Annotated in this window: 54 protein-coding genes, 1 tRNA gene and 4 pseudogenes (1 of these 59 only partly in view); 39 read left to right on the top strand and 20 right to left on the bottom strand. The window is 62.1% G+C overall.

What is annotated here, in order from left to right; genetic code table 11:
• The 6 genes from AC0L3L_RS28625 to AC0L3L_RS28600 all read left to right on the top strand — a co-directional run.
• Positions 1-580, top strand: partial view of an alanyl-tRNA editing protein gene (locus AC0L3L_RS28625; RefSeq protein WP_473640337.1) — the 3' portion only. The gene continues 164 nt to the left of window position 1, outside the view; the window shows 580 of its 744 coding nt (coding positions 165-744); the start codon falls outside the window, past its left edge; its stop codon occupies positions 578-580.
• A 35-nt stretch (positions 581-615) separates the two neighbouring features.
• Positions 616-1,473: a 3-mercaptopyruvate sulfurtransferase gene (sseA, locus tag AC0L3L_RS28620; RefSeq protein WP_473640335.1), complete on the top strand. Its 858-nt coding sequence runs from the start codon at positions 616-618 to the stop codon at positions 1,471-1,473.
• Positions 1,473-2,036 carry a GNAT family N-acetyltransferase gene (locus AC0L3L_RS28615; RefSeq protein WP_473487439.1) on the top strand — a complete coding sequence of 188 codons (564 nt, stop codon included), beginning with the start codon at positions 1,473-1,475 and terminating at the stop codon, positions 2,034-2,036. The genes sseA and AC0L3L_RS28615 overlap by 1 nt, the downstream gene beginning before the upstream one ends.
• 99 nt (positions 2,037-2,135) lie before the next feature.
• Entirely contained in the window at positions 2,136-2,693 is a 558-nt protein-coding gene (locus tag AC0L3L_RS28610) for an OmpA family protein (protein WP_473640333.1), read from the top strand.
• 316 nt (positions 2,694-3,009) lie between these two features.
• On the top strand, positions 3,010-3,816 hold the full coding sequence (dapB, locus tag AC0L3L_RS28605) for a 4-hydroxy-tetrahydrodipicolinate reductase (RefSeq protein ID WP_473640331.1): 807 nt from the start codon (positions 3,010-3,012) through the stop codon (positions 3,814-3,816).
• Between the two features lie 77 nt (positions 3,817-3,893).
• A complete protein-coding gene (locus tag AC0L3L_RS28600; RefSeq protein WP_473640329.1) occupies positions 3,894-4,361 on the top strand; it encodes a DUF1203 domain-containing protein in 468 nt (155 codons plus the stop codon).
• A 236-nt stretch (positions 4,362-4,597) separates the two neighbouring features.
• Here the strand turns inward: AC0L3L_RS28600 and AC0L3L_RS28595 are convergent.
• Both AC0L3L_RS28595 and ald read right to left on the bottom strand, forming a co-directional pair.
• A pseudogene (locus AC0L3L_RS28595) lies at positions 4,598-5,419 on the bottom strand (outer membrane protein); the annotation flags it as partial.
• A 207-nt stretch (positions 5,420-5,626) separates the two neighbouring features.
• On the bottom strand, positions 5,627-6,742 hold the full coding sequence (gene ald / locus AC0L3L_RS28590) for an alanine dehydrogenase (RefSeq protein ID WP_473640327.1): 1,116 nt from the start codon (positions 6,740-6,742) through the stop codon (positions 5,627-5,629).
• A 159-nt stretch (positions 6,743-6,901) separates the two neighbouring features.
• Here ald and AC0L3L_RS28585 point away from each other — a divergent pair, with 159 nt between their 5' ends.
• A complete protein-coding gene (locus AC0L3L_RS28585; RefSeq protein ID WP_023675099.1) occupies positions 6,902-7,375 on the top strand; it encodes an Lrp/AsnC family transcriptional regulator in 474 nt (157 codons plus the stop codon).
• Here the strand turns inward: AC0L3L_RS28585 and AC0L3L_RS28580 are convergent.
• Positions 7,372-7,974 carry a 5-formyltetrahydrofolate cyclo-ligase gene (locus tag AC0L3L_RS28580; RefSeq protein ID WP_473640369.1) on the bottom strand — a complete coding sequence of 201 codons (603 nt, stop codon included), beginning with the start codon at positions 7,972-7,974 and terminating at the stop codon, positions 7,372-7,374. The two genes, AC0L3L_RS28585 and AC0L3L_RS28580, sit on opposite strands and share 4 nt — an antisense overlap.
• A 269-nt stretch (positions 7,975-8,243) precedes the next feature.
• Here AC0L3L_RS28580 and AC0L3L_RS28575 point away from each other — a divergent pair, with 269 nt between their 5' ends.
• Both AC0L3L_RS28575 and AC0L3L_RS28570 read left to right on the top strand, forming a co-directional pair.
• A complete protein-coding gene (locus tag AC0L3L_RS28575) occupies positions 8,244-9,509 on the top strand; it encodes an NAD(P)/FAD-dependent oxidoreductase (protein WP_473640326.1) in 1,266 nt (421 codons plus the stop codon).
• A gap of 135 nt (positions 9,510-9,644) precedes the next feature.
• Positions 9,645-9,853 (top strand): annotated as a pseudogene (locus AC0L3L_RS28570) (2',3'-cyclic-nucleotide 2'-phosphodiesterase); the annotation flags it as partial.
• On the opposite strand, the gene AC0L3L_RS28565 reads toward AC0L3L_RS28570, so the two are convergent.
• Entirely contained in the window at positions 9,854-11,110 is a 1,257-nt protein-coding gene (locus tag AC0L3L_RS28565) for a class I SAM-dependent methyltransferase (protein WP_473640324.1), read from the bottom strand.
• 246 nt (positions 11,111-11,356) lie between these two features.
• Between AC0L3L_RS28565 and AC0L3L_RS28560 the strand changes: the two genes are divergently transcribed.
• Both AC0L3L_RS28560 and AC0L3L_RS28555 read left to right on the top strand, forming a co-directional pair.
• Positions 11,357-11,491, top strand: a complete 135-nt coding sequence (locus AC0L3L_RS28560) for a hypothetical protein (RefSeq protein ID WP_280178893.1) — start codon at positions 11,357-11,359, stop codon at positions 11,489-11,491.
• 105 nt (positions 11,492-11,596) lie between these two features.
• The gene (locus AC0L3L_RS28555; protein WP_473640321.1) at positions 11,597-11,887 is read left to right on the top strand and encodes a Dabb family protein; all 291 of its coding nucleotides are present in this window, start codon (positions 11,597-11,599) and stop codon (positions 11,885-11,887) included.
• A 28-nt stretch (positions 11,888-11,915) separates the two neighbouring features.
• Here the strand turns inward: AC0L3L_RS28555 and AC0L3L_RS28550 are convergent, their stop codons facing one another.
• Positions 11,916-12,041, bottom strand: a complete 126-nt coding sequence (locus tag AC0L3L_RS28550; RefSeq protein ID WP_473527923.1) for a hypothetical protein — start codon at positions 12,039-12,041, stop codon at positions 11,916-11,918.
• Between the two features lie 146 nt (positions 12,042-12,187).
• Between AC0L3L_RS28550 and AC0L3L_RS28545 the strand changes: the two genes are divergently transcribed.
• The 14 genes from AC0L3L_RS28545 (at position 12,188) to AC0L3L_RS28480 (ending at position 25,192) form a co-directional block, all read left to right on the top strand.
• Positions 12,188-13,111, top strand: a complete 924-nt coding sequence (locus AC0L3L_RS28545) for a VOC family protein (RefSeq protein WP_473640367.1) — start codon at positions 12,188-12,190, stop codon at positions 13,109-13,111.
• The gene (kdsA, locus tag AC0L3L_RS28540; RefSeq protein WP_473640320.1) at positions 13,108-13,938 is read left to right on the top strand and encodes a 3-deoxy-8-phosphooctulonate synthase; all 831 of its coding nucleotides are present in this window, start codon (positions 13,108-13,110) and stop codon (positions 13,936-13,938) included. The genes AC0L3L_RS28545 and kdsA overlap by 4 nt, the downstream gene beginning before the upstream one ends.
• A 102-nt stretch (positions 13,939-14,040) precedes the next feature.
• Positions 14,041-14,244 (top strand): dodecin family protein, encoded by a 204-nt coding sequence (locus AC0L3L_RS28535; protein WP_095494875.1) that lies wholly within the window; start codon positions 14,041-14,043, stop codon positions 14,242-14,244.
• A 186-nt stretch (positions 14,245-14,430) separates the two neighbouring features.
• A complete protein-coding gene (locus AC0L3L_RS28530) occupies positions 14,431-14,796 on the top strand; it encodes a PRC-barrel domain-containing protein (protein ID WP_473640318.1) in 366 nt (121 codons plus the stop codon).
• A 409-nt stretch (positions 14,797-15,205) separates the two neighbouring features.
• Positions 15,206-16,480, top strand: a complete 1,275-nt coding sequence (eno, locus tag AC0L3L_RS28525; protein ID WP_473640316.1) for a phosphopyruvate hydratase — start codon at positions 15,206-15,208, stop codon at positions 16,478-16,480.
• Positions 16,481-16,663: 183 nt separating this feature from the next.
• A complete protein-coding gene (locus AC0L3L_RS28520) occupies positions 16,664-16,987 on the top strand; it encodes an FtsB family cell division protein (RefSeq protein WP_473487451.1) in 324 nt (107 codons plus the stop codon).
• Between the two features lie 171 nt (positions 16,988-17,158).
• Complete coding sequence (gene pdhA, locus AC0L3L_RS28515; RefSeq protein WP_473527926.1) at positions 17,159-18,199, top strand: pyruvate dehydrogenase (acetyl-transferring) E1 component subunit alpha; 1,041 nt, start codon at positions 17,159-17,161, stop codon at positions 18,197-18,199.
• A 15-nt stretch (positions 18,200-18,214) separates the two neighbouring features.
• Positions 18,215-19,600, top strand: coding sequence for a pyruvate dehydrogenase complex E1 component subunit beta (locus AC0L3L_RS28510; protein ID WP_473640314.1), 1,386 nt, complete (start codon positions 18,215-18,217; stop codon positions 19,598-19,600).
• An 18-nt stretch (positions 19,601-19,618) separates the two neighbouring features.
• Positions 19,619-21,001 (top strand): pyruvate dehydrogenase complex dihydrolipoamide acetyltransferase, encoded by a 1,383-nt coding sequence (locus AC0L3L_RS28505; RefSeq protein ID WP_473640312.1) that lies wholly within the window; start codon positions 19,619-19,621, stop codon positions 20,999-21,001.
• 145 nt (positions 21,002-21,146) lie between these two features.
• Positions 21,147-21,785: an SGNH/GDSL hydrolase family protein gene (locus tag AC0L3L_RS28500; RefSeq protein WP_473640310.1), complete on the top strand. Its 639-nt coding sequence runs from the start codon at positions 21,147-21,149 to the stop codon at positions 21,783-21,785.
• Between the two features lie 19 nt (positions 21,786-21,804).
• Positions 21,805-23,268, top strand: coding sequence for a dihydrolipoyl dehydrogenase (gene lpdA, locus AC0L3L_RS28495; RefSeq protein WP_473640308.1), 1,464 nt, complete (start codon positions 21,805-21,807; stop codon positions 23,266-23,268).
• A 96-nt stretch (positions 23,269-23,364) separates the two neighbouring features.
• Entirely contained in the window at positions 23,365-23,622 is a 258-nt protein-coding gene (locus AC0L3L_RS28490; RefSeq protein WP_473640306.1) for a GlsB/YeaQ/YmgE family stress response membrane protein, read from the top strand.
• Positions 23,623-23,755: 133 nt separating this feature from the next.
• Positions 23,756-24,721, top strand: coding sequence for a lipoyl synthase (gene lipA, locus AC0L3L_RS28485; RefSeq protein ID WP_473640304.1), 966 nt, complete (start codon positions 23,756-23,758; stop codon positions 24,719-24,721).
• 12 nt (positions 24,722-24,733) lie between these two features.
• Complete coding sequence (locus AC0L3L_RS28480; protein WP_473640303.1) at positions 24,734-25,192, top strand: type II toxin-antitoxin system RatA family toxin; 459 nt, start codon at positions 24,734-24,736, stop codon at positions 25,190-25,192.
• On the opposite strand, the gene AC0L3L_RS28475 is transcribed toward AC0L3L_RS28480, so the two are convergent.
• Positions 25,168-25,677, bottom strand: coding sequence for a CinA family protein (locus AC0L3L_RS28475; protein WP_473640301.1), 510 nt, complete (start codon positions 25,675-25,677; stop codon positions 25,168-25,170). The genes AC0L3L_RS28480 and AC0L3L_RS28475 overlap by 25 nt on opposite strands.
• Positions 25,674-26,903 carry a bifunctional 2-C-methyl-D-erythritol 4-phosphate cytidylyltransferase/2-C-methyl-D-erythritol 2,4-cyclodiphosphate synthase gene (locus AC0L3L_RS28470; RefSeq protein ID WP_473640299.1) on the bottom strand — a complete coding sequence of 410 codons (1,230 nt, stop codon included), beginning with the start codon at positions 26,901-26,903 and terminating at the stop codon, positions 25,674-25,676. Before AC0L3L_RS28470 ends, AC0L3L_RS28475 begins: the two co-directional genes overlap by 4 nt.
• Before the next feature lie 236 nt (positions 26,904-27,139).
• Here AC0L3L_RS28470 and dusB point away from each other — a divergent pair, with 236 nt between their 5' ends.
• From dusB to hflX, 8 genes are all read left to right on the top strand, one after another.
• Positions 27,140-28,168 (top strand): tRNA dihydrouridine synthase DusB, encoded by a 1,029-nt coding sequence (dusB, locus tag AC0L3L_RS28465; protein WP_473640297.1) that lies wholly within the window; start codon positions 27,140-27,142, stop codon positions 28,166-28,168.
• The gene (locus AC0L3L_RS28460; RefSeq protein WP_473487462.1) at positions 28,165-29,307 is read left to right on the top strand and encodes a two-component system sensor histidine kinase NtrB; all 1,143 of its coding nucleotides are present in this window, start codon (positions 28,165-28,167) and stop codon (positions 29,305-29,307) included. The genes dusB and AC0L3L_RS28460 overlap by 4 nt, the downstream gene beginning before the upstream one ends.
• Positions 29,304-30,764 carry a nitrogen regulation protein NR(I) gene (ntrC, locus tag AC0L3L_RS28455; protein ID WP_023799224.1) on the top strand — a complete coding sequence of 487 codons (1,461 nt, stop codon included), beginning with the start codon at positions 29,304-29,306 and terminating at the stop codon, positions 30,762-30,764. The genes AC0L3L_RS28460 and ntrC overlap by 4 nt, the downstream gene beginning before the upstream one ends.
• Before the next feature lie 222 nt (positions 30,765-30,986).
• The gene (locus AC0L3L_RS28450; RefSeq protein WP_473640295.1) at positions 30,987-33,272 is read left to right on the top strand and encodes a sensor histidine kinase NtrY-like; all 2,286 of its coding nucleotides are present in this window, start codon (positions 30,987-30,989) and stop codon (positions 33,270-33,272) included.
• Positions 33,262-34,623: a nitrogen assimilation response regulator NtrX gene (gene ntrX / locus AC0L3L_RS28445; RefSeq protein ID WP_473640293.1), complete on the top strand. Its 1,362-nt coding sequence runs from the start codon at positions 33,262-33,264 to the stop codon at positions 34,621-34,623. Before AC0L3L_RS28450 ends, ntrX begins: the two co-directional genes overlap by 11 nt.
• Before the next feature lie 190 nt (positions 34,624-34,813).
• Positions 34,814-35,674 carry a D-amino-acid transaminase gene (locus AC0L3L_RS28440; RefSeq protein ID WP_473640291.1) on the top strand — a complete coding sequence of 287 codons (861 nt, stop codon included), beginning with the start codon at positions 34,814-34,816 and terminating at the stop codon, positions 35,672-35,674.
• Positions 35,675-35,819: 145 nt separating this feature from the next.
• Positions 35,820-36,065 (top strand): RNA chaperone Hfq, encoded by a 246-nt coding sequence (hfq, locus tag AC0L3L_RS28435; RefSeq protein ID WP_006202172.1) that lies wholly within the window; start codon positions 35,820-35,822, stop codon positions 36,063-36,065.
• On the top strand, positions 36,066-37,457 hold the full coding sequence (gene hflX, locus AC0L3L_RS28430) for a GTPase HflX (RefSeq protein ID WP_473640289.1): 1,392 nt from the start codon (positions 36,066-36,068) through the stop codon (positions 37,455-37,457).
• A 6-nt stretch (positions 37,458-37,463) separates the two neighbouring features.
• Here the strand turns inward: hflX and mazG are convergent, their stop codons facing one another.
• The 3 genes and pseudogenes from mazG to AC0L3L_RS28415 form a co-directional block, all read right to left on the bottom strand.
• Positions 37,464-38,288 carry a nucleoside triphosphate pyrophosphohydrolase gene (mazG, locus tag AC0L3L_RS28425; RefSeq protein WP_123151460.1) on the bottom strand — a complete coding sequence of 275 codons (825 nt, stop codon included), beginning with the start codon at positions 38,286-38,288 and terminating at the stop codon, positions 37,464-37,466.
• A 133-nt stretch (positions 38,289-38,421) separates the two neighbouring features.
• A complete protein-coding gene (locus tag AC0L3L_RS28420) occupies positions 38,422-39,606 on the bottom strand; it encodes an amino acid aminotransferase (protein ID WP_473640287.1) in 1,185 nt (394 codons plus the stop codon).
• 223 nt (positions 39,607-39,829) lie between these two features.
• Positions 39,830-40,963, bottom strand: a pseudogene (locus AC0L3L_RS28415) (OpgC family protein); the annotation flags it as partial.
• A gap of 350 nt (positions 40,964-41,313) precedes the next feature.
• On the opposite strand from AC0L3L_RS28415, the gene AC0L3L_RS28410 reads away from it, so the two are divergent.
• From AC0L3L_RS28410 to AC0L3L_RS28395, 4 genes are all read left to right on the top strand, one after another.
• Complete coding sequence (locus AC0L3L_RS28410) at positions 41,314-41,832, top strand: sigma-70 family RNA polymerase sigma factor (RefSeq protein ID WP_473527936.1); 519 nt, start codon at positions 41,314-41,316, stop codon at positions 41,830-41,832.
• 8 nt (positions 41,833-41,840) lie between these two features.
• Positions 41,841-42,614, top strand: coding sequence for an anti-sigma factor family protein (locus AC0L3L_RS28405; protein ID WP_473640365.1), 774 nt, complete (start codon positions 41,841-41,843; stop codon positions 42,612-42,614).
• Positions 42,615-42,635: 21 nt separating this feature from the next.
• On the top strand, positions 42,636-43,352 hold the full coding sequence (locus AC0L3L_RS28400; protein WP_135936572.1) for a Bax inhibitor-1/YccA family protein: 717 nt from the start codon (positions 42,636-42,638) through the stop codon (positions 43,350-43,352).
• 123 nt (positions 43,353-43,475) lie between these two features.
• Positions 43,476-44,072 (top strand): DUF2076 domain-containing protein, encoded by a 597-nt coding sequence (locus tag AC0L3L_RS28395; RefSeq protein WP_473640284.1) that lies wholly within the window; start codon positions 43,476-43,478, stop codon positions 44,070-44,072.
• Positions 44,073-44,198: 126 nt separating this feature from the next.
• Here the strand turns inward: AC0L3L_RS28395 and AC0L3L_RS28390 are convergent, their stop codons facing one another.
• Positions 44,199-45,146 carry a homocysteine S-methyltransferase family protein gene (locus AC0L3L_RS28390; RefSeq protein WP_473487471.1) on the bottom strand — a complete coding sequence of 316 codons (948 nt, stop codon included), beginning with the start codon at positions 45,144-45,146 and terminating at the stop codon, positions 44,199-44,201.
• A 245-nt stretch (positions 45,147-45,391) separates the two neighbouring features.
• Here AC0L3L_RS28390 and AC0L3L_RS28385 point away from each other — a divergent pair, with 245 nt between their 5' ends.
• Entirely contained in the window at positions 45,392-46,045 is a 654-nt protein-coding gene (locus AC0L3L_RS28385; RefSeq protein ID WP_473487472.1) for a TetR/AcrR family transcriptional regulator, read from the top strand.
• A 58-nt stretch (positions 46,046-46,103) separates the two neighbouring features.
• On the opposite strand, the gene AC0L3L_RS28380 is transcribed toward AC0L3L_RS28385, so the two are convergent.
• The 8 genes from AC0L3L_RS28380 to AC0L3L_RS28345 form a co-directional block, all read right to left on the bottom strand.
• A complete protein-coding gene (locus tag AC0L3L_RS28380; RefSeq protein WP_473640282.1) occupies positions 46,104-46,574 on the bottom strand; it encodes a YbaK/EbsC family protein in 471 nt (156 codons plus the stop codon).
• Positions 46,575-46,589: 15 nt separating this feature from the next.
• Positions 46,590-47,408 (bottom strand): MBL fold metallo-hydrolase, encoded by an 819-nt coding sequence (locus AC0L3L_RS28375; protein WP_473487474.1) that lies wholly within the window; start codon positions 47,406-47,408, stop codon positions 46,590-46,592.
• A gap of 3 nt (positions 47,409-47,411) precedes the next feature.
• Entirely contained in the window at positions 47,412-48,206 is a 795-nt protein-coding gene (locus AC0L3L_RS28370) for a TatD family hydrolase (protein WP_473640280.1), read from the bottom strand.
• The gene (gene metG, locus AC0L3L_RS28365; protein WP_473640278.1) at positions 48,206-49,759 is read right to left on the bottom strand and encodes a methionine--tRNA ligase; all 1,554 of its coding nucleotides are present in this window, start codon (positions 49,757-49,759) and stop codon (positions 48,206-48,208) included. The genes AC0L3L_RS28370 and metG overlap by 1 nt, the downstream gene beginning before the upstream one ends.
• Positions 49,760-49,840: 81 nt before the next feature.
• Entirely contained in the window at positions 49,841-50,896 is a 1,056-nt protein-coding gene (locus AC0L3L_RS28360; protein WP_473640277.1) for a DNA polymerase III subunit delta', read from the bottom strand.
• A complete protein-coding gene (gene tmk / locus AC0L3L_RS28355; protein WP_473640275.1) occupies positions 50,893-51,564 on the bottom strand; it encodes a dTMP kinase in 672 nt (223 codons plus the stop codon). Before tmk ends, AC0L3L_RS28360 begins: the two co-directional genes overlap by 4 nt.
• 64 nt (positions 51,565-51,628) lie before the next feature.
• Entirely contained in the window at positions 51,629-52,795 is a 1,167-nt protein-coding gene (locus AC0L3L_RS28350; RefSeq protein WP_473640273.1) for a D-alanyl-D-alanine carboxypeptidase family protein, read from the bottom strand.
• A 114-nt stretch (positions 52,796-52,909) separates the two neighbouring features.
• Positions 52,910-54,139 (bottom strand): septal ring lytic transglycosylase RlpA family protein, encoded by a 1,230-nt coding sequence (locus AC0L3L_RS28345; RefSeq protein ID WP_473640272.1) that lies wholly within the window; start codon positions 54,137-54,139, stop codon positions 52,910-52,912.
• Positions 54,140-54,543: 404 nt separating this feature from the next.
• Here AC0L3L_RS28345 and AC0L3L_RS28340 point away from each other — a divergent pair.
• A tRNA-Ser gene (locus AC0L3L_RS28340) sits at positions 54,544-54,633 on the top strand.
• A gap of 829 nt (positions 54,634-55,462) precedes the next feature.
• Here AC0L3L_RS28340 and AC0L3L_RS28335 read toward each other — a convergent pair.
• A pseudogene (locus AC0L3L_RS28335) lies at positions 55,463-55,551 on the bottom strand (endonuclease/exonuclease/phosphatase family protein); the annotation flags it as partial.

Here is a 55,551-nt window from a genome sequence, read left to right as displayed (position 1 = left end):
CGACGGCAGCCTAATCAACGTTGCCGCCACCATCACCGGCGAGACCAAGGACGAGATCATCCATGTGCCCCCGCCTGAGCAAGCAGTGCTTGAGGTCGGCGAGCCGATAAAGCTCGCCGTCGATTGGGAGAGGCGGTATCTGCTGATGCGCATGCACACAGCCTGCCATTTGCTCACCGTCGTCTGCCCGTTCCCGATCACCGGCGCCTCGGTTTCCGAGGATGACAGCCGTATCGACTTCGACATCCCGGATGCCGGCTTCACCAGGGAAGACGTGACGGCCAGGCTGATGGAACTGGTGCGGGCCGACCACCCGGTCTTTGTCAGGCTGATCACCGACGAGGAACTGGCGGCCAATCCGGGACTGGTGAAATCCAAGAATGTTCGGCCACCCGTCGGCACGGGCAAGATCCGCCTGGTCTGCATTGGCGAGAACGCCTCGATCGACAGCCAGCCTTGCGGCGGCACCCATGTGAAGAGCACAGGAGAAGTCGGCGAGATCCATATCGGCAAGATCGAGAAGAAGGGTCGCGAGAACCGGCGCTTCCGAATACGCTTTGGACCGATGCCGCCGGCCTGATAAACAGATTGTCAAAGGCGGGCAGGAGAAGAAGAATGGCCGAAGACAGCCCTTTCACCGTCGATGCGGACTGGTTGCAGAAGCGCCTCGGCGAACCTGGCCTGACCATCGTCGACGCATCCTGGTATCTGCCGGCGCAGAAGCGCGACGCGCGCGCCGAATATGACGCAGCGCACATTCCAGGTGCCCGTTTCCTGGATCAGGATGCGATCTCGGATCCCGATTCCCCACTGCCGCATACGCTGCCGTCGCCGCAGCATTTCGCCCAATATGTCGGCGCCATGGGCATTTCGGCCGACGACACCATCGTCGTCTATGACGGTCCGGGCTTCTTCTCGGCGCCGCGCGCCTGGTGGATGTTCCGTGTCATGGGGGTGTTCCAGGTCTACGTGTTGGACGGCGGTTTCGACCGCTGGAAAGCGGAGGGACGGCCGGTAACGGCGGAGCCGACGAAGATCGCGCCCTGCGTGTTTCATGCCGACTTCGATGCCGCTCGCGTCGCCAGCCTGGCCGATATGCGCTGGATCGTCGAGACCGGGGAAAGCCAGATCGCCGACGCGCGTTCGCCTGGCCGGTTTGCCGGTACCGAGCCGGAGCCTCGCGCCGGCATCCGCTCGGGCCATATGCCCGGCGCGCACAATGTGCCGTTTTCGGCGCTTGCCGAGGACGGCGAGCTGCTGCCGAAAGATCGATTGCGCAAGGTGATCGAGGACGCCGGCATCGACCTATCGAAGCCGGTTGTCACCTCTTGCGGCTCAGGCGTCACTGCGGCGGCGATCACGCTGGCGCTCGAGACGCTTGGCCATACCGACAACAGGCTCTACGACGGTTCATGGACGGAATGGGGAGGGCTTGGCGATACGCCCGTCGTGACGGGCAAGGATCGACAGTGATGGAAAACGGAGCGCTTGAAGACATCGAGGTCACGGTGACGTTTCTCGAAATGCATGTGCCGCCGGCCTATTCGCCGCCGGTGCCGTACAACCGCCAGGTCGCTCTGCTGAAGACCAAAGACATTCCGCTGCATTTCTACCGCTATTTGATGGATCGGGTAGGCCGCAAATGGCACTGGGTCAACGTGCTGAGGCTGAGCGACGAGGAGCTTTCTGCAGGCATCCATCGCGAGGACCGCGACATCAGGGTGCTGTATCTCGATGGATCTCCGGCCGGCTTCTTCGACCTAAAGCCGCATCTGCCTGAAGAAGTGGAACTTGCCTATTTCGGCATGATGGAGCACGCGACCGGCCAAGGCATCGGCCGTTGGTTCCTCGGTGCGGCGATCGCCGCCGCCTGGTCGCACGGCCCAAGGCGGGTGACGGTGCAGACCTGCACGCTCGACCATCCGGCGGCATTGCCGCTCTACCAGAAGCTCGGCTTTGCACCGGTCGCGCAAAAGAAGGAGATCGTGCATCCAATGACCTTCGCCGAGCGTGCGGCCAGTGTCATGCGGCCATGATTTTCTCCGCAAACTGAACCTATTGTTCATCAATGCTTCAGCTTGTCTTTGCCATCTTGCCGGCACCATCAATGCGGCAGAGGCCGAAGGAGAAAAGACATGCTGACCCGACGCACATTTGCCGCCGCGCTGATTGCGGCCCTCGCCGTGCCGACCTTTGCCGTCGCCCAGGCAACCACGCCTTCGGCGGCGACGATCGAGCGTCAGCTCGAGGCCGCACCCCGCGTTAAGCTGCGCCCGAACCAGCGCGTCTCCATCCGCGAATTCAAGAGGCGGCCGGACCTGCGGCGCATGGCCCGTTCGATCGATATCCAGTCGATCAATTTCGCCTTTGGCTCGGCGGCCATTTCCGAATCGCAATATGGCAAGATCGAAAATATCGCCGATGCGCTTCGGCGCATCCTGCGGCGCGACCGCGGTGCCCGCGTGCTGATCGAAGGCCATACCGACGCGGTCGGCTCTTTCCAGTCGAACCAGATCCTCTCCGAACAGCGCGCCGCTGCGCTGAAGCGCACCTTGGTGCGCGAATTCGGCGTGCCGGGCTATACATTGGAAACCGTCGGCTACGGCGAGGAATTCCTGCTGGTGCAGACGCAGAACGAGAATTGGCGCAATCGCCGGGTGACGCTGCGCCGCTTCGACGACTTCATCCGCTGAGCCTGTCCGAAATCCGCATTGGCGGCCATCTGAAGGCGTTTTCTGCGCTTCCGGTTCTCGAAGACACCATCATCTGACTCGCCGCTGTCATTTTCGAAACAGGCTCAGTCACTGCGGTCTGGATCAACAGCCGAAAAAGAGCCTGGCTTGAATGAGTCGCGCTCTTTCCATATCGCTGTCGCTCAAAGCCTACCGCATCGGCCCGAAAATCGGGATCGATTTTCGGAAAGCACGATGCGTAGACTCAAATGTTGGAGTGTCCTTTGCGCTTCAAAAAAGGACGCGCGGCGCTCCAATGATGATGGAGGATCAAACGATGACGATTCGGGTGGTGATGGCCGGTGCGACCGGCTGGGTCGGCAAGGCACTGATTCCGGCGATCGGGGCGCAAGGCGACATGGCACTGGCCGGGGCTGTGTCGCGCAGCGGCGCGGGGCAGGATTCCGGCCTCCTGATTGGCATGCCGGCCAACGGCATCACCGTTTCCGTTTCGCTGGCCGAGGCGCTGGAGGTACCGTCGGACGTGCTGGTCGACTACACCAAGCCGCATGTGGTGAAAGACCATGCGCTGCTGGCCATAGAGAAGGGGCGGCACGTTGTGATCGGCACGTCGGGGCTGGGTGCGACCGATTTCGGGGAGATCGACGCTGCAGCACGCGCCAATCGTGTCGGCGTCATTGCAGCCGGCAATTTTTCGATCACTGCCACGCTGATGAAGCGGTTTGCCCTGATGGCGGCGAAATACGTGCCGGATGTCGAGGTGATCGACTATGCGAGCGCCAAGAAGCCCGACGCGCCGTCCGGCACCGCGAGCGAGCTTGCCCAAGCGCTGGCCGATGTCCGCAAGGCTTCGACGGTGCGGCCGGTCTCGGAGGTCTCGGGTGTGCCGGGAACCCGCGGTGCGGCGGTCGGTACGGGCGAGGGGGTGCAGGTGCATGCGCTTCGCCTGCCTTCCTACATCCTGTCCTGTGAGGCGCTGTTCGGCCTGCCCGACGAGCGGCTGACCATTCGTCACGACGCCGGCTCGTCCGCTGCTCCTTACGTGGCCGGCACACTGCTCGCTATCAGGCGGGTACAGGAGATCACAGGGCTGGTGCGCGGTCTCGACGCCTTGATGGACTGATCCAAATTGGCAGGAATCGGGTGGGAGACGCTGGCGCAGCGGCGTAATTTTCGGTCGACGATACCGGAGATTTCGCCATGACCATCCAGTTCAAAGCCTTGCCCACGGAAGATGTAAGAGCCTTGCAGCGCGGCGCGCCGGACGCCTATGGACTGATACCAGAGCGGAAAATATCCGACGGCGACGGCGTGCCTTGCCGCCACTGCCTGAAGAACGTGACCGCCGGAGACGCCTATCTCATCCTGGCCTACCGGCCATTCCCGGAATTGCAGCCCTACGCCGAAACCGGACCGATCTTTCTGCATGCCGAGGAATGCGAGCGCGCCGCCGAAGCCGAGGCGCTTCCAGAAATGCTCGAAAGTGCCGACTACATCGTGCGCGGCTACGGCAGGGACGACCGCATCGTCTACGGCAGCGGCGCCGTCATTCCGACGGGCGCTATCGCGGCGCGGGCCGAGACCTTGTTCGAGCGCAACGATATCGCCTATGTGCATGTCCGCTCGGCGCGCAACAACTGCTACCAGTGCCGGATCGAGCGCGCGTGACGATCCGGGCGGTATTCATCGGTCGCGTCGTATGCCTGTCGCATTGTCGCGTTACGGAATGATTGTCGATCGATTTGCCGACCGCGGATGAACCGGCGGGAAGTCTCGATATCAGAGGAAGCGGGGCTTTGGCTCCGCTTTTTTGTTGCCCGCCCTGTCCGCCCCGCATTTCTTCCGCCCCAAAGAAAAAGCCCGCCGAAATGACCGGCGGGCTTTGACTGTTGTCTGGACGGTTTTTAGTTGAACTTATACTTCGCGCCGATGCGGACGGTATGGAACGAAGGCGTGGAGGTGAGAGTGTCGTCCGGCAGCCCAAGTTCCGACGAAAAATCCTTCTCGGAGAACTGCGAATAGCGGTACTCCAGGCCGACGGTCACGTTGCTGGACATGGCCGTTTCCAAACCACCACCCACCGAGAAGCCGCTGGAGTCCCAATCGAGGATATCGCCGATGGGTGAAGACGCGTTCAGATCGAAGTGCTGCCAACTGTAACCACCGAGCACGTAGGCGAGGGTTGAGTCGTTGACTTTCATACCGACACGACCAAGCACATCGAATCCGTAATCAGTATCCAGATTGATCGACCCGCCCGGGATCTCGAGTTCCGAAGTCATGCCGGAGTAGCGGGCATCCACCATGACGCCTGCGACCCAGCTGCCGAAATCATGGTCGTAGCCGACGTTCAATTCGCCGAACACGCCTTCGCCACCGATCCCGTTGAACTCGAGGTCGCCAGCCGGCGGAACGTCGATCTGATGCACCGATGCGCCCGCACCGGCGGCGCCGCCGACGTAGAAGCCGGTCCAGTTGTAGGCAGGAGCCTCAAAAGAGGCGACGCCACCATTCTGGGCGCCAAAGCGATAGTTGGCCGCAACCTGGAATGTATGCCGCGACGTGTCGAGGTTGAGGGTGCCATCCGGTACACCGAAATCGGAAAGGAGATCATCATTAGTACCGAAGCGGGTATAGCGATATTCTGACTTGATGGTCCAGTTGCTGTTGATGGCCGTTTCAACGCCAGCTCCGACGAAGTAGCCGCTCTGGTCCCAATCGAAATCAAAACCAGCGTTCGTGTCGAGTTTGTATTTCTGCCAAGTCTAGCACCCACCCATGCTGGCGGCTGTAAAAAAAGCCACAGGAAAGACACATTGCAAGCATGACGGGCAAAGCCTGTCAGCCAATCGCAAACCGGGAAATTTGCTTGTGGAAAAAAAGAGCCGCCGAGGGCGTCGGCGGCTCTGTCGGGAGAGGATTGAGCGGCGGGTTCAGGCGGCGAGAACGGCCTTCGGCTCGACCAACTCATAGCCGAGTGCTTCGGCCACCGCGCGATTGGTGATCTTGCCCTTGTGGACATTCAGGCCGTTGCGCAAATGATGATCGTCGATCAGCGCCTTCAGGCCCTTGTCGGCGAGCTGCAGGCCGTAATGCAACGTTGCGTTGTTGAGCGCGTGGGCCGAAGTGACCGGCACCGCACCCGGCATGTTGGCGACGCAATAGTGAATGACGCCGTCGACCTCATAGGTCGGCGCGGCATGAGTTGTGGCGTGCGAGGTCTCGAAGCAGCCGCCCTGGTCGATGGCGACGTCGACAAGCACCGAGCCTTTCTTCATGCCCGACAGCATCTCGCACGAAACGAGTTTCGGCGCGGCGGCACCCGGGATCAGCACGGCGCCGACGACGATGTCGGCCGAAAAACATTCCTCTTCCAGCGCCTCGACGGTCGAGTAGCGGGTGTGGACGCGGCCGCCGAAGATGTCGTCGAGCTGGCGCAGGCGCGGGATCGAGCGGTCGATGATGGTGACGTCGGCGCCAAGGCCGACCGCCATCCTGGCTGCGTGCAGGCCGACGACGCCGCCGCCGAGCACCGTGACCTTGCCCGGCAGAACGCCGGGCACGCCGCCAAGCAGCACGCCGCGGCCGCCATTGGCCTTCTGCAGCGCGGTGGCGCCGGCCTGTATCGACAGGCGGCCGGCGACTTCCGACATCGGCGCCAGCAGCGGCAGGCCGCCACGGTCATCGGTGACCGTCTCGTAGGCGATGGCCGTCACGCCCGAGGCCAGCAGGCCCTTGGTCTGCTCTGGATCCGGAGCGAGATGGAGATAGGTGTAGAGGATCTGGCCGTCACGGAGCTGAACCCATTCGTTGGGCTGCGGCTCCTTGACCTTGACGATCATGTCGGACTTGGCAAACACGTCGGCGGCCGTCTTGGCGATGGTAGCGCCGGCTGCTCGATAGGCGTTGTCGTCGGCGCCGATGCCGGCGCCGGCACCGGTCTCGACCAGTACTTCGTGGCCATGCGCGATATATTCGCGGACCGAGCCCGGCGTCAGGCCGACGCGGTATTCGTGGTTCTTGATTTCTCTGGGGCAGCCGACGCGCATCTTCTCCTCCTCCTGATCCGGCCCTTTGGGGCACGTTCCCTGTCTAGAGATAGTGAACCACGAATCGTCCCGTAAGTGTTTGCGAATGCGCTTGCGCAGAAGCGCATGGTTCGATAATCGTTGCGCAAAATAGCTGGATTGTCGCAGGAATCCCGAAAAATGCCGCTCGACAGGATCGATATCGCCATTCTCGAAACGTTGCAGAAGGATGGGCGGATACCCAACGCGGCGCTTGCCGAGAAGGTCGGCTTGTCGCAATCCGCCTGTTCGCGGCGGCTGGACAATCTGGAGAAATCCGGAACCATCCGCGGCTACCACGCCCGGCTTTCCAACGCTGCTCTTGGCCACCAGATGACGGCAATCGTGCATATATCGCTGTCGGGGCAATTCGAGAAGACGTTGTCGGATTTTGAGGCGGCGATAAAGCGCTGCCCGAATGTCCTGTCCTGCCACCTGATGTCGGGCGAATACGATTATATCCTGCGCATCGCGGCGAAGGACCTCGTCGACTATGAGCGCATTCATAAGGAATGGTTGTCGGCGATGCCGCATGTGACGAAGATCAATTCGTCCTTCGCTTTGCGCGAGATCGTCGACCGGACGGCGGTGGGGATGAAGCCGGAGCTTGCTTAGGCCTTGAAGGCCTCCGTCACCACCCGGTCCATCGGGATGTCATGCGGCTGCGGATAGATGGTGGCGATGCGCTGCAGTTCGTAGCCGACACCGATGACCAGCGGCTTGAACGGCATCGCCGCCAGTGTGCGGTCGAAGAAGCCACCGCCATAGCCCAGCCGATACTGTCCCGGATCGATGCCGACGATCGGTGAGATGACGATATCGGGCAGCACCGGATCGCCTTCAGCCGGGATCGGGATATTCCAGACGCCCTTCTCCAGCCGGTCGCCCGGTGTGTAGGCGCGAAAGACAAGCGGCCGGCCTTTCTCGACGACGACAGGCAGTGCGGTACGGCCGCCGCGCTCATTGACGGAAGCCATCCACGGCCGCAGATCCGGCTCGCCGCGGAACGGCCAGTAGAGGCTGACCACGCGGCCGGCGACGTCGCCGATAATCGGGTCAAGGCTTTCGCCGATGCGCTGCGACATTGCCGTTCGCGCGTCAGCCGAGACAGCGAGGCGCGCCGCAATCAGCTGCTCGCGCTCGGCCTTGCGCCATCGTTTCACGTCGGTCCAGTCGGATAGGGGCGCCCGGAATTCCGGGTCGAGTTCCTGCATGAAGCAAGGCGGCGAGGAATAGTGAGCCGGACCTTCATCGTCATGATCGCTATCCAAGTTCCACTCCTGTCGTCAGTTTCAATGAAATTATACTCGGCGGCAGATAGGGGGCATGTACATTCGCGACATCTTAGGGCGGGCAGTCGGCAAAGTCGGATGTTGTTGCAGTGCACAAACGTCCCTACATCAGATTTGGCGAAATTGCTCTCCAGCCTGTTCTCCCGGCCAGCCTGTTCTCCCGGCCAACCTGCTCTCCCGGAGTGAATGAGATGAACGAATCCAGCCATCGTGTCGTCGTCGTCGGGGCGGGCTTTGGGGGGCTCGAATTCACCCGCGCGCTTGACGGTGCGCCGGTGCGCATCACCATGATTGACAAGCGCAACCATCATCTCTTCCAGCCGCTGCTCTACCAGGTGGCGACCACGGCGCTGGCGACCTCGGAAGTCGCCTGGCCGATCCGCCATCTCCTGCGCAAGCGCAAGGACGTGACGACGCTGCTCGCCACCGTCAGCGGCGTCGACCCCGTTGGCAAGCGCGTGCTGTTCGATGATGGCGGGGCGGTCGCCTACGACACGCTGCTGCTGGCAACCGGCGCGCGCCACGCCTATTTCGGCCATGACGAGTGGGAGCCTTTCGCGCCAGGCCTGAAGACACTGGAGGATGCCACCACCATTCGACGGCGCATTCTGCTGGCCTTCGAGCAAGCCGAGCGGGAAACCGATCCCGCCAAGCGCCAAGCGCTGCTGACGCTGGCGATCGTTGGTGGCGGACCGACCGGCGTGGAATTGGCCGGCACCATTGTCGAACTGGCGCACGACATGCTGCGCGGTGAATTCCGCAACATCGATACGCGGCAGACGCGCGTGGTGCTCATCGAGGCCGGCGACCGCGTCCTTCCCAATTTCGCGCAGGAACTCTCCGACTATGCCAGCAAGGCGCTCGAGCGGCTCGGCGTGACAGTCGAACTCGGCCGGCCCGTTACAAGCTGCGATGCCGAGGGTGTCGTGTTCGGTGACACGCACCTGCCGGCCAGAACCATTCTGTGGGCAGCAGGCGTTGCCGCTTCGCCGGCCGCCGAATGGCTGGGGGTAGCAGCGGACCGCGCGGGCAGGGTGCTGGTCGAGCCCGACCTGACCGTGCCGGGCAGCCCGGAGATTTTCATCGTCGGCGACGCAGCACACGTCCTGCGGCCGGATGGCCGCATGGTGCCCGGCGTAGCACCCGCCGCAAAACAGCAGGGCCGGCATGTCGCCGCGACGATCAAGGCCCGGCTTGCCGGCGACATGACCCCGCGGCCTTTCCGCTACAAGCATGACGGCGATCTGGCGACGATCGGCAAGCGCGCCGCCGCGATCGATTTCGGCTGGATCAAGCTCACCGGCCGGCTGGCCTGGTGGCTGTGGGGTCTCGCGCACATCTATTTCCTGATTGGCTTCCGTAACCGGCTTGCGGTATCGCTGAGCTGGCTATGGATTTACGCGACAGGTCAGCGCAGCGCGCGGCTGATCACCCAAGGCGACGACGACAGGAACTGACGTCTTCGCCCGCGCACATTCATCCGCACGTCCTCTGTTCCTGATGGACTCGACTGGATTCAGGCGCGAAGCTCTGCCTTCGGGCAGGACTTGGCACGCTGTTGAGGGCTGGCACGTCGTTGAACGGGAGCCGCTTCGAACCGCATCATCGACTTGATGTTCGACGGAAAACCAATTGATCCCATGCGGAAATTGTCGTCGCCACCAAAAAATTACCGTGCCAGCGGCGGCGGCAATTCCCGGAGATCAACGCCTCGAAGATCATCTGCGAGGCGCCGGACACCAACCGCGACGTGATTGGCTACCTCATCAGTCAGGGCACGATCAACCCGTCGGCGGACGCCCTAAGCCCTGTAAACCACCTGGCGGACATCGATGTAGCTGGCGCGGAAGCCGGCTTCGCAATAGTGCAGGTAAAACTCCCAGAGCTTCTTGAAGCGGTCGTCGAAACCGAGTGGGACGATCTTTTCCCATGACCCCCAAAAGCGGTGGCGCCATTCGGCGAGCGTGCGGGCATAGTCGTCCGGGAAAATGCGCTCGCGCAGATGAGCAAGGCCATGGTCTTTGCCGAGCGTTTTCAGGATCGACGGCGTCGGCAGCATGCCGCCCGGGAAGACGTAACGCTGGATGAAATCCGGCCGGGCGCGATAGGTGTCGTAGGCTTTCTCGTTGATGGTGATGATCTGCAGGCCGGCGGTGCCGCCAGGCCGCAGGCAATCCTTCATCTTGCCGAAAAACACAGGCCAGTATTTTTCGCCGACCGCCTCGAACATCTCGATCGAAGCGATGCGGTCGTAGGAACCGGTTTCGTCGCGGTAGTCCTGCAGCTTGATGTCGACCTTGTCGGCAAATCCAGCTTTCTGGACGCGTGCGCTGGCGAAATCATGCTGCTCGCGGCTGATCGTCAGCCCGGTGACGCGGCAGCCGATCTCGCGCGCGGCGAATTCGGCAAAGCCGCCCCAGCCGCAACCGATTTCAAGCACGTGGTCGTTCGCGCCGATGCCCGTGTCCTTGGCCAGCGCGCGATATTTGGCGGCTTGCGCGCTTTCCAGATCGTTGGCGCCAGCCGCATAGAGCGCCGACGAATAGGTCATGCTCGGATCCAGCCATTCCTTGTAAAAGGCGTTGCCGAGATCGTAATGCGCCGAAATGTTGCGCTTCGAGCCGGTGCGGGTGTTTTGGTTGAACCAGTGGCGGACACGCTGGACGGCGTTGATCAGCCAGCTGGCGCCGCCGGCGATGCGCTCTCCGATTTCTGAATTGACTACGAACAGTTCCAGGAAACTGGTCACATCGGGACTGTCCCAATCGCCGTCGATGTAGGATTCGGCGATGCCGATGGTGCCGCCGGTGAAGGCACGGCCGGGCAAGCGCCAGTTCTTGAGCACCAGTTCGGCGTCCGGACCCGGGCCCTTGCCGCCGACGAGGACGGCGCGGCCGTCCGGCATCCTCACCTTGAGCGAGCCACGCGGCAGGTTCATCGCCGCCGACAGCACCATGCGCGCCTTGGCCGGCAGGCCTTTGACGGTCTCGGCGAAATTGAATTCGTCCAATCTGACTGCGTCGCCCGACGCAACGCTGGTGTCTTCCTTGTGAGCCATGTCACGCCCCCCGGGACTCTGCGGCGCCGGCGCAAAATCGCCGGTTTCGACACTCTCTCGCAGTTCATTCGTCAGGGCGCGAACGCCGCTTCCCGATGAATCCCCGCAGCAATCTTTCATGCCATCAAAGGGAACTTCAAGAGCCAAGGCAAGCGAACATGGATCAATGGATAGATTTTGCGGCAGGGCGCTGATCAACGCCGGAATCACTATGGTTGCAGCCACCCAGATGCAGTAGTTTTAGCCATGCGTTATGTCATCGTCATCTGCACCGTCACGTTCTTCCTGATCTGGGACGGACTCTACAATCAGGGCCGCTATCTCGACACCACGGTCAGGGAGATAACGCGCATCGTGCGCTACATCACCGGGATGGTATAGGTTCTTTTCCCCGCCCAACGCGTTGTCGCCGCGACATCGTTGCCGGTTGACGCGACCGTTTTGCTCACACAAAACACGCTTGCACATAGATCGAGGAGGCTGGGGTTGATCCGGCATATCGTTTTCTTCAGCGCGCGGCACAAAGAGGATGTCGAGGTCGTGCGCGCGGGCTTGCTGGCGCTGGGCAACATCCCCCATTCCCGTCTTTTCGAGGTGACGCTCAACAGCAAGGTCGACCCGCTTTCGGACGAGATCGACGTGGTCGTTTATGCCGAATTCGAGGATGATGCCGCTCTGGCCGCCTACAAGGCGCATCCGCTCTATGCCGAGACGACCAGCCAGGTCAAACCGCTGCGCGAATTGCGATATTCGGCGGATGTTGCGGCTGCAACCTGAAGAGAAATTGAGCGAAGCAGGAGCAACGTTACTCCGTCTGAGCGGCGGTCGGGTCTGTCGATTCGGCGCCCGGCCGCTTCGGCGCGTCCCAGACCAGCATGGCGAGAACAGCCATTGCGACGACCGCTGCCGCTATGAACAGGATCTTTCTCATTTTGGTTGACGTAGGTTGGTTTTCCGGCAGCGGCAAGTATCCCGGAGGTTCGCGTAATGCGGCCACGCGATCGGCTGCCTTGGATCCTTGCGGCGTCAGGCGAGGCTCTTGAACCAAATTCCGGAATGATGCACACCGCGACCGGCATGACCGAGACGAAGACAGCAGTCCCTTATCCGCCAGGCCCTTATCCGCCGGGCACCTATCCGCTTGACCATCTTGTGCTGCCGACCGCGAGCCTCGACGTGGCGCGGGCGCGGCTGGTTTCGCTTGGCTTTGTCGTGGCGCCGACCGGCATCCATCCTTTCGGGACGGAAAACTGCTGCGTCTTCCTTGAGGACGGCACCTATCTCGAGCCGCTGGCGGTGGGCAACGAGCAGGCGGTGGCGAAAGCGATCGCCGACGGCAACGTCTTCGTCGCGCGCGATCGCACCTATCGCGACAAGCGCGGCGATGAGGGATTTTCCGCCCTGGTCCTGGGCACCGAAGATGCGGATGCCGATCAGGTGCGCTATGTCGAAGCCGGCCTGTCTGCCGGAGACATGCTGAGCTTTTCGCGCGCCTTCACCGACCCGGCGGGAAAGAGCGACACGGCATCGTTCAAACTGGCCTTCGCCTCCGGCACCGGGGCGACGGACGCATTCCTGTTCGCCTGCGAGCGGATCAATGCGCCGAAGGTAGACCGCACCGCGTTGCAGATCCACCCCAATGGCGCAACCGGCATCATCGAAGTCGTGGCGGTCAGCAACGAGCCGTCCGAACAGCACCGATTGATTTCGATCGCGACGCGCAGTCCGGCTGCCGGACAGGGGAGCAGCATTGTGTTTGGCCTGCCGAACGCAACCTTGACCCTGCTTGACCCCGTTGCTTTCGAAACGCGCTTCGGCATACCTGCCGACGCGCCATCGGAACTCCGCTTCGCGGGGATCGTCTTTTCGGTTCGCTTCGCAGACACGGTCGCCAAGCTGCTTGCAGCCAGTTCCGTCGAACACGAAATACGCGGCAATGATATTGTCGTGCGGCCGGCATCCGGGCAGGGTGCGGCCTTCAATTTCCGGGAGATCGCATGAACAAGCCCAATTCGTCCGTAACTGTCGGCAATGTCGTCTTCAGCAACACCGCGCCGCTATCGCTGATTGCCGGCCCGTGCCAGCTTGAATCCCGCCAGCACGCCTTCGACATGGCTGGGGCGCTGAAGGAACTGACTGAGAAGCTGGGGCTGGGCCTCGTCTACAAGACCAGTTACGACAAGGCCAACCGCACCTCGCTTGGCGGCACGCGCGGCGCCGGCCTCGATGCGGCGCTGCCCGTCTTCGACGATTTGCGCAAGGCGTTTTCGCTGCCGATCCTGACCGATATCCACACCGAGGAACAGTGCGCGGTCGTGGCGCCGCATATCGATATCCTGCAGGTTCCGGCTTTCCTCAGTCGCCAGACCGATCTGCTGATCGCGGCGGCAAGAACCGGCAAGGTCGTCAACGTGAAGAAGGGCCAGTTCCTCGCACCGTGGGACATGAAGAACGTCGTCGCCAAGATCACCGGTTCCGGCAACGCCAATGTGTTGGTCACCGAGCGCGGCGCGTCCTTCGGCTACAACACGCTGGTGTCCGATATGCGCGCCCTGCCGATCATGGCCGAGATCGGCGCGCCGGTGATTTTCGACGCCACGCATTCGGTGCAGCAGCCGGGCGGCCAGGGCGGCTCCTCGGGTGGCGAGCGGCGCTTCGTCGAGACGCTGGCGCGCGCCGCGGTTGCGGTCGGTGTCGCCGGCGTCTTCATCGAGACGCATCAAGATCCCGACAATGCCCCCTCCGATGGTCCCAACATGGTGCCGCTGAAGGACCTTCGGGCGCTGCTCGAAAGGCTGATGGCATTCGATCGCGTCGCCAAGGGCTGAGCAAGCTGAGGGGCCGGGCCTAAGTCCCGGCCCCTAAACTTGTGGTCAACCGGTGCCGGTTGTACGCTGCCCAGGCAACAGAGTGCCTTGGAGGAGGAAGCCATGTCCGTCGCCCGCGTCACCGAAATCACATCATCGTCTAATAAGAGTTTTCAAGAAGCCATCGAACTGGGAATTGCGCGCGCCGCAAAGACCTTGAAGAACGTCGAAGGCGCCTGGATCCAGGACCAGAAGGTGGTCGTCGAGGACGGCAAGATCTCCGCGTATCGCGTCAACATGAAGGTCACCTTCATCCTCGCTGAGTGACCGGTTAGAGCATTTTTGCAGCCAAGTGGAATCACTTGACGTCGCTAACATGCAGCTAAAACAAATAGATAGAGCGGGATGCTCAGTTCAATTTGAATGCATCCCGCTCTAGCGTCGAAAACTCTGGAACCTTCATCCGCGCCCCTCATTGTCAGGCATAGCGTCAACGACAACGAGGAGTACACAATGACCACCCAGACAGGACACACTGAAGCCATCGCTGCCTCGCGGGTCATCGGCACATCCGTCTACAACACGGAAGGCACGCACATCGGCGACATCGAGGATGTCATGCTCGACAAGTTGTCGAATGGAATCATGTTTGCCGTGATCGGCTTTGGCGGATTTCTCGGCATCGGCGAGAGGTACCACGCCATTCCGTGGGCGAGCCTCGACTATGACGAGAACAAGGGCGGCTATGTCGTACCGTTCACGAAGGAGCAACTGAAGGCTGCTCCCGCCTATTCGATCAACGAATTGACGGGCGCCGACGGCGAGGCCGCGCGTGATGCTTCTTACAGCTACTACAAGGTGGAGCCTTATTGGCATTGACCTTGCTCTGCCGGAATCAAAAAAAAGGCCCCCGGGTTGGACCGGGGGCCTTTTCTGCAGGATATCTACTCCGCTGCAAGGGTCGACAACTCTACCGCGCCCTGTTGAGGCTGCTGAGTGTCACACGACGTCAAAAACGCCGCCGCGATCAGGAACAAACTCACAATACCGCTCAACTGAGACATGGCGAAACTCCTCCTGTTTCGCCCCGCGCGACTGTGAGCATAAACCAGAAAGCCGCACGCCGCCAAGACCTATGACAGAGATGACTTTTGATGACAGAAGTTTGTCCGTCGTGAACCGGCATGACGGGCGTGGCGGCAATATTTGCGGACGCCACGATTGCGTTTTGCAGCACTTTGGCTAAGAGGTGCGCGACGCTTCGTCAGATCAAATCGGGGACATCGCAATGACTGCCATCATCGACATTGTCGGGCGTGAAATCCTGGACAGCCGCGGAAACCCGACCGTCGAGGTCGACGTCGTGCTCGAAGACGGCTCGATGGGCCGCGCCGCGGTGCCTTCCGGTGCCTCGACCGGCGCGCATGAGGCGGTCGAACTGCGTGACGGCGGCGCCCGTTATCTCGGCAAGGGCGTCCTGCAGGCGGTAGAGGCCGTCAATGGCGAGCTGTTCGAGGCGATCGGCGGCATGGAAGCCGAGAACCAGATCCACATCGACCAGACCATGGTCGAGCTCGACGGCACGCCCAACAAGAGCCGGCTCGGCGCCAACGCCATCCTCGGCGTCTCGCTAGCTGTCGCCAAGGCTGCGGCGGAAGCGGCCGGCCTGCCGCTCTACCGCTATGTCGGTGGCAGCAAGGCGCATGTGCTTCCAGTGCCGATGATGAACATCATCAACGGTGGCGCGCATGCTGACAACCCGATCGACTTCCAGGAATTCATGATCCTGCCGATCGGTGCGCCGACACTGCGTGACGGGGTGCGCTGGGGCTCGGAAATCTTTCACACGTTGAGGAAGCGGCTGAAGGACGCCGGCCACAACACCAATGTCGGTGACGAGGGCGGCTTCGCGCCTAACTTGAAGAGCGCGCCCGCTGCGCTCGATTTCATCATGGAATCGATCGAGAAGGCCGGCTTCAAGCCGGGCGAAGAGGTTGCGCTCGGCCTCGACTGCGCCGCGACCGAATTCTTCAAGGACGGCAACTACGTCTATGAAGGCGAGAAAAAGACCCGCGATCCTAAGACCCAGGCCAAGTATCTGGCCAAGCTCGCCGCGGACTATCCGATCATCACCATCGAGGACGGGTTGGCCGAAGACGACTGGGACGGCTGGAAAACGCTGACCGACCTCATCGGCAAGAAGACGCAGCTGGTCGGTGACGATTTGTTCGTCACCAATACGGCGCGGCTGCGCGACGGCATCCGCATGGGCGTCGCCAATTCTATCCTGGTCAAGGTCAACCAGATCGGCTCACTGACCGAAACGCTCGACGCCGTCGAGACCGCGCACAAGGCCGGCTACACCGCTGTCATGTCGCACCGCTCGGGCGAAACTGAAGATTCGACCATCGCCGATCTCGCCGTCGCCACGAATTGCGGGCAGATCAAGACGGGTTCGCTGTCGCGCTCGGATCGCATGGCCAAGTACAACCAGCTCATCCGCATCGAGGAAGAGCTCGGCAAGCAGGCGCTCTACGCTGGCAAGTCGATCGTGAAGGGCTGAGCCGCAGAAAATCCGAAAACGAAGGGGCGGGGCATTCTCGCCTTTTTTGTTTCAACACCGCCAGATCCGGTCGTCCGTAACCGTCCATTAAGCACAATCGGGCGAGAAAGGGCGAGGTCGCAGAGTGTTAGAGCGCCCTTTGCGCGTCCAAGAGGACGCGCGGCGCTCTAAGGGATTTGGATCATGTGGACACGTCAGCACAAGCAGAGAAATACCGGTCGGCTGATCATTCCCTCGCTCTGCGTGGCATTCCTCGCCTATTTCGGCTTCCACGCCTATCACGGCGAATTCGGCATCTATTCCAAGTATCGGTTGCAAGCCGAAACCGTCGATCTGCAAAGTAAGCTCGATGCCGTCAAGGCGCGCCGGATCGACCTGCAGAGACGCGTTCAGCTGATGCATCAGGGCACGATGGAGAAGGATATGCTCGACGAGCAGGCGCGTAAGGCGCTCAATATGTCCCATGCCGACGAAATCACCATCATGTTACCGCCACCGGCAAGATAACCATTTTCAAGTTAATCGCCGATATTTTCAATGATTTTAATCGCTTAGATGCATGTCAGCCATGCATTTTTCAGCATGGCGAAACGCTTTCTCGCGTGTTAGCCTTCCCAAATCGGTGGGGAGAACTGATCTCCCTCAGTGTCCGCAAGAGACGCCAACAGGGAGTGATGCATGGCCACCGCCGCCAGAAAAGCGCCTGCCAAATCCAGATCCGACGGCAAATCGGCGGGGCTTTCAGCCCCCAAACCTGTCGACTTCACCAAGGACGAGGAGCTTGACGCCTACCGGCGCATGCTGCTTATCCGCCGCTTCGAGGAAAAGGCCGGCCAGCTCTACGGCATGGGCTTCATCGGCGGCTTCTGCCATCTCTATATCGGCCAGGAAGCAGTTGTCACCGGCATGAAGATGGCGCTGATCGACGGCGACCAGATGATCACCGCCTACCGCGACCATGGTCACATGCTGGCCATGGAACTGTCGCCGCGCGGCGTCATGGCCGAATTGACCGGGCGCCGCGGCGGCTTGTCCAGGGGCAAGGGCGGCTCCATGCACATGTTCTCCAAGGAGAAGCATTTTTACGGCGGCCACGGCATTGTCGGGGCGCAGGTTTCGCTCGGCACCGGCCTCGCCTTCGCCAATCGCTATCGCGGCAACAACAACGTGACCCTGACCTATTTCGGCGACGGCGCCGCCAATCAGGGTCAGGTCTATGAGAGCTTCAACATGGCCTCGCTGTGGAAGCTGCCGGTGATCTATATCATCGAGAACAACCGCTATGCCATGGGCACCTCGGTATCGCGTTCGTCGGCCGAGACGGATTTTTCGCACCGCGGCGCCTCCTTCAAGATCCCCGGTATCCAGGTCGATGGCATGGACGTCCGTGCAGTCAAGGCAGCCGGCGATCTCGCAACCGAATGGTGCCGTGACGGCAAGGGGCCGCTGATTCTCGAAATGCAGACCTACCGCTACCGCGGTCACTCGATGTCCGATCCGGCAAAATATCGCTCCAAGGAAGAAGTGCAGAAGATGCGCTCCGAGCGTGACCCGATCGAGCAGGTCAGGGCTCGCCTGCTCGACAAGAAGTGGGCCGACGAGGACGAGCTCAAGACCGTCGACAAGGAGGTTCGCGACATTGTCGCCGACGCCGCCGAATTTGCCCAGAACGACGCAGAGCCGGATCCGTCCGAGCTCTGGACCGACATCGTATTGTAACGAGAGGGCAAGGACATGCCGATCGAAATTCTCATGCCCGCTCTCTCGCCGACCATGGAAGAGGGCAATGTTTCCAAATGGTTGAAGAAAGAGGGCGATAAGGTTGTCGCTGGTGATGTCATCGCCGAGATCGAAACCGATAAGGCCACGATGGAAGTCGAGGCCGTCGACGAAGGCACGCTAGCCAAGATCGTGGTTCCTGCCGGCACCGAAGGTGTCAAGGTCAACACGCTGATCGCCGTGCTCGCCGTTGATGGTGAAGACATCGACAAGGCAGGCGAAGGCATCGGCGAGGAACCTGCCAAGGCTGAAACAGCAGCGCCAGCGCCTGCTGCGGCCAAAAGCGAGGGCGCAGCACCTGTCGCCGCGGCGCCGAGAACCGAAATCGCCGCCGATCCCGACATCCCGGCCGGCACGGAAATGGTCTCGACCACCGTGCGCGAAGCGCTGCGTGACGCGATGGCCGAGGAAATGCGCCGTGACGACGACGTCTTCGTGATGGGCGAGGAGGTCGCCGAGTACCAGGGCGCCTACAAGATCACGCAAGGGCTGCTGCAGGAATTCGGGGCGCGGCGTGTCGTCGATACGCCCATCACCGAACACGGTTTTGCCGGCGTCGGCGTTGGCGCGGCGATGGCCGGCCTGAGACCGATCGTCGAGTTCATGACCTTCAACTTCGCCATGCAGGCGATCGACCAGATCATCAACTCCGCCGCCAAGACGCTCTATATGTCCGGCGGCCAGATGGGCGCGCCCATCGTGTTTCGCGGGCCGAACGGCGCGGCCGCCCGTGTCGCCGCCCAGCATTCGCAGTGCTATGCCGCCTGGTACAGCCACATTCCCGGCCTGAAAGTGGTTATGCCCTACACCGCCGCCGACGCCAAGGGGTTGCTGAAGGCCGCGATCCGCGACGCGAACCCGGTCATCTTCCTCGAGAACGAAATCCTTTACGGCCAGTCCTTCGACGTGCCGAAGATGGACGATTTCGTGCTGCCGATCGGCAAAGCGCGCATCCACAAATCCGGCAAGGATGTCACCATCGTCTCCTTCGGCATCGGCATGACCTACACGGTGAAGGCCGAGGCCGAATTGCGCGGCATGGGTATCGATGCCGAGGTCATCGACCTCAGGACCATCCGCCCTCTCGATTTCGACACCATTATCGCCTCGGTCAAGAAGACCAATCGGCTGGTGGTGGTGGAAGAAGGGTTTCCGCAGAGCTCGGTCGGCGACCATATCGCCAACCAGGTGTCGCAGCGCGCCTTCGATTTCCTCGACGCGCCGGTCATCACCATTGCCGGCAAGGACGTGCCGATGCCCTATGCGGCAAACCTCGAAAAGCTGGCGCTGCCCAATGTCGGCGAGGTCGTCGAGGCGGTCAAAGCCGTCACATATCGCTGAGCAGGGCGGGAGGAAAACATGCCGATCAACATCACCATGCCGGCGCTCTCGCCCACGATGGAAGAGGGCAATCTTGCCAAATGGCTGGTCAAGGAGGGCGACAAGGTTTCGCCGGGCGACGTGATCGCCGAGATCGAGACCGACAAGGCGACGATGGAAGTTGAAGCCGTCGATGAGGGCACGGTGGCCAGGCTGGTGGTTCCAGCCGGCACCGAAGGCGTCAAGGTCAACGCGCTGATCGCCGTGCTCGCCGCCGAAGGCGAGGATGCGGCGGCTGCCGCCAAAAGCGGTGACGGCGCTGCCGCTCCGGCAAAAGCCGAGGCACCAAAAACAGAAGCCCCCAAAACTGAAGCACCAAAGGCGGAAACCCCAAAGCCGGAAGCGCCGAAACCTGCGGCCGCACCGGCGCCCCAGGCGGCTCCGATTGCCAATGGCCATGCAAGCGGCGAACGTGTCTTCGCCTCGCCACTGGCCCGTCGCATCGCCCGGGAAGCCGGTGTCGATGTCTCCGCGGTGACCGGCTCCGGCCCGCATGGCCGCGTGGTCAAGGCCGATGTCGACGCAGCGATTTCCAGCGGCGGTGCCAAGGCGGCACCGGCCGCGAAAATGGCACCTGCCGGCGCTCCGGCTCCGGCGGCCGCAGCCAAGCCAATGTCGGACGACCAGGTGCTGAAACTGTTTGCCGACGGCTCCTACGAGCTTGTCCCGCATGACAACATGCGCAAGACCATTGCGCGCCGGCTGGTCGAGGCCACGACCACCATCCCGCATTTCTACCTGACGCTCGATTGCGAACTTGATGCGCTCCTGGCGCTGCGCACGCAGATCAATGCGGCCGCCCCGGTGAAGAAGACCGACAAGGGTGAAACGCCGGCCTACAAGCTGTCGGTCAACGACATGGTGATCAAAGCGATGGCAAAGGCGCTGATGGCGGTGCCGGATGCCAACGCCTCCTGGACCGAGAGCGCGATGGTCAAGCACAGGCATGCCGATGTCGGCGTTGCCGTATCGATCCCCGGCGGCCTGATCACGCCGATCATCCGGCGCGCCGACGAAAAGACGCTGTCGGTCATCTCGAATGAGATGAAGGATCTTGCCAGCCGTGCCCGCAGCCGCAAGCTGAAACCGGAGGAATACCAGGGCGGCACCACGGCGGTTTCCAATCTTGGCATGTTCGGCATCAAGGACTTCGCCGCCGTCATCAACCCGCCGCATGCGACGATCCTGGCGGTCGGCGCCGGCGAGGAGCGTGCGGTGGTCAAGAACGGTGAGATCAAGATCGCGACAATCATGTCGGTGACGCTGTCGACCGATCACCGCGCCGTCGACGGCGCGCTCGGCGCCGAACTGCTCGGCGCCTTCAAGCGCATGATCGAAAATCCGATGGACATGCTGGTCTAGAAAGGAAGAAGGCGGTGCGGAAATTCTTCACCAGCCTTTTTCCCTTCAGCCTTCCAGGCATCGTGACGATCATCGTGCAATGGCTGTTCATGCGTCGGCGGGTGAAGCACGCACAAGCAGGCTTTGGCAGGAGCGGGGCAAGCGCATGAAAACAGTCCTTTGCTACGGCGATTCGCTGACCTGGGGCTATGATGCGGCAAGTCTGGATCGCCACTCGCTCAAGGACCGCTGGCCGAGTGTGCTGCAGGCGACGTTGGGAGGCGGTATCGAGGTCATTGCCGAAGGCTTGAACGGCCGCACAACAGCTTTCGACGACCATTTGGCCGGCGCCGACCGTAACGGCGCAAGAATGCTGCCGACGATCCTGATGACGCATGCGCCGATCGACCTGATCATCATCATGCTCGGCGCCAACGATATGAAGCCGTGGATCCACGGCAATCCGGTCGCCGCCAAGCAAGGCATGCAGCGCCTGGTCGATATCGTGCGCGGGCACGATTACCCATTCGATTGGCCGGCGCCGCAGATCCTGATCGTCGCGCCGCCCGCGGTCAGCCGCACGGAAAACGCCGAGTTCAAGGAAATGTTCGCCGGCGGCGATGAAGCGTCTAAGCGGCTGGCACCGCAATATTCTGTCCTTGCCGACGAGGTCGGCTGCGGCTTCTTCGATGCAGGCTCGGTGGCCGAGACCACGCCGCTCGACGGCGTCCATCTCGACGCAGAGAACACGCGGAAAATCGGGCAGGCATTGGCGCCAATCGTGCGCGTCATGCTGGAACTCTAGAGAATCAGGGGAGAAATCCGTGGCTGAGAACTACGACGTCATCATCATCGGCTCCGGCCCCGGCGGCTACGTCACGGCGGTGCGTTCCGCCCAGCTCGGCTTCAAGACGGCAATCGTCGAGCGCGAGCATCTCGGCGGCATCTGCCTCAACTGGGGCTGCATCCCGACCAAGGCGCTGCTGCGCTCAGCCGAGATCATGCACTATTCCGATCATCTGAGGGACTACGGCTTGAAGATCGACGGCAAGGTCAGCGTCGATACCGCTGCCGTGGTCGACCGCTCGCGAAAGGTCTCGTTGCGGCTGAACGGCGGCGTTGCCTTCCTGATGAAGAAGAACAAGGTCGATGTGATCTGGGGCGAAGCCAAGCTGACCAAGGCGGCTTCCGGCGATAAGCCGGGCGAGATCGTCGTGTCGAAATCGTCGAAGAAACCGATGGAGCCGCAGCCGCCGGCGCCCAAGGGCGTCAAGGGTGAGGGCACCTACACCGCCAAGCACATCATCCTGGCGACCGGCGCCAGGCCGCGTGCGCTGCCCGGCATCGAGCCCGACGGCAAGCTGATCTGGACCTATTTTGAAGCCATGGTGCCGAAGGAGATGCCGAAATCGCTGCTGGTGATGGGTTCGGGCGCAATCGGCATCGAATTCGCCTCATTCTACCGCACCATGGGCGCGGAGGTGACAGTGGTCGAGCTGTTGCCGGCGGTGATGCCGGTCGAGGACGCAGAGGTCTCGAAATTCGCGCAGAAGCAGTTCGAGAAGCAAGGCATGAAGATCATCCTCGAGGCCAAGGTCACCAAGGTCGAGAACGGTGCGAATTCGGTAACCGCGCATGTCGAGATGAAGGACGGCAAGGTTGAGAAGATCACCGCCGACCGGATGATCTCGGCCGTGGGCGTGCAGGGCAACGTCGAGAACCTCGGCCTCGAAGCGCTCGGCGTGAAGACCGAGCGCGGCTGCGTCGTCGTCGACGGTTACGGCAACACCAATGTGCCCGGCATCTATGCCATCGGCGATGTCGCCGGCCCGCCCATGCTCGCCCACAAGGCCGAACATGAGGGCGTGGTCTGCTTGGAAAAGATCGCAAATTTCCCTGGCGTGCACGCCACTGACAAGCTGAAGATTCCGGGCTGCACCTATTGCAACCCGCAGGTCGCCTCCGTCGGGTTGACGGAAGCGAAAGCGAAGGCCGAGGGCAAGGACATCCGTGTTGGCCGCTTTCAGTTCGCCGCCAACGGCAAAGCCATCGCGCTCGGTGAAGACCAGGGTTTCGTCAAGACCATCTTCGACAAGAAGACTGGGCAGTTGCTCGGCGCGCATATGGTCGGCGCCGAAGTGACCGAGCTGATCCAGGGCTTTGTCGTGGCGATGAACCTGGAGACCACCGAGGAAGAACTGATGCATACGATCTTCCCGCATCCGACGCTGTCGGAGATGATGAAGGAAAGCGTCCTCGACGCCCATGGCCGCGCGCTGAACGCGTGATAAATTGACCGCGTGAGACTCGACACGTGAAAGCCAAGGAACTCAACGGCAAGGTAATTCGTTTCCGGATGCATTCATCATTTGAGGAGAGGGCATATGGACGTGAATGGCGTGGGCTGGGTAGCAGCGATCATCATCGGCGGTTTAGCGGGGTGGCTCGCCGAGATGTTCATGAAGAGCAACATGGGCATCTTGATGAACATCGTTCTTGGCCTCGTCGGCGCGATCGTGCTGAATGCCATCCTGCAGGCTCTCAACATCGGCGCCTTCGGCGCCGGCTGGATCGCTTATCTGATCACCGGTTTCATTGGCGCTTGCCTGCTGATCTGGGTAGGGCGCATGGTGCGCCGTTAGTTGCTGAACTCTTGCCATGCGAATACGGCTGTGGCGGCATGCGCCGCCGCGGCCTTTTTCTTTGCAGCGAAAAGTCCTAGATGACTTGTGAAAGCGAACGCCGGAAAGCGATCGCGAATGAACTGGATTTCTGATGGTCACCGTCCTCGACACGATCGCCACTGCGCCGCGCCTGCGGCATCCCGAAAAGGCGCACAAGCCTGACCAGGATGTGCTGCGCAAGCCCGACTGGATCCGCGTCAAGGCGCCGATGTCGAAAGGCTATGCCGAGACGCGCGAGATCGTGAAGTCGCACAGACTGGTGACGGTGTGCGAAGAGGCCGGTTGCCCCAATATCGGCGAGTGCTGGGAGAAGAAGCACGCCACCTTCATGATCATGGGCGAGATCTGCACGCGCGCCTGTGCCTTCTGCAACGTTGCCACCGGCATTCCGACCGCGCTTGATCCCGATGAACCGGCGCGCATCGCCCACGCCGTTAAGCAAATGGGTCTGACCCATGTCGTCATCACCTCAGTCGACCGCGACGATCTCGCCGATGGCGGAGCTCAGCACTTTGCCGAGGTCATCCGCGCCATCAGGGCGGCAACGCCTTCGACGACGATCGAAATCCTGACGCCCGACTTCCTGCGCAAGGAAGGCGCGCTGGAGATCGTGGTGGCGGCGAAGCCGGACGTGTTCAACCACAATCTGGAGACCGTGCCGTCGAACTATCTGACGGTCCGGCCAGGGGCCCGCTATTTCCATTCGATCAGGCTCCTGCAGAGGGTCAAGGAACTCGATCCGTCGATCTTCACCAAATCCGGCATCATGGTTGGCCTCGGCGAGGAGCGGAACGAGATCCTGCAGTTGATGGACGATCTGCGTTCGGCCAATGTCGACTTCATGACCATCGGCCAATATCTGCAGCCGTCGAAGAAACACCACCCTGTGATCCGTTTCGTCACGCCGGAGGAATTCAAGTCCTTCGAGACGATCGGCAGGACCAAGGGCTTCCTGCTGGTGGCATCGAGCCCGCTGACACGTTCGTCGCATCACGCCGGCGACGATTTCGCCAAGCTGCGCGCAGCGCGGGAAGCGTTTCTCAGGAAGTCCGCCTAACACACTGGTTTCATGCCACAATTCGAAGCCCATCGCCGCGTTGCGCATACGTCGGAACAGATGTTCGCTCTGGTCGCCGATGTCGAATCCTATCCGCGATTCCTGCCGCTTTGCGAGGCACTTACGGTTCGCTCGCGCAAAGAACGCGACGGACGCACCCTGCTCATCGCCGACATGAGCATTGGCTACAAGGCGATCCGCGAGACTTTCACGACCCAGGTGCTGCTAAAGCCTGACGAGAACGCCATTGACGTCAAATACATCGACGGACCGTTCAAATATCTGAGCAATGTCTGGCGTTTCGAGCCGGCCGCCGGCGGTTGCAATGTCTGCTTCTTCATCGACTACGAATTCAAGAGCCGTATTTTGGGTGCGGTAATGGGAGCGATGTTCGATCGCGCCTTCCGCATGTTCTCCGAGGCGTTCGAGAAGCGCGCCGACGTCATCTATGGCGCAGCGCCGGCAGCCTGATCCGCAGCGAGCGCGCGCAAGCCCAGTTCAAGCGCATGCCTGACCGTTTCCCGGCGGATGAAATTGCGGCTCTTGTCGGCGAACAACTGGCATTCGCTGACGACCGGTCGGCCAGTCAAGGCGATACCGAACCAGACCAGGCCGACGGGCTTTTCCGTCGAGCCGCCGCCTGGACCGGCAATCCCGGTGACCGCAAGCGTGAGGCCGGCGCGCGAACGGGTCAGGGCGCCCTGCGCCATCTCGACCGCCGTTTCCCGCGAGACCGCGCCGTGCGCCTCGAGCGTGGCGGCGGAAACGCCGAGCATCTCCTTCTTGGCCTCGTTGGAATAGGTGATGAAACCCCGGTCGACCACCGTCGAAGAGCCGGCGATGTCGGTAAGGGCGGCGATGATCATGCCGCCGGTGCAGCTCTCGGCCGTCGCCAGCATGATGCCGCGCTGTTGGCAGGCCTGAAGCAAGGCATCTGCGAGATCGCTGTTGCTCATTCGGGGACGTCCCCTGGAAATACGACGCTGGCGGTCGCGATAGCCGCTATGCCCTCCTCGCGGCCGACAAAGCCGAGCTTCTCGTTGGTCGTCGCCTTGATCGAGATACGGTCCCGGGAAATTGCCAGCATTGCCGAAAGGGTTTCGGTCATTGCTTCGCGATGCGGGCCGACCCGCGGCGCCTCGCAGATCAGCGTGATGTCGGCATTGGCGATGCGCCCGCCGCGCGCGCGCACCAGTTTTGCCGCATGCTCGACGAAGATCCGCGAGGCCACGCCTTTCCACTGCGGATCCGATGGCGGGAAATGCGTGCCGATGTCGCCGGCGCCGCAAGTGGCGAGCAGCGCATCGGTCAAGGCGTGCAGGCCGACATCGGCGTCCGAATGGCCGGCCAGTTTGTTGTCGTGCGGTATGGAGACGCCGCACAGGACGACATGGTCACCGGGCTCGAAGGCATGGACGTCGTAGCCATTGCCGGTGCGGATGTCCGGAAAACGCGGCTGCTCGCCGGAAAGCCGCTGATCCGCCATCGAAATATCCCTTGCCCAGGTCAGCTTGACATTGTCCGGCGAACCCTGAACTATTTTCACCGGAATACGCGCCCATTCGGCAATCGCAGCATCGTCGGTGAAGTCCGTCTTGCCCAGATGATGTGCCTTTTCATGGGCGGCCAGGATCGGCCAGAACGGAAAGCCTTGCGGCGTCTGGGCGGCATGAAGCCCGTTCCTGGAAACCGTCTCGCTGATCATGCCGGCGGCCGACTCACGTTTCAGCGTGTCGGCGACGGGCAGGGCAGGCAGCGCTCCCTGGCGCTCGCCGATGCCGGCGATCGTACGGTCTATCAATTCCGCGTCGACAAACGGGCGAACGGCATCATGGACCAGAACCTGGCTCGGTGCATAGCCTCTCAGCGCAAGCAGCCCGAGCCGGACGGAGTCCTGCCTGGACGCGCCACCGGTCACCGTGATGACCCGATCGGCGTTGGCTCCGGCGGCGCTGCGAAAAAGCGCGCTGTCGTCGGCGTGGATGGCGACGACGACAGGACCGATTCTCGGATGCGCCAGAAACATGTCCAGTGTGCGCGCGATGACGGCACGGCCACCGATCCTTTGGTATTGCTTCGGTCCGTCGGCCTGACCGGCGCGCGCGCCGCGGCCAGCGGCGACGATAACAACCGCAACCTTGTCGTCCGCAGCCAAGGCCTGCTTTTCGCTTGCATCTGTCATGCCGAGACGCTTAGCGCATGATCCTGAAAAGTGGAATCGCTTTTCGGAAGAGATCATGCGCAGATGCAAAGCGCCAAAGCTTCCTTTCCCAAGAACGCAGGGCGCTTTGGACGCGGTATGGGCCGAACGCCAGCATTTTTCCCAAATGCGCCTTAATGTGACGTCATTGCGCGTTGCACATTGCTGCCATTCTGGCTAGAGAATGTGCAGCAATTAGAAATGCTTGGTTTTTGTGCATGCTTGACCTGACCAAATTGGCTTCGCCGCTGGATGTGGGTCGTGTGAGAATCCGCAATCGCGCTTTTCTCGCGCCCATGTCGGGTATATCAGATGAGCCGTTCCGGCAGCGTGCCTATGCGCATGGCGCCGGATTGGTCGTGTCGGAGATGGTGGCGAGCGGCGAGCTTGCCAGGGGCAGGACCGGTTGCGGCCTTCGCATCCGCCATTCCGGGCTGCCTGTGCACATGGTCCAGCTTGCCGGCCATGATGCAGCGCATATGGCCGAGGGCGCTCGAATCGCCGCGGGCGAGGGCGCCGACATCATCGACATCAACATGGGTTGCCCGGCCAAGAAGGTGACGGGCGGCTATGCCGGCTCGGCGCTGATGCGCGATCTCGATCACGCTTTGTCGCTGATCGAGGCGGTGGTCGGCGCCGTCGAGGTGCCGGTCACGGTCAAAATGCGGCTCGGCTGGGACGAAAGCGCGCTCAACGCGCCGCTGCTGGCGCGCCGCGCCGAGCAGGCGGGCGTCAAGATGGTGACGGTGCATGGCCGCACGCGTTGCCAGTTCTACCAGGGCAAGGCGGACTGGCGCGCCATCGCGCGCATAAAGCAGGCTGTGTCGATCCCGGTCGTCGCCAATGGCGATGTCGGCTCGCCGGCGGAGGCAGCAATGATCCTCGACCAGTCGGGCGCCGACGCGGTGATGATCGGCCGCGCGCATTATGGCGCGCCCTGGACGGCAGGCAGCATCGCGGCAGCCGCGGCAAAAGAGGCGGCGCCTGATGTGCCCGAAAGTCCGCAAGCGCTGGCCGACTACATCGTTGCCCACTACGAGGACATGCTAACGCTCTACGGCATCGAAAGCGGCGTGCGCCAGGCGCGCAAGCATCTTGGCTGGTATCTCGACCGCCACGCCGCTGGCGTCGTTGATGAGCGGCGAAAGGCCATCCTCACCTCCTTCGAGCCCGTCCGCGTCGTTGCCGCGTTGCGCGAGGTGTTTTCACGCGCTGCCAAGGCGATGAACCTGCGGAGCGCAGCATGAATGCCACCATTGCACAGAGCATGGGTATGGCGGACGCCGCCCACATCGTACTCAACACCATCCGCCGCCCGGTGATCATGGTCGATGCTGAAGGGGTCATCACCTTCGCCAATGCCGATGCCGAAGATTTCTTCCGCTCGAGCGCGACCATGCTCGCCCGCAACACATTGCCCAAGCTCATTCCCTTCGGCAGCCCACTGCTGACGCTCGTCGACCAGGTGCGCGAGCGCCGGGCACCCGTCAACGAATACCGGGTCGACGTATCGTCGCCGCGCCTCGGCATCGAGAAGGTCGTCGACCTCTATGTCGCGCCGGTGTCGGAATTCCCGGGCTCCGTCGTGGTGATGTTCCAGGAACGATCGATGGCCGACAAGATCGATCGTCAGATGACGCACCGCGGTGCGGCACGCTCGGTGACCGGCCTTGCTGCGATGCTCGCCCACGAGATCAAGAACCCGCTATCCGGCATTCGGGGTGCTGCCCAGCTGCTCGAACTATCCGCTTCCGACGAAGATCGCGCGCTGACCCGGCTGATCACCGACGAGACCGACCGCATCGTCTCGCTGGTCGATCGCATGGAGGTGTTTTCCGACGAGCGGCCCATCGACCGCTATCCGGTCAACATCCATGTCGTGCTCGACCATGTGAAGGCGATTGCCAAGAACGGTTTTGCCAAGCGGATCAAGATATTGGAGGATTATGATCCATCGTTGCCTCCAGTTTTCGCCAACCGCGACCAGCTCATCCAGGTGTTCCTCAACCTGGTCAAGAATGCGGCCGAGGCCATTGGCGGCGATCCGCAAGGCGAGATCACTCTGTCGACCGCGTTCCGGCCGGGCATCCGTGTTTCCGTTCCGGGAACGCAGGGCCGCGTGTCGCTGCCGCTGGAATTTTGCGTGCGCGACAACGGTTCTGGCGTCTCCGAAGATATCCTGCCGATCCTGTTTGATCCCTTCATCACCACCAAGCCTAACGGGTCGGGGCTTGGTCTGGCGCTGGTCGCGAAAATCGTCGGCGAGCATGGCGGCATCATCGAATGCGATTCAACGCCGCGCGCAACCACCTTCCGCATCCTGATGCCAGCCTGGAAAGAAACGCCGTTCGGCACAGACGACGATGGTGAAGGAGACCGCAAATGACGGTTCGCGGCAATATTCTTGTCGCCGACGACGATGCGGCCATCCGCACCGTCCTCAATCAGGCGCTTTCGCGCGTCGGCCATGAGGTGCGCGTGACGTCCAACGCCTCGACGCTGTGGCGCTGGGTGGCGGCGGGCGAGGGCGATCTCGTCATCACCGACGTAGTCATGCCGGACGAAAACGCTTTCGACATGCTGCCGCGCATCAAGAAGGCACGGCCGGAACTGCCCGTCATCGTCATGAGCGCCCAGAACACGTTCATGACCGCGATTCGCGCCTCCGAGACCGGCGCCTACGAATATCTGCCGAAACCGTTCGACCTGACCGAGCTTCTCAACATCGTCAACCGGGCGCTTTCCGAGCCCCGACGGCCGAAGATCGATGCGCGGGCCGACGAGCCGCCGGAAACGATGCCGCTGGTCGGCCGCTCGGCCGCCATGCAGGATATCTACCGGATGCTGGCGCGCATGATGCAGACCGACCTGACGGTGATGATTTCAGGCGAATCGGGCACCGGCAAGGAACTGGTGGCGCGCGCGCTGCACGAATACGGCCGCCGCCGCGGCGGCCCGTTCGTCGCGATCAACATGGCGGCGATCCCACGCGACCTGATCGAATCGGAACTGTTCGGGCACGAGAAGGGCGCCTTCACCGGTGCGCAAAACCGCTCCACCGGCCGTTTCGAGCAGGCCGAAGGCGGGACGCTCTTCCTCGACGAGATCGGCGACATGCCGATGGAAGCACAAACGCGCCTGCTGCGTGTCCTGCAGCAAGGCGAATATACCACCGTCGGCGGCCGTACGCCGATCAAGACCGACGTGCGCATCGTCGCCGCCACCAACAAGGATCTGCGCACGCTGATCAATCAAGGGCTTTTCCGCGAGGATCTGTTCTATCGCCTGAATGTCGTGCCGCTAAGGCTGCCGGCGCTGCGCGAGCGGTCCGAGGACGTTCCGGATCTCGTCCGGCACTTCTTCAAGCTCGGCGCCAGCGAAGGCCTGCAGACCAAGCGCATTTCCACAGGCGGCATCGAGCTGATGAAGCGCTATCCGTGGCCAGGCAACGTGCGCGAGCTCGAAAATCTTGTCCGCAGGCTGGCCGCGCTCTATTCGCAGGATGAGATTTCCGCCGAAGTCATCGAGGCGGAACTGAAGACCGGCGAGAGGCCGGTCGTTCCCGGTGGCGGCAACCTCATACCCGACGATCTGTCCATCGGCCAGGCGGTGGAACATTTCCTGCAGCGCTATTTTGCTTCGTTCGCCGGCGATTTGCCGCCCGCCGGCCTCTATCAGCGTATTCTCTCCGAGGTCGAATATCCGCTGGTCCTGGCCTCGATGACGGCAACCCGCGGCAACCAGATCAAGGCTGCGGAACTCCTCGGGCTAAACCGCAACACGCTGCGCAAGAAAATTCGCGAACTCGGCGTCAACGTCTATAAATCGACCAGGCAGGCTTAGAGCGACGTCCGTCCGTTCCGACGTACAAAGTTCGCTCTAGCACTTTGAGTAGTCGCATCGTGCTTTCCGAAAAATCGATTCCGATTTTTCGGGCTGGTGCGACAGAGCGAAGCCTTTTCGGGGGATCGATCGCCGAAACATTTCCGTACAGGCCACACTTGTTGCATAATCGCCACAATGCGTTGCATACATCCGACGCAATCACTGGCTCTAGACGGCGACATGGCTTCACAGGCACCGACACCGAGCGAAACGCTTTTCAGCGAACCTGGCACACGGGACGGGCGCCGGCTGCTCGCGCTGCCGGGCGTGGTGGCAATTGCCGGTGCGCTGGTTACGGCAGCGATCTCCTTCGCCATTCTCGTCGGCGCCACGCCGATCACGCCGGACGAGAGGACGACGCTGGCGCTTATCGCCCTCAATGCGGCGTTCATCCTGTTCCTGATCGCGCTGGTCGGCCGCGAAGTGCATCGCATTTTGATGGCGCGCCGGCGCGGCAAGGCGGCGTCGCGGCTGCATGTGCGGATCGTCGCCATGTTCGCGCTGGTCGCCGCGATTCCCGCCATCATGGTGGCGATCATCGCCTCGATCACACTCGATATCGGCCTCGATCGCTGGTTCGAGATCCGCACCAAGACGATCGTCAATTCGTCGCTTTCGATCGCCGACGCCTATGTGCAGGAGAACGCGCGCAATCTCCAGGGGACGACCCTGTCGATGGCTTACGATCTCGACGCCTCCCGCACGCTCTACGGCCTCGATCGAACCGGCTTCCTCGATCTCATGAACAAGGAAGCCGTCGGACGCTCCTTGGCCCATGCCGCACTGGTCAGGCCCGACGGTTCATTCGTCATGAGCGCCAAGACCGACGCCGATTTTGCCATGCCGGAGCCGCCGGAAGGCGCCATGAGCAGTGCCGCCGACGGCAGGCCGGTGCTGATCGAGCCGAAGACGCGCAACATCATGGGCGCCATCGTCAAGCTGCGCGAGATCGAAGGGCTCTATCTCTACACCATCCGGCTCGTCGATCCCGAGGTGATCAAGGCGCGGCAGATTGTCAGATCCAACACCGACGAATATCGCGGTCTGGAAGACAATCGCCGCACCTCGCAGGTGGCCTTCGCACTTCCCTATCTGTCGCTGACGCTGATCATCATTCTGTCCGCCATCTGGACCGGCATCGCCGTGGCAGACCGTCTGGTGCGGCCGATCCGCCAGCTCATCGGCGCGGCCGACGAGGTCGCGACCGGCAATCTCGACGTTGCCGTGCCGGTTCGGCCCTCCGACGGCGACGTCGCCTCGCTCGGCGACACCTTCAACAAGATGCTGCTGGAACTGAAATCGCAGCGCAACGAGATTCTGTCCGCCAAAGATTTGATCGACGAGCGGCGGCGCTTTTCGGAGGCCGTGCTTGCCGGTGTCACCGCCGGCGTCATCGGGGTCGATCCATATGGCATCGTCACCATCGTCAACCGGTCGGCGGAAACGATGCTGGCCATATCCGCCACCGCCGCACTCGGGCAAAACCTCTCCGCGGTGCTGCCGCATGTCGGCCGCGTCTTCGAGATCGGCCGCAAGTCGGGCAAGCCTGTCCACCGCGAGCAGGTGACCTTCTATCGCGCCGGTACGGAGCGCACCTTCAACGTGCAGATCACGGTCGAGGCCGGCGACGATGGTGCGGAGGAGAAATCCTATGTTGTGACGGTCGATGACATCACCGATCTGGTCCAGGCGCAGCGTTCTTCGGCCTGGGCGGATGTGGCGCGGCGCATCGCCCACGAGATCAAGAACCCGCTGACACCGATCCAGCTTTCCGCCGAGCGCATCAAGCGCCGCTACGGCAAGGTCATCACCGAAGACCGCGAGGTTTTCGATCAGTGCACCGACACGATCATCAGGCAGGTTGAGGACATCGGCCGGATGGTCGACGAGTTCTCCGCTTTCGCACGCATGCCCAAGCCCGAAATGAAGGCCCTCGATTTGCGCGAATCGTTGCGCGAAGCTTCGTTCCTCGTCGAAGTGAGCCGCGCCGATATTACCTTCGAGCGCGTGTTCGGCAACGAACCGCTCAAAGGCACTTTCGACAGCCGCCTGATGGCGCAGGCTTTTGGCAATGTCATCAAGAACGCGGCCGAGGCGATTGACGGACTTGATCAGAAGGACCGCTCGCACGGCATAATCCGGATTCAAGCCGGGCGCCAGAATGGTGCGATTCGCATCGATGTCATCGACAACGGCAAGGGCTTGCCGCGCGAGAATCGTCAGCGATTGCTCGAGCCTTACATGACGACACGTGAGAAGGGCACGGGGCTCGGCCTCGCTATCGTCAAGAAGATAGTGGAGGACCATGGCGGCCGGCTCGAATTGCATGACGCGCCGGCGGATTTCCACGACGGGCGAGGCGCGATGATCAGCATCATCCTGCCGCTCGCCGCCACCGTGCCGTCGCGCGGCGAAGGCAGGACGGAACACGAAAGACAAACTGAAAAGGTCGGTAATGGCGTCTGACATTCTCATCGTCGATGACGAGGAAGACATCCGCGAACTTGTCGCCGGTATCCTGAGCGACGAAGGTCACGAAACCCGCACGGCATTCGATGCCGACAGCGCGCTGGCGGCGATTGCCGACCGGGCGCCGAGGCTGATCTTCTTAGACATCTGGCTGCAAGGCTCACGTCTGGACGGGCTGGCGCTGCTGGACGAGATCAAGACGATGCACCCGAGCCTGCCCGTGGTGATGATCTCGGGCCACGGCAACATCGAGACGGCGGTTTCGGCCATCCGCCGCGGCGCCTATGACTTCATCGAGAAACCGTTCAAGGCCGACAGGCTGATCCTCATCGCCGAACGTGCAATTGAAACCTCGAAACTGAGACGCGAGGTTTCTGATCTCAAGCTGCGCAGCGGCGAAACCTTCGACCTGATCGGCATGTCGTCGGCGATGAGCCAGTTGCGTCAGACCATCGAGCGCGTCGCGCCGACCAACAGCCGCGTCATGATCGTAGGCCCGTCCGGCTCGGGCAAGGAACTCGCGGCACGCGCCATCCACACGCTGTCGGCGCGCAAGAGCGCCCCATTTGTCACGCTGAGCGCTGCCAACATCACGCCCGAACGCATGGAGGTCGAGCTGTTCGGCACCGAATCCAACGGTGTCGAACGCAAGGTCGGCGCGCTTGAGGAAGCCCATCGCGGCATTCTCTACATCGACGAAGTGGCCGACATGCCGCGCGAAACGCAAAACAAGATCCTGCGCGTGCTGGTCGAACAGCAGTTCGAGCGGGTAGGGGGCACCAAACGGGTCAAGGTCGATGTCCGTATCATCTCGTCGACCTCGCAGAACCTGGAGGCGATGATCGCCGACGGTCGTTTCCGGGAGGATCTCTATCATCGTCTGGCGGTGGTTCCGGTCATGGTGCCGGGATTGGCCGAGCGGCGGGAGGACATCCCCTATCTTGTCGACAATTTCATGAAGCAGATCGCCCGCCAGGCCGGCATCCGGCCGCGACGCATCGGCGACGACGCGCTGGCGGTGCTGCAGGCACACAACTGGCCAGGCAACGTCCGCCAGTTGCGCAACAATGTCGAGCGGTTGATGATCCTGGCGCGCGGCGACGATATCGATGCACCGATCACCGCCGATCTCTTGCCTGCCGAGATCGGCGATGTCATGCCGCGCACGCCCAATCAATCCGATCAGCACATCATGGCGCTGCCGTTGCGTGAAGCGCGCGAACAGTTCGAGAAGGACTATCTGATCGCCCAGATCAACCGTTTTGGCGGCAACATCTCGAAGACGGCCGAGTTCATCGGCATGGAGCGCTCGGCGCTTCACCGCAAGCTGAAGTCGCTGGGCGTCTGATAGCCAATCCAATCGTGGCTTACGCAATTATCGGTTACGGCGGCGGCGGAATCGCCTAAGAAAGCGCTACAGCGCCGCGCGTCTCTTGGGACGCGCAAAGGACACTGTAGCATTCGTTTTTTGTGCATGACCCCGAAAAAAATCGATTCCGATTTTCGGGGTCATGCGCTGACTTCTCCAAGGGTGACCCATGCCGCGCATTGCCTATGTGAACGGGCGCTATGTCGCTCACGCCGACGCTTTCGTGCATATCGAAGACCGCGGCTACCAGTTCGCCGATGGCGTCTACGAGGTCTGTGAGGTGGCGCGCGGCTTCATCGTCGATATGCCTCGCCATCTCGGACGGCTGAACCGTTCGCTGACCGAATTGTCGATCGACTGGCCGGTCACGCGGGGCGTGTTGCCGATCATCATGCGCGAGGTGGTCCGCCGCAACCATGTCACCGATGGCCTGGTCTATCTCCAGGTGACGCGTGGCGTCGCCAGCCGTGACTTTGTTTTTCCGGCGGGCACGAAGCCGTCGCTGGTGGTAACGGCCAGGAAAGCCGACCCCGCTGCTGCCACGAAGAGAGCCGAAAGCGGAATCAAGGTTATCACCGTGCCGGAGAACCGTTGGGATCGGGTCGATATAAAGTCGGTCGGCCTGTTGCCAAATGTGCTCGCCAAGCAGAAGGCCAAGGAATCCGGTGCCCAGGAAGCCTGGTTCGTCGATGCCGACGGCATCGTCAAGGAAGGTGGATCGTCGAACGCCTGGATCATCACCAGGGATGGCGTGCTGGTCACGCGTCCGGCAGAGCACGGCATCCTGCGCGGCATCACCCGCACCACGCTGTTCGAAGTGGCCGCCAAGCTCGGCCTGAAGATCGAGGAGCGGGGCTTTTCGGTCGCCGAAGCCAAAGCCGCGCGCGAAGTTTTCATCAGCTCCGCGACCACGATCGCCATGCCGATCGTGGCGATCGACGGTGCACCCGTCGCCAACGGCCATCCGGGCTGGATAACACTTTCCTTGCGGCAAGCCTTTTTTGACGTTGCGGAAAAAAGTCCAGCCTGATAACCGCACAGGTGGAATGAACATCAATATATCTCGTTCTGCTTGTCGTTATTGACGGCAAGATGGTGTTTGCGCGCTTGACACGTGCCGGGTAATTTGGCGCATTGGCCTGCAAACCGAAGGGGATCGGCGAAAGACAAGAACAATGGCGGAACGATCGCAAAATCTTCAGGACCTGTTCCTGAATTCAGTTCGCAAAAGCAAAAACCCACTCACCATCTTCCTCATCAACGGCGTGAAGCTGACCGGCGTGGTCACTTCGTTCGACAATTTCTGTGTTCTGCTGCGTCGAGACGGCCATTCTCAGCTCGTATACAAGCACGCCATTTCCACGATCATGCCGAGCCAGCCGGTTCAGATGTTCGATGGCGAGGAAAGCCAGGGCGCCTGATTGGCACGTAAGAAAGACGCGGACCGCAGCGTTCGCGAAAAACCAGCATATCAGCCGGGGACGGAAGCCGAAGGCTCGACCCGGGCCGTGGTCATTGTGCCCGTGCTTACCCGCCAGCCACGAGGCGACGAAGACACGAATCGTCCGCGCCTGACGCGTTCTGCCGAGGCCCGCCACGACGAGGCGGTTGGCCTTGCCCAAGCCATTGACCTCGACCCGATCCATACCGCGGTTGTGACCGTCAACGATCCGCGGCCTGCAACCCTGCTCGGAAGCGGCAAGGTCGCGGAGTTCGCGGAGATCGTCAAAGAGGGCCGTGCCGAACTGGTCATTGTCGACCATCCGCTGACGCCGGTGCAGCAGCGCAACCTGGAAAAGGAATTGAACGCCAAGGTGCTGGACCGCACCGGGTTGATCCTGGAAATTTTCGGCGAGCGCGCACGGACCAAGGAAGGCACGCTGCAGGTCGATCTGGCTCACCTCAACTATCAGAAGGGCCGGCTCGTGCGAAGCTGGACCCACCTCGAGCGCCAGCGCGGCGGCGCCGGTTTCCTCGGCGGTCCTGGTGAAACACAGATCGAGTCGGACCGCCGTGCCCTGCAGGACAAGATCAAGAAGCTCAAGCACGAGCTGGAAACCGTGCGGCGCACCCGTGACCTGCACCGCGCCAAGCGCAAGAAGGTGCCGTTCCCGGTGGTGGCGATCGTCGGCTATACCAACGCCGGCAAGTCGACGCTGTTCAACAGGCTGACCGGAGCAGGGGTGCTGGCCGAGGACATGCTGTTTGCCACGCTCGACCCGACTCTGCGTCAGGTGCGACTGCCGCACGGCACGCCGGTCATCCTTTCGGACACGGTCGGTTTCATTTCGGATCTGCCGACGCATCTGATTGCAGCCTTCCGGGCAACGCTGGAAGAGGTGGTCGAGGCCGATCTCGTCATCCACCTGCGCGATATTTCGGACCCCGACACGGCCGCCCAGGCCGAGGATGTCGAGCGCATCCTCGCCGATCTCGGCGTCGATGCCGGCGACACCAAGCGTGTCATCGAAGTGTGGAACAAGATCGACCGGCTCGATGAAGGCAACCGGGCGCGATTGCTCGCCGACGGCATCGACGGCAACAAGGCGCCGCCGATTGCCATATCGGCCGCCACCGGCGAGGGCATCGATGTGCTGAAGGCGATCATCGAGACAAGAGTGTCTGGCGAACTGGAAACGCTGACCGTCACGCTCAAGCCTGAGCAGCTCGGGCTCGTCGATTGGCTCTACCGCAATGGCGACGTCGTCTCGCGCACCGACAATGAAGACGGCGGCGTGACCGTCGCGCTCAAGGCGACGCAAAGCGCACATGAAGAGATAGAAAGCAGATTGCGCCGTAAAAACAACGGGTAATCGCTGTTACTTCGCGCTCTTGGCTTGCTGCCAAAGCGCCTCCATCTCGTCGAGCGTCGCCTTTTCCAGGGTGTTTCCGGACGCTTCCAGGGCGTGCTCGACATAGTGGAACCGCGACCGGAATTTCTCGTTGGTGCCGCTGAGCGCCGCTTCGGAATCGACCTTGAGATGACGCCCGAGATTGACGACGGCAAACAGCATGTCGCCGAACTCGTCCTTGATCGAAGCCGTATCGCCCTTGGCAAGGGCTTGGCGCAACTCGCCGATCTCTTCCTCGATCTTGTCGAGGATCGGCGTGGCCTCGCTCCAGTCGAAGCCGACGCGGGCCGCTTTTTCCTGTAGCTTGAGCGCTCGGGTCAAAGCGGGCAGGGCGACCGGTACACTGTCCAGAAAACCCTTGCCATGATCCTCAGGATCGTGCCCGCGGGCGAGGCGGGCGTTTCGCTTTTCCGCCTTTTCCTCGGCCTTGATCTTCTCCCACATGCCCTTGGCCATGCCGGCGCTGCGCGCCTTGTCGTCGCCGAAGACATGCGGATGGCGGCGGATCATTTTTGTGGTGATGGCCTGGACCACGTCGCCAAAGGCGAATTCACCGGCCTCCTCGGCCATCTGCGCATGGTAGACGACCTGCAGCAGCAGATCGCCGAGCTCGTCGCGTAGATCGCCCAGGTCGCCGCGCGCGATCGCATCCGCCACCTCGTAGGCTTCTTCGATCGTGTAGGGCGCGATGGTCGAGAAATCCTGCTCGATATCCCACGGGCAGCCGGTTTCCGGCGCCCGCAGCGCCGCCATGATTTCGATCAGCCGGGAAATGTCTTTCGAGGGTTTCATCTGTCGAATGCTATCGTGCACCGATCACTCGGCAAATGCTGTCAGCCGGCAAGGGCGCATTGTCCACAGTTGCGGGCCATGATCCGAAAAGTGGAAGCAGGTTTTCGGAAAAGATCATAGTCAAGCAAAGTGCTCAGTCGAGCACGGAGACGATCGCCTTGGCGAGCGCGTCCATCCCGTCCTCCGGCAGGCCAGCGACGTTGATGCGGCTGTCGCCGACCATATAGACGCCGTGCTCGTCGCGCAGCCGCTCGACCTGCGCTTCGGACAGGCCAAGCCGGGAAAACATGCCGCGATGGCTGGCGACGAAATCGAAGCGATCGGAATTGGACTGCCGCCGCAGCGCTTCGGCGAGCTGGACACGAAGCCGCAGCATACGCAGGCGCATCTCCTCGAGCTCAGCTTCCCAGTCGGCGCGCAGCGTGGCGTCTTCAAGCACGATGCGCACCGCGGCCGCGCCGTGGTCAGGCGGCATCGAGTACATGGCGCGGGCGGCCGACAGCATCTGGCTCATCGCCACATCCGCCTGCGTGCTGTCTTTGGCCAGGATCATCGCCGCGCCGACACGGTCACGATACACGGCAAAGTTCTTCGAGCAGCTCGAGGCAACGACCATTTCCGGGACTTTCGCCGCCAGCAGGCGCAAGCCAACGGCGTCAGCGTCGAGGCCTTCGCCAAAGCCCTGATAGGCAATGTCGACAAAAGGCAGCAGGCCGCGCTCGACGACGAGGTCGGCTATTTCAGCCCACTGCGCGGTGTCCAGATTGGCGCCTGTCGGATTGTGGCAGCAACCATGCAGCAGCACCACGTCGCCGCTCTTGGCGGTCGCCAGCGCACTTATCATGTCGGCGAAGCGAACAGCACCTGAGGCGGTGTCGAAATAGGGATATTCGCGTATCTGCAGGCCGGCGGCTCGCATCACCGGCATGTGGTTCGGCCAGGTCGGGTCCGACAGCCAGATCGTCGCGTCCGATCGCGTCCTCTTGAGCAGCTCAGCCACCAGTCGCAGCGCGCCCGAGCCGCCGGGCGCCTGCGCCGCACGGATGCGCGTCAGCTCGGCCCCAGGGCCAAAGACCAGCTTCGCCATCGCCGTGTTGAAGCCGGTATCTCCGGCAAGGCCGAGATAGGTCTTGGTATCCTGGCCCTGCAGCAGTCGCTTTTCGGCTTCGCGCACGGCGCGCATCACCGGCGTCTTGCCATCGCGATCCTTGTAGACGCCAACGCCGAGGTCGACCTTGCCGGGGCGGGGATCGGCGCGAAACAGGCCGATCAAGGCGAGGATCTTGTCGGCTGGGGCAGGCTGGAGGTCTTCAAACATCGGCGCGGTTCCGTTGGCGGCGGAGTGATACGCAAATCGGCCGTGCTGCGCCAGCGGTTTCATTTGCACCAAGCTGAAAACCGCCAAACCGGAAGACAAGCCTCGATTGGCACGGCTCATCGTACTCGTCATTTCCACGACACGGCGAGGAGGACGCAGCAGGCAAATGTGGCTTTCCGCATGTCAGTTGGTCGACGCCGTTCCATGACGCCAGCTTGAGGGCGGCCGACGGCAAGGCGGCGACAGGTTGCTGTTTCTTGCCGCCCCAACCGATCCGCGGCAACCATTCGAGGTAATAGGCGAAGCCGAATTGCAGCGCGATGCCTGTCGAGATCAGGATTGCGTCGTAGAGGAGCCCGCCTGGGCTGACGACCTTCATGACCTGCGCGATCATGGCGAAGATCGTTCCGGCGATGAAGACCGGCAGCGAATGCTTACCGAGAACCGCGAGCGGGTGTCCGGGCCTGGTCCTCGCCAGGTTGGAAAGCGCCGGGATTGCCACGATGAGATAGGCGATCGCCAAAATGTGCATGAGGCGCGACAGCGACAGGAACGTCTTGTCGAAGCCGGTCAGCACGGTAGGCAGGCCGGAGGCCGTCTCGATGCCCCACAGCGGCAGCCGCACCCAAATCAGCGCACCGACCAGATACCCGACAGCCGCGCTCGCCATCATCCAGTTGAAGCGGATTTCGCCGCCGCGCTTGACATGCAGCATGCCGGCGATCCCGATGACGAAAAGAAACTGCCAGGAGAGCGGGTTCAGGAACCAGAAGCCGTCGCCGGGAAAATTCGAAGGCGCGATCTGGAAAATTCCGACGATGAGCCAGAGGAGAGCGGACGCAGCAAGCATAAGGCGCAGGCTGAAAGTGCCGATCCACAAGAAAAGCGGCATCATCAGAAGTACGACGGCATACATGGAAAGAATGTTGTTATAGCCGATCTGATGCCCGAGCGCCGCGATGCCGAGCAGCGCTTCCGGCGTGTCCTCGATGATCATCTGGATATTGATCAGCTTCAAAAGGTCGGGCCGCGAAAAATGCAATGCAGCCGCCGAGAAGATCGCCAGCGTCGCGACAGTGGTCATGACGTGGGTGACATAGAGGACACCGGCACGCCGCCAGGCCTTCAGGGTGATGAGCAACCGGTTCCCCGGCTGGAACTTCAGTCCGTAGGCGAGCCCAACGGCAATCCCTGAAATCAGCACGAAGGCTTCGGCCGAATCGGAAAAGCCGAAATTCTTATGCGTGAAATACTCGAAGATCGTCCCCGGCACATGGTTGACGAAGATCGTCAGTAGCGCTAGCGCGCGGAAGACATCGATGCGGGTATCCCGCTGGGTTGGCACATTGCTTGTCATGTCGGGTCGATAATTCGTTGAACAAAGCGGGCCCAAAGGGCCGTCGGCGAAGCGAAGATTCGGCGGTGAATGTTTCCTGCCTATAACTCGCACGTGCCCCGAGAAAGATGACACCTTCGCGATTTTCCGCGTCACAAATTAATTCAGGGATAAACATCGAAATCCCCGGTGCGCTAAAACCGCGCTCCGAATTGTGGCGGCTGAGGGGAGGACTGCTCGTTCGCGGACAAACAAGCCGTACGCGCGATGGTGGCGTTGTACCGGTGATGCCTGACCTTCCCGGATCGCAAAAAACTCAAAGAGCGGGATTAAAACCTGCCATGCTCCGTAAACAGGACGTGAGAGGGTCGATGCCACGCTTCGATATCATAGGACAGCTTGGTTCCCTGCGGCGCTACGCGCGTTCGCTGGCGCGCGACAGCGCAGAAGCAGAGGATCTGGTGCATGACGCGCTGGTGCGTGCCTATGAGCGGCGCGGCACCTTTCGATCCGGCGGTAACCTGCGCGCATGGCTGCTGTCGATCGTCCACAACGCTTTCATTGACGGCTTGCGGTCCCGCAAATCCGAAGCGGTGCGCGTCGAGCAGGCCGGATATCTTGCCGACGCCAGCATGCAGGCTCCCCAGGAGCATTCCGTCCGCCTGGCACAGGTGCGCGAAGCTTTTTTCAAATTGCCGGATGAGCAGCGTTCGGCGCTGCATCTCGTCGCAATCGAGGGACTTACCTACACCCAGGCGGCCGAGGCCAGCGGCGTACCGCTGGGAACGCTGATGTCGCGCATCGGCAGGGCGCGCGCAGCGCTCCGCGAGATGGAGGACAAATTGCCGGCACATGCGAAAAGCCACCTCAAGATCGTGGGAGGCCCGTGATGTCCATGATGAGCGAACTGCGCAACCCGGTGACCGATGCCGACCTCGACGCCTATGTCGACGACCAGCTGGACGTTGCCCGCCGCATCGAGGTCGAGGCGTTTCTTTCCGCCCGTCCGGAGGCGGCCGCTCGCGTGATGTCCGACCTCAGGACGCGCGACGAACTGCGCGTGGCGCTTGCCGGATCCAAGGGCATGGCGCGGCCGGCAACGGCCGATGCGGCACGGCGGCTGGAGCGGGGACTGGCCCGGGGGGGCGCCTTACGCACGGCGCAGCGGGCTGCGGCGGTCGCAGTACTGGTGGCTGCGGGCTGGTTGGCGAACGGGATCGTCGGGCCGATATCGGTGACGAAAGTCGTCGCCTCGACCCAGCCGCCTGTCTATCTGGAGGAAGCGATCCGGGCACACAGGACGACGATCATGCGCGAGGCCATGTCATCCCAGCCCGAAGCGCCGAACTACGATGCGGACGAAATCCGCGCCGCCACGGCGATCGTCATGCCGTCGCTGCCGAAGGACTGGAAGGTGCGTGACGTGCAGATCTATCCGTCGCAGTTCGGCCCGAGCGTCGAGATGGCTGTCGAAACAGGGGACCTGGGGCTGGTCTCACTGTTCGCGATCAGGCCCGGAACGTTCGACGTGGTCCAGCCGACCGTCGCCCCCTCGGGCGAAATTTCCTCGGCCTATTTCCAGATCGGCGAAGTTGCTTACGCAGTCGTCGCCCGAAGCGGTGTCCGCGATCTCGATCGCACCGCAGAAACGCTCGCCAACACGCTTTACTGACCCTCACAAAGGAGAACCGGCATGAACACCCCCAATCTAGGATACCGCACCGGCGTCGGAGTCCAAACCGGCGCCGTCTACGACGAGGGCCTGCGCCAGCACATGCTGCGCGTCTACAATTATATGGGCGTTGGCCTCGTCGTTACCGGCGTGATCGCCTTCGTGGTGGCTTCCACGCCAGCCCTCTACGTGCCGATCTTTTCCAGCCCGTTGAAGTGGGTGGTGATGCTGGCACCGCTCGCCTTCGTGCTGCTGTTCTCGTTCCGGATACAAACGATGTCCGCGGCCGGCGCTCAGGCGATGTTCTGGGCATTCTGTGCGGTCATGGGCCTGTCGCTGGCTTCCGTGTTCCTGGTGTTCACCGGGACCAGCATCGCGCGCACCTTCTTCATCGCCGCCACCATGTTCGGCGCAACCAGCCTTTACGGCTACACGACCAAACGCGACCTGACCCAGTTCTCGTCCTTCCTGATCATGGGTCTGATCGGCGTGGTGATCGCCAGCATCGTCAATATCTTCCTCGGCTCGACTGCGCTCCAGTTCGCCATCTCGGTGATCGGCATCGCCGTGTTCATTGGTCTCACCGCCTGGGATACCCAGACGATCAAGGAGCAGTTTGCGGAAAACTTCGGTGCGGAATCGCAGCAGAAGCTCGCCGTGTTCGGTGCATTCTCGCTCTATCTGAACTTCATCAACATCTTCCAGCTGCTGCTGAACTTCACCGGCGAGCGCGAATAGCCGCGTCAAATCAATGCATGTCGCGGCAGCGTTTTTGGGGACGCGACATGCATAAACAGAAACTTGAAGCGCGTCGCGAAAATCTCTTGGAACGCGGCGCGCCTGGATGTCGGAGTGCTTCCCATGGACAGGAACGACCAGCAGGCGATCGGCAACCTTTTCGAGAAACTTGCGAACGTCGAGCGGCAGACGCCGCCGCGCGATGCCGAAGCGGAACGCTTCATCAACGATCAGATTGCCCGGCAGCCCGGCGCGCCATACGACATGGCGCAGACGATCGTTGTGCAGGAACAGGCGCTGAACGCGGCGCAGTCCCGCATCGAAGAACTGGAGCAACAGGCACAGCAGTCTGCCGGCGGCGGATTGCTTGGCGGCCTCTTTGGCAGCCGCGGCGCCAGGCGCGCGGGTTCTGTCCCGCGGGTCGGGCGCACCGCTGCCACCGCGCCGCAGGAGCCGCTTTCGGGCGATGATCGGCAGAGGGCAGGCGGTCTCCTCGCCGGAGCCCGCCAGGCATGTTTGGCGGAAGCGAAGCGCAGGCAGCCGAACAGGTCGACCGTTAGCAGCCGGATCCAAGGCGTACTCGACGTTGATCAGCTTGGCATTTGCCAGTTCATGGTCACAAGGCAGGGCTCGGTCCAGCATATGCACTGCTTGCTAGGCGGCGAGCCGGGCGGTCATCAGCCGCGACTGCATCTGGCCACCTATCCGGAAGTCGCATAAGATAGATTATGGAACTGAGATGCGGTTTTGATTGCATGCATTCGGCCCAACCGCAGCTCCTTGTTCCTTGGAACTAAGCGGAATTGCGGTTGATAGCGTAGCGTCTCCTGGGACGCACACAGGCTCCTACGCCGCTTGCGGCACGCAGGCTTCGCAGATCGCCGCGATGTGCCGGTGGTCAGTGCCGCAGCAGCCGCCCAGGATGCGCATCGTCGGAAACGAGGCTGTCAGCCTGCTGTAGCGCCGCCCGAGATCGTCCGGGTCGCCCGCGTCGAGCGTCTCCGATTCGTCCAGTTCGGCATGGCTTTTGGCCGAAGCATTCGCCTTCACGCCATAGACGCGATCGAGCCAGCGCTCGCGCTTGTTCAGCGCCTGCATGAAATGCGTTGGATGGGCGCAGTTGATCATATAGTAGGCCGGCGCACCGTCTGTCGCGTCGTCGACCCTGTCGATCGCCTCGCCGAGCGCCATGCCGGTCACCAGCTTGCCGTCCGTTTCCACCGTGAACGAGATCATGCACGGCATGGCATGCGCCTTGGCCGCCCGCGCCACGCCGATTGCCTCGTGGAAATTGGTGAGCGTATAGGCCGCAACCATGTCGGCCTCGGTCCGCGCGAAACTCTCGATCTGCGGCGCGTGATAGGCTTCCGCCTCGTTGGCGTCCATCTTGCCGGCTTTGTAGCCGTCGCCGCGCGGCCCGATCGCGCCGCTGACGACGCACGGCGTTTCGGCGGTCTCGAACTCATTGCGCAGGTCGAGAAGAAGCTCGATCGAGCTCTCGTTGACGGCCCGCAACGCTTTCGGCCCGTAGCCGAGCAAGGTTCCCCAATCGGGGTTGGCTCGCCACGTCGGCGTGTCGAGGATGAAGCCGGTCCCGCTTCTGCGCGCAATGGTCAGATAACGGACGTAATATTCCCTCAGCTTCTGCCGGCCTTCAGGCGTTGCCATCAGCGTGAATGAAGCAAAGTGCGGAAGGTCGAGGCCTTCGTGAAAGATGAAAGTCGTTTCCATGCCGCCATCGCTCAGGAATGTTCTGTTGGCGAGTTGCGGCAGATTCTGGCGGTACTTGGCCATGTTTGTCTCCAGTGGTAAGATGACACCGTGCTGCCCCTGGTGGCGGCCGGTTCGGAATAGCCAAGTTTTAGCAGCGCGTGCCGCCGGTGCGATAGAAGGCTTGTGGTCCGGTACTCCACCTGAAGCGGGAACCGCAGTAATTACAGACGGATAGCCGCGCCGGGCCGGTCGTATTGCTATCGGTGCCGATGCTGGTGGGTGTGAAAACCATACCGCCGGTACAGTGGATTTGAGGGCATTCGGTCATGCGCAAGGGTGCGGAAACGCGCGAACGCATTCTGGAGATCGCCGAGGCCTCGGTGCTCGCCAAGGGGTTCGGCGCGACTTCCATCGAGGAGGTGATTGCCGAAGCCGGCATCACCAAGAGCGGCTTCTTCTATCATTTCAAGGACAAGAACGAACTCGCCCGCGCCTTGATGCTGCGCTACGTCGAGGAGAACGACCGCATCTTCGATGATGTGTTTCACCGCGGCCGGCAATTGTCCGATGATCCGTTGCAGTCGTTCCTGATCACGCTCAAGCTGCTTGCCGAGTTGATGGGTGATCTGCCGAACGGCCACCCCGGCTGCCTGATCGCGACGTTCACCTATCAGGAGCGCCTCTTCGACCGCACCGTTCGCGACATCGCCGCCGCCGCCGTACGCTCCTGGAACGGGCGGTTTCGCGATGCGCTGAACGAGATCGCGGCCGTTTATCCTGCCCGCAAAGGCATGGACCTCGAAGACGTGGCCATCATGTTCTCCTGTGTGATCGATGGCGGCATCATCATGTCGCGGGGGCTCGGCGACCCGCGTGTCCTCGAACGCCAGATCCTCGCCTTCCGCAACGTCGTAAAGATGTTGTTCGCGCCGGCGGCGCCTGACGTCATGCTGCCGCCCACCGCCATCGCCGCCGAATAGGAGTGCGCCGGGCGGCGCTCGCTGCAGCCCCGAGGCTGCGATATCAGGCGCGATCGATTCAGACTGCCAGCGTCGCTACGACAGCCTGCGCTGCCCTGACCATTGCGTGTGGCTCGGCGGCGAACACCGCGTCGTGCGCGCCGGCCGCTGCCCAAACGCGATCGAAACCGAGCAGCGTTTCGTCGGCGAACGCCGGGATTGCAATCAGATGGCCGATCGGGGCTACGCCGCCGATTGCAAAGCCGGTCTCGTCGCGGATCTGCCGCGGGTCGGCGCGCTTCAGCGGCTCGCCGGTCAGTGCGGCAGCCCTGGCCAGATCGAGCTGATTGGAGCCGGAAACCAGGAAGAGAAACAGCTTTCCGCTGGTTTCCCCCTGGAACACCAAGGATTTGACGATCTGGGCGACTGTGCAGTCGCATTGCGCGGCGGCTTCCTCGGCGGTGCGTGTCGAGGCACCCATGCGCGTGATTTCGATCTCGAGGCCGGCATCGGCCGCTGCCCTGGTCACACGATCAATGCTTCCAGCCATGAAGAACCGAACCTATCATGCAGATTCATAAGGGATTTCGATCGTCATGCCGTCATAGGCCGGCTCGACATCGACCGGCGTCTCGGCCATCACCGCAGCGTAGTCGAGCGGCACATGCATGTGCGTCAGAACGGCCTTTTTCGGCGTCAGTTTTTCGATCCAGCCGAGTGCTTGGCCGAGCGACAGATGGCTCGGATGTGTCCTGTACTGCAGCGCGTCGATGACCAGCACGTCCAGGTCGCGCAGCCGTTCGGCGGTGGCGTCGGGGAAATCACTGACATCGGGGCAATAGGCGAGCCCGCCGATGCGAAAACCAAGCGATATGATATCGCCATGGATCTGCGGCAGCGGCTCGAGGGCGAGGGTACCCCCCTCGCCTTCGATCACCACCGGCCTGGCGTGGTCGATGATATGAGGCTCTACGATAGGCGGATAGGAACTACCTTGCGGTGTTTCAAAACAGTAGGCGAACGCCTGCCGCAACCGCAGCATGGTGGGCTGGTCGGCGTGGATATCGATGCGATGACGCTGCTCGAGCACGAAGCCGCGCAAATCGTCAATACCGTGGATATGGTCGGCATGCGGATGCGTATAGACGACCGCATCGATGCGCCTGACCGATGCCAGCAGCATCTGCGCGCGAAAATCCGGTCCGGTATCGATGACGACTGTGGTCCTGTCGCCGTTTGCCGCGATCCGCTCGATGAGCGCTGCGTTGCGCATGCGCCGGTTCCTCGGATTGGCCGGATCGCAATTGCCCCAGTCGCCGGTGATGCGCGGCGTGCCCGGCGATGAGCCGCAGCCGAGTATGGTGAGGCGCAGCCGGTCGCTCATGCGTCAGGCGCTCACCGCGGTCGGGCGCGGCATCTTGCTGAACAGCCGGAAGAAATTGTCGGTGGTGACGGCGGCGATTTCGGCCTCGCTGACGCCGATCGTTTCGGCCAGCACCTTGGCCGTATGCGCGACATAGGCAGGCTCGTTGCGCTTGCCGCGAAACGGTATCGGCGCGAGGTAGGGCGCGTCGGTTTCGACCAGCAGGCGGTCGTGTGGCACATCGGCGGCGATGGCGCGCAGCTCGGTCGAATTCTTGAAAGTCACGATGCCGGAAAAGGAAACAAAGCCGCCGAGCCCCACCCCGACTTCGGCCAACCTGCGCCCGGACGAAAAACAGTGCAGGACGAAGGGGAAGGCGCCCTTCCCTGTTTCGTCCTCGAGGATATCAGCCATGTCGCTGTCGGCGTCGCGCGCATGGATGACCAGAGGCAGGCCCGTCTCGCGCGCTGCGGCGATGTGCGTGCGAAAGCCCTGCGCCTGCGCATCGCGCGGCGCATGATCGTAGAAATAGTCGAGCCCGGCCTCGCCGATCGCCACCACTTTGGGATGAGCGGACAGCCGGACAAGCGCCTCGACAGTCACGTCCAGCTCCTCGGCAGCGTTGTGCGGATGGGTGCCGACCGAGCAGTAAACCTCGTCGAAAGACTCAGCGATCTCAAGCACTTGCTGGAACCGCTTCACACGCGTCGAGATCGTCACCATGCGGCCGATTCCGGCGGCTAAAGCGCGGGCGACGACGGCCGCCCGCTCCTCTGCGAAGTCCGGAAAGTCGAGATGGCAGTGACTGTCCACCAACATCAGATGTTCGCGTCCGGCTGCTCGACGTAACGCGGAAACACGCCCTCCGGCGCGGGCAAAGCAACCCCTGATACCAGCGCATGGTCCGCGTGGACATGTACGAAATCGCGGCTGTCCGCCGGTACGGCCAGCAGGTCGAGCAGCTTAGCGGCCGATCCCGGAATGAAGGGCTGGCACAGCAGCGCCACGCGTCGGACGACTTCCGCGGTCGTCCACAGCACCGTTTCCATGCGCGCCGGATCGGTCTTTCTGAGCGCCCAGGGTTCCTGCGAGGCGAAGTAGCGATCGGCCTCCGCCACGACGCCGAAGATCGCCGCCAGCGCTAGGTGGATGCCCTGCTCCGCCATCACCTTGCGTGCAGTAGCAAGCGCCTCCACCGCCTGGTCGAGGATCGCCCTGTCGACCTCCGCCAGATCGCTGCGTTTCGGCACTACGCCGCCGCAGTTCTTGGCGATCATCGACAGCGAGCGCTGCGCCAGATTGCCAAGGCCATTGGCGAGGTCGGCATTGGTGCGGTTGACGATGGCCTCGTGGCTATAGCTGCCGTCCTGGCCGAACGGCACCTCGCGCATGAAGAAATAGCGTACCTGATCGAGACCATAATGCTCGATCATCGCAAACGGATCGACGACATTGCCGACCGACTTCGACATCTTCTCGCCGCGGTTGAACAGAAAGCCATGCGCGAATACGCGCTTCGGCAGTTCGATCCCTGCCGACAGCAGGAAGGCCGGCCAGTAGACGGCATGGAAGCGGACGATGTCCTTGCCGATGACGTGGACGTTCGCCGGCCAGAAGGACCATCTGTCATCGGCCGCATCCGGATAACCGGCAGCCGTGATGTAGTTGGTCAGTGCATCGACCCAGACGTACATCACATGCTTGTCGTCGCCCGGCACCGGCACACCCCATTTGAACGTGGTGCGCGAGATCGACAGGTCCTTCAGCCCGGATTTGACGAAGCTGACGATTTCGTTGCGCCGCTCCGCCGGTCCGACAAATTCGGGGCTGCTCTCATAGAGCGCGAGCAGCCTGTCCTGATAGGCGGAAAGGCGGAAGAAATAGCTCTCTTCCTCGGTCCACTCGACGGGCGAGCCGAGCGGTTCGCGACGTATGCCGTCGTCGCCGACCTTGGTTTCGGCCTCGTCGAAATAGGCTTCCTGCCGCACCGAATACCAGCCGCTATAGCGGTCGAGGTAAATGTCGCCATTTTCCGCCATGCGCGTCCAGATCGCCTGGCACGCCTTGTAGTGGCGCTCCTCGGTGGTGCGGATGAAAACGTCGTTCGAACAGCCGGTCGCTTCAAGCATCGAGCGGAAGATCGCCGAATTGCGATCGGCAAGCGCTTTTGGCGTCAGGCCTTCGGCGTCCGCCGTCTGCTGCATCTTCAAACCGTGCTCGTCGGTTCCCGAGACGAAGAAGACGTCCTTGCCGTCGAGCCGCTGGAAGCGGGCCAGCGTGTCGCTGGCGATGACATTGTAGGCATGACCGATATGCGGCTTGCCGTTCGGATAGAAAATCGGCGTCGTGAGGTAGTATTTTTCGCGTGCCATGGATGAGCCGTCATGAATGTCTGAATGAAAGATGCCGGTGAGATATCGTATCGAAACGGCGATTGCCATCCCGATGGGCCGTCACATTCGCATTGCAGAATTCAGGCGGTCGATCATGGTCAAGGCGTGCTGCTTCTTGTCGAGATTGTAGGTGTCGGTCTCAGATATAGCGTTCAAAGCCTCGTGCCAAGTATCCGACAGCGTTTTGGCCCGCGCCAGATCGCCCGCCAGCGCGGCCTGGCTTGCACCGGTCGAGAGCAGGTCGAGCGCACGGCGATTGAAGATATCGAACTGGATGGCCCGGTCGCGCCCGGCGACCGCCTCCGCGAGGCGATAGGCGCCGGCAACATCGCTCTTTCCCGCTGTCGCCAGAGCGTCGAGCGTTTCGGCGATTTCCAGCCCGCCATACTGCGTCAACAGGATTGCGGTGCGCGCGCTGCCCCCTGCCCGCTTGGCCAGTGCTGCGCGCGCCGCGGGATCGTTCGGTGGCGGTGGTTCGACGCTCTCCAGAACCGTCATCAGGCTCTCGGCATCGAGCGGAGTCAGCCGCACCATCTGGCAGCGCGAGCGGATCGTCGGCAGAAGGCTGCCCGGTGCATGGACAATGAGGATGAACAGTGTGCGTGCCGGTGGTTCTTCAAGATTCTTCAACAAAGCGTTGGCGGCATTGGTATTCATGTCGTCGGCCGGATCGACGATCACCACCCGGTAGCTGCCGTCATGCGAGGTCAGCGACAGGAAGCGGCTGACCTTGCGGATCTCGTCGACGGTGACGACCGTCTTAAAACTCTTCGTCTTGTCGTTCGGCGGGCGGGTCAGATGCAGCACCGAGGGATGCGCGCCGGTGGCGATCTGGCGAAACAGCGATGACGCCGGATCGGGAACGGCAAGGACCTCCGGCGCCTGTTCGAACGCCGGATGCTTCAACAGATGATACGCCAGGTGAAAGGCGAGCGTCGCCTTGCCAATGCCGACCGGTCCGACAAAGATCAGCGCATGCGGCAGCTTCCCGGAGCGATAGGCGGTGGCGAGCATGTTCGCCGCCTGGCCATGCCCGACCAGACGCGGCGTCTCGGATGGCTCCGGGACGCCGTCCAGCGTGTCGTGCTGCTCTGGTGCGATCCGTTCGAAAATCATCCCGGCGCCTGCTTCCTGTGCGCCGGCGTCATCGTCTCCAGCGCCGCGAACACGGCGCCGGCGACGACATTCTCCACCGTGTCGGGGTCAGCGGACGCATCGACGACGATGCAGCGCTCGGGTTCTGCCGCAGCGATTGCCAGAAAGGCTTCGCGGCGGCGCTGGTGGATATCAAGCGTTTCCTTTTCGAAGCGGTCGGCGCCGGCATCGGCGCCCCGTCGTGCCGTAGCGCGCCGCAGTCCTTCGGCCGGGTCGATATCGAAGATCAGCGTCATGTCGGGCACCATGCCATTGATGGCGACCCTTTCCAGCGCGCCCATGAACGCCGGGTCGAGGCCGCCGGTGACGCCCTGGTAGACGCGCGAGGAGTCCATGAAGCGATCACAAAGCACGATCGAGCCGCGTTCGATCGCCGGCCGGATGACCTGCTCGACATGGTCGGAACGCGCGGCGGCGAAAAGCAGCGCCTCCATCCGGGGGCCGAATGGCTCGGCAGCCCCGGAAAGCAGAACATGCCGGACCGCCTCTGCGCCCGGCGAGCCACCCGGTTCACGCGTGACAAGGACATCGTATTTCTTGGCGCGCATCTTACTGGCCAGCCGCTCGATCTGCGTCGACTTGCCTGCCCCTTCTCCGCCTTCGAAGGTGATGAAGAATCCGCTCACCAAAGCCTTTTACCATGCTGCGGGACCGTAATAGTCCTGACTTGAGAAAAGGTCCACGCCACTGATGTTAACGCAGCCAGCCGACCGCCAGTTCCTTGGCGGCGTCGAGCGCGCGTTGCGGCAGCGTGCCGACGCCAACCGATTCGGCCGCGAAAAGCGGCGTCTCCTGGCTCAGCGTATCACCGATCCAGACCTGCAGCGCACCCACTGGTTGTCCCTCCTCCACGGGAGCTGCAACCGGCCCGTCATAGACGATCTTGGCGGTCAGCTTGTCGCGGTTGGCGATGGGCAGGAAGATGACCACGGGCGCTTTTGCCTTCAGCGCCACGCCGGATTTCGCACCGCCGAAAACCTGAGCCTCGCCGATCACCTCGTCCTTGGCGAAAATCTCGGTTTTCTCAAAGGAACGAAGGCCCCAGTCGAGCAGCTTTCGCGCTTCTTCGGCGCGCTCGCGGTCGCTTGCCAGGCCGCTCATCGCCGCAATGACCCGCCTGCCACCATGGCTGACCGAGCCGACGATGCCAAAGCCGGATGCATCGCTCCTGCCGATCGCCAGGCCGTCGGCGCCGATATCCATCGCCAGCAGCGGGTTGCGGTTCCTCTGGGTGATCTTGTTCCAGGTGAAATCCTTCTGGCCGTAGTAGCGATAGAGGTCCGGGTACTCGCGCCAGATATGCAGGGCCAGAAGCGCAAGTTCTCGAACCGTCGTCTGCTGGCCGTCGGCCGGCAGACCGGTTGCATTGACGAATGTCGATTTTTCGAGGCCAATCTGCCTTGCGCGCTCGGTCATCTCAGTCGCGAAATTCGCCTCCGATCCCGCAAAACCTTCGGCGATGATGATGCAGCCGTCATTGGCGGCCTGAACCGTCACGCCCTGGATCAGGTCTTCAAGCCGGATCGTTGACTTCAGCTTGGCAAACATTGTCGACGTCCCGGATGGCGCGCCGCCGGTGCGCCATGCGTTCTCACTCACCACGAATGTGTCGTCGAGCGTCACGCGCCCCGATTTGATGGCGTTGAACACCACCTCCATCGTCACCAGCTTGGCCAGCGACGCCGGCTGAATCGGCCTGTCGGCATCCTTGGAAAACAGCACCGTTCCGGTTTCGGCATCGATCATGAAGGCCTGCGCGGCCTTGGTCTCGAAAAGCTGCGCCGCGGCCGGAGCCAGCGAAAGCAGCAGGAGGCCAAAACCCAAAAGCCCGGCGAGAGGCGCGGCGAAGCGAGATTTCATGGGAGGTTCGACCTGTCAGCCGGTATTTCTGGGCAAGCTCTACAAGCTATCAGGCTTTGTCCCGGCCGATCAACCGCGCGATGGACAACAGGGCAAAACTTCAGGTTTTGCCGGTCAGTTCCGAACCACGAGCGCGTCCGGTGCGCCATGCGACCATGCCGCCTGCAGCATCTCGTCCAGGCTGCCATGGCCGTCCGGATAGAGGTTGACCGAATACCAGTCCTTGCCCTCGAATTCGGAGCGCTGGATTTCGGTCTTGCCGAAGCTGGAAAGCCGGGCTGCCACACGCTGCGCCTCGGCGGCATCCTCGAACGAGCCAGCCGCGATATAGTCCGTGGGCGAAGCGGCCGGAGGAGCTTGCCGCTTCCACGATCGAAGGATTTCGGCAGGCGACATGCCGGCGCCATCCAGCGCGGCAAAGACATTGGAGGCGCGCTGCACGCGTTCGTCCGCGTAAGACAGCGCCGCTACGCCGAACGGCGATTGCGCCGGCAGATTGATCTGCGGGCGTTCCGGCACGATCGGCCCGAAATCGGGCAGCGTCACATTGCCGGAGGCCGGCGCCTGCGCGGCAATGACAGGCTGCGCCGATGCGGAATTCGTCAACTGGCCGGGAAATGGAGCGGCGGCGACCAACGCCGTACTCGGCGATGGTCCATCCATGGCGATCATGACACCGGTGGGCAAGCCGTCCGACGGATCCGGCACTCTGTTGCCTGGATTATAGGAGGCCATCAGGTACCGATCGTCATTGCCGTCAAGCGGCGCCCGGCCGACATATTCGACCTTCACCTTGGCCGTGCCGATATTGGCATAGTCGAGCATTTCGGCGGCGCGCTTCGACACATCGATGATGCGGCCGTCATGGTAAGGGCCGCGATCGTTGACGCGCACGATGACCGAGCTGCCGGTCTTCAGATTGGTGACGCGCGCATAGCTCGGCAGCGGCATTGTCGGATGCGCGCCGGTCAGATGTGTCATGTCGTAGACTTCGCCGTTAGCGGTCAGCCTGCCGTGGAAGGCTTCGCCATACCAGGAGGCGAGACCCATCTTGGCATAGCGCTTGTCTTCCTTCGGATAATACCACTTGCCGCGCACCTGATAGGGCTTGCCGAGCTGGTCGCGTCCGCCGCCACGCTGCAGGCCCGACATCTTGAAGGTGACGCGCGGGCTGGCCTTCACGCCGTATTCGGATTCGGAAAAATATTCCTTGGAGCGGGGTTTCTTGTTGACCATCGCCTTTGGCTGTGGCGGCGCGGCGCAAGCCGCCAGCAAGGCAGCCGACAGGGCAAACAACGCGAAAGCGGAAGCGCGACGAAGACGCGGGCGCGCCGTGCTTTGCATTTTTTGGTTGTCCCCTCTCAACAAAGGCACCGCAACTTGACCGTCGGCAGGCCAAAACCCACTCGACAAATGCCAGCGCCACCTTGATTCGCAATCCCTTGTGCACAGGAATTGTTTATCACCGTATTAACCGATTGTGGTCGGAACCGGGCGAGATTGTGGCGCAAACCGTCCCGGCGATTGTTGTGAAAAACCACCGCTTTTCAATCTTCGGCGCAGCGATGTTCGACGTGGTTCAGTTCCGCCGTCAAACGCCCATGGCAGGAACAGGCAACGGCTGGTTGACAGGACTTCGTCGGGCGCACTAGAGCAATGAAGCGCCAACGATCTCCGGGTGGCGCAGCAGTGCCGACAGGTATGAGTTGAGATCAGGACGAGCATCCAAGTGATTGAAAAATCACGATGGAGGGATGGCCGAGCGGTTTAAGGCACCGGTCTTGAAAACCGGCGTGGGTGCAAGCCCACCGTGGGTTCGAATCCCACTCCCTCCGCCAGATATTAAGCTATGTGTCTGATTTAAGTTACCTTTTCCATTTTTATCAAGGCTAGTTCCTAACTCCGTTCCTAACGTCCACAAACGATGAAGGCCCAAATCAACGCCGCTAACAACCGTGCTTGGCCTTTGATGGTCCGCATTGTCGCAATTTGCGCTGCACCGCCACTGATCATTCGGCCCTCTGAATGACCGCCTGTCTTTTGCGGGAGAGCTTGAAAGCGCCGCCGACCGATCGCAGCTATGTCGCGGGGCGGAACTGCAGATCATCCTGCGCCGCACGCATTGATGCTCAGAAACGTTGCCGGCGTGCCGCTGGAGCCCGCGACGGAGGACGCTCTAAACTCCATCGCGGCCGAAATGAAAATTGGCCGGTCGGACCTCATTCAGATCGTGCCGCGCGAGTGGCTGGAAACCAACGCCTATCTGCCAGTCCGAACGATTGATGAGGAAAGCGAGACGGCAGCGCGTAGGCTGGGACGCGACCTCTATGCAGAAGACCCGCCGCTACATTTGCGAAGCGACGGGCCTCCGCCCCGTTTCCCCCATACCTGACCAAGCAACTGCCGTGCCAGACTTATTGACCCATTGCGGGGCACCTTATGGCTTCTGCGCAGCGGAATTACCGACACGTACTTCGTTCGCATGTTTCGATTGCATTAGCTTTAATTCACGTATTCACCAGCCACGTGAGCACGCCCCCCGAAGGCTCGCTGGTCAGGCCCAGCGGCCTCCCCCCGCAACAAAGCCGCTGGGCCGCCCCCGCTCCGCTAGTCTAGACTAGAACTTCCCTTTGAACCGATCTCCATCCATGGGGCTGGGCAGCTACATCATAGGCGAATGAATCCTATAAGCGGTAGATGATCGGAGGCGACCCGCGAAAGCGGCGTGTCATGGGCTTCGACGGTTGAGATCATTC

The organism is Mesorhizobium sp. WSM4849, from assembly GCF_055811385.1.
This window is presented reverse-complemented; position numbering and strand designations above follow the sequence as displayed.

Excerpts from the sequence above, each read along its gene's own strand:
- sseA (WP_473640335.1), top strand. The coding sequence starts at position 616 with ATGGCCGAAGACAGCCCTTTCACCGTCGATGCGGACTGGTTGCAGAAG.
- AC0L3L_RS28615 (WP_473487439.1), top strand. The coding sequence starts at position 1,473 with ATGGAAAACGGAGCGCTTGAAGACATCGAGGTCACGGTGACGTTTCTC.
- AC0L3L_RS28610 (WP_473640333.1), top strand. The coding sequence starts at position 2,136 with ATGCTGACCCGACGCACATTTGCCGCCGCGCTGATTGCGGCCCTCGCC.
- dapB (WP_473640331.1), top strand. The coding sequence starts at position 3,010 with ATGACGATTCGGGTGGTGATGGCCGGTGCGACCGGCTGGGTCGGCAAG.
- AC0L3L_RS28600 (WP_473640329.1), top strand. The coding sequence starts at position 3,894 with ATGACCATCCAGTTCAAAGCCTTGCCCACGGAAGATGTAAGAGCCTTG.
- ald (WP_473640327.1), bottom strand. The coding sequence starts at position 6,742 with ATGCGCGTCGGCTGCCCCAGAGAAATCAAGAACCACGAATACCGCGTC.
- AC0L3L_RS28585 (WP_023675099.1), top strand. The coding sequence starts at position 6,902 with ATGCCGCTCGACAGGATCGATATCGCCATTCTCGAAACGTTGCAGAAG.
- AC0L3L_RS28580 (WP_473640369.1), bottom strand. The coding sequence starts at position 7,974 with ATGCAGGAACTCGACCCGGAATTCCGGGCGCCCCTATCCGACTGGACC.
- AC0L3L_RS28575 (WP_473640326.1), top strand. The coding sequence starts at position 8,244 with ATGAACGAATCCAGCCATCGTGTCGTCGTCGTCGGGGCGGGCTTTGGG.
- AC0L3L_RS28565 (WP_473640324.1), bottom strand. The coding sequence starts at position 11,110 with ATGGCTCACAAGGAAGACACCAGCGTTGCGTCGGGCGACGCAGTCAGA.
- AC0L3L_RS28560 (WP_280178893.1), top strand. The coding sequence starts at position 11,357 with ATGCGTTATGTCATCGTCATCTGCACCGTCACGTTCTTCCTGATCTGG.
- AC0L3L_RS28550 (WP_473527923.1), bottom strand. The coding sequence starts at position 12,041 with ATGAGAAAGATCCTGTTCATAGCGGCAGCGGTCGTCGCAATGGCTGTT.
- AC0L3L_RS28545 (WP_473640367.1), top strand. The coding sequence starts at position 12,188 with ATGACCGAGACGAAGACAGCAGTCCCTTATCCGCCAGGCCCTTATCCG.
- kdsA (WP_473640320.1), top strand. The coding sequence starts at position 13,108 with ATGAACAAGCCCAATTCGTCCGTAACTGTCGGCAATGTCGTCTTCAGC.
- AC0L3L_RS28535 (WP_095494875.1), top strand. The coding sequence starts at position 14,041 with ATGTCCGTCGCCCGCGTCACCGAAATCACATCATCGTCTAATAAGAGT.
- AC0L3L_RS28530 (WP_473640318.1), top strand. The coding sequence starts at position 14,431 with ATGACCACCCAGACAGGACACACTGAAGCCATCGCTGCCTCGCGGGTC.
- eno (WP_473640316.1), top strand. The coding sequence starts at position 15,206 with ATGACTGCCATCATCGACATTGTCGGGCGTGAAATCCTGGACAGCCGC.
- AC0L3L_RS28520 (WP_473487451.1), top strand. The coding sequence starts at position 16,664 with ATGTGGACACGTCAGCACAAGCAGAGAAATACCGGTCGGCTGATCATT.
- pdhA (WP_473527926.1), top strand. The coding sequence starts at position 17,159 with ATGGCCACCGCCGCCAGAAAAGCGCCTGCCAAATCCAGATCCGACGGC.
- AC0L3L_RS28510 (WP_473640314.1), top strand. The coding sequence starts at position 18,215 with ATGCCGATCGAAATTCTCATGCCCGCTCTCTCGCCGACCATGGAAGAG.
- AC0L3L_RS28505 (WP_473640312.1), top strand. The coding sequence starts at position 19,619 with ATGCCGATCAACATCACCATGCCGGCGCTCTCGCCCACGATGGAAGAG.
- AC0L3L_RS28500 (WP_473640310.1), top strand. The coding sequence starts at position 21,147 with ATGAAAACAGTCCTTTGCTACGGCGATTCGCTGACCTGGGGCTATGAT.
- AC0L3L_RS28490 (WP_473640306.1), top strand. The coding sequence starts at position 23,365 with ATGGACGTGAATGGCGTGGGCTGGGTAGCAGCGATCATCATCGGCGGT.
- lipA (WP_473640304.1), top strand. The coding sequence starts at position 23,756 with ATGGTCACCGTCCTCGACACGATCGCCACTGCGCCGCGCCTGCGGCAT.
- AC0L3L_RS28480 (WP_473640303.1), top strand. The coding sequence starts at position 24,734 with ATGCCACAATTCGAAGCCCATCGCCGCGTTGCGCATACGTCGGAACAG.
- AC0L3L_RS28475 (WP_473640301.1), bottom strand. The coding sequence starts at position 25,677 with ATGAGCAACAGCGATCTCGCAGATGCCTTGCTTCAGGCCTGCCAACAG.
- AC0L3L_RS28470 (WP_473640299.1), bottom strand. The coding sequence starts at position 26,903 with ATGACAGATGCAAGCGAAAAGCAGGCCTTGGCTGCGGACGACAAGGTT.
- dusB (WP_473640297.1), top strand. The coding sequence starts at position 27,140 with ATGCTTGACCTGACCAAATTGGCTTCGCCGCTGGATGTGGGTCGTGTG.
- AC0L3L_RS28460 (WP_473487462.1), top strand. The coding sequence starts at position 28,165 with ATGAATGCCACCATTGCACAGAGCATGGGTATGGCGGACGCCGCCCAC.
- ntrC (WP_023799224.1), top strand. The coding sequence starts at position 29,304 with ATGACGGTTCGCGGCAATATTCTTGTCGCCGACGACGATGCGGCCATC.
- AC0L3L_RS28450 (WP_473640295.1), top strand. The coding sequence starts at position 30,987 with ATGGCTTCACAGGCACCGACACCGAGCGAAACGCTTTTCAGCGAACCT.
- ntrX (WP_473640293.1), top strand. The coding sequence starts at position 33,262 with ATGGCGTCTGACATTCTCATCGTCGATGACGAGGAAGACATCCGCGAA.
- AC0L3L_RS28440 (WP_473640291.1), top strand. The coding sequence starts at position 34,814 with ATGCCGCGCATTGCCTATGTGAACGGGCGCTATGTCGCTCACGCCGAC.
- hfq (WP_006202172.1), top strand. The coding sequence starts at position 35,820 with ATGGCGGAACGATCGCAAAATCTTCAGGACCTGTTCCTGAATTCAGTT.
- mazG (WP_123151460.1), bottom strand. The coding sequence starts at position 38,288 with ATGAAACCCTCGAAAGACATTTCCCGGCTGATCGAAATCATGGCGGCG.
- AC0L3L_RS28420 (WP_473640287.1), bottom strand. The coding sequence starts at position 39,606 with ATGTTTGAAGACCTCCAGCCTGCCCCAGCCGACAAGATCCTCGCCTTG.
- AC0L3L_RS28410 (WP_473527936.1), top strand. The coding sequence starts at position 41,314 with ATGCCACGCTTCGATATCATAGGACAGCTTGGTTCCCTGCGGCGCTAC.
- AC0L3L_RS28405 (WP_473640365.1), top strand. The coding sequence starts at position 41,841 with ATGAGCGAACTGCGCAACCCGGTGACCGATGCCGACCTCGACGCCTAT.
- AC0L3L_RS28400 (WP_135936572.1), top strand. The coding sequence starts at position 42,636 with ATGAACACCCCCAATCTAGGATACCGCACCGGCGTCGGAGTCCAAACC.
- AC0L3L_RS28395 (WP_473640284.1), top strand. The coding sequence starts at position 43,476 with ATGGACAGGAACGACCAGCAGGCGATCGGCAACCTTTTCGAGAAACTT.
- AC0L3L_RS28390 (WP_473487471.1), bottom strand. The coding sequence starts at position 45,146 with ATGGCCAAGTACCGCCAGAATCTGCCGCAACTCGCCAACAGAACATTC.
- AC0L3L_RS28385 (WP_473487472.1), top strand. The coding sequence starts at position 45,392 with ATGCGCAAGGGTGCGGAAACGCGCGAACGCATTCTGGAGATCGCCGAG.
- AC0L3L_RS28380 (WP_473640282.1), bottom strand. The coding sequence starts at position 46,574 with ATGGCTGGAAGCATTGATCGTGTGACCAGGGCAGCGGCCGATGCCGGC.
- AC0L3L_RS28375 (WP_473487474.1), bottom strand. The coding sequence starts at position 47,408 with ATGAGCGACCGGCTGCGCCTCACCATACTCGGCTGCGGCTCATCGCCG.
- AC0L3L_RS28370 (WP_473640280.1), bottom strand. The coding sequence starts at position 48,206 with ATGTTGGTGGACAGTCACTGCCATCTCGACTTTCCGGACTTCGCAGAG.
- metG (WP_473640278.1), bottom strand. The coding sequence starts at position 49,759 with ATGGCACGCGAAAAATACTACCTCACGACGCCGATTTTCTATCCGAAC.
- AC0L3L_RS28360 (WP_473640277.1), bottom strand. The coding sequence starts at position 50,896 with ATGATTTTCGAACGGATCGCACCAGAGCAGCACGACACGCTGGACGGC.
- AC0L3L_RS28350 (WP_473640273.1), bottom strand. The coding sequence starts at position 52,795 with ATGAAATCTCGCTTCGCCGCGCCTCTCGCCGGGCTTTTGGGTTTTGGC.
- AC0L3L_RS28345 (WP_473640272.1), bottom strand. The coding sequence starts at position 54,139 with ATGCAAAGCACGGCGCGCCCGCGTCTTCGTCGCGCTTCCGCTTTCGCG.